Source organism: Pseudomonas sp. HUK17, from assembly GCF_001566765.1.
Genome location: NZ_LSMW01000002.1, coordinates 57,358 through 99,150 on the forward strand (window position 1 = coordinate 57,358; position 41,793 = coordinate 99,150).

The following is a 41,793-nucleotide window of genomic DNA, read 5'->3' on the forward strand; positions in this document are numbered from 1 at the left end:
CCCAGACGCGGGACAGGTCGGTGAGCGTGAAGAGGTTGCTGGCTTCGTCCACCCGCTCACCCAGGACCAGGTGCTTCTCCACCACCACGCCGTCGAAGGGCGCGCGCAGCTGGTAGCGACTGCCGCCCTGAGCGGAGGCTGCTCCACCCAAGGCCTGTGCTTTTTGACGGGCGTTGCGTACAGCAATCTCGGCTTCCTGCAGTGTCTGCCGCGCCTGCAGTAGATCCTGCTCGGCGCTGATCCGCTCCTGCCAGAGGTTCTGCTCGCGGGCATACAGGGTGCGCGCCAGTTGCAGCCGCTGCTGCGCGGTCGCCAGCTCGCTGCGCACCTCGGAAAGCTGCTCGCTGGCAATGACTGCTAGCACCTGTCCCTTGCGCACCCGGTCTCCAAGATTCGCCTTCACCTCCTCGACGACGCCGGGCGTACGGGACACCACGTGAGCGGTACGATCTTCATCGAAGCGAATCTCGCCCGGAAGACTCAAAGAGGCGCCAACGCTCACCGGCGTGACCACCTGGGTTTCGATGCCGGCTGCTCGAATCTGCTCTGCGCTCAGCTCGACTTCGCCTTCGGCATGCGTCTCTTCGCCGTCGCCATGGGCGCCCTCGTTCGCGTCATGGCCGTCTTTGCCTTCGTCCAGATCAGGGCGAGGCTGGGTCGCCTCAGCCTTGGCATCTGCCGATTTCGTTAGGGGGGCAGCGGGTTCGGGGTGGTCGTGACCGGTACCCGCCTGAATGGTACTGAATGGCAGCCCACCGCCAATTACTGCAATCAGCAGCGGCCGCAGCAGTCTCGGCCTGAATGAAGTCATGGTCATGCAAGAACTCCGCACCCGATTTATTACCGGGATCTGTAGCGTCATGGGGAGGTGAAGAGCGGGCCGTGGAGGCGTTCGAGGCGGGCCCAGGCATTGATCTGCGCACGTTGAGAGAGCAGGTACTGCCCCCTAGCGGCAATGAGGGCGCGCTGGGCTTCCAGCACATCCAGCTGGGCAAAACGTCCCAGCGAGAAGCCGCGAGTTAGGTCATCGACCGTACGCTGGCCCGCCGGCAAAACCCGGTTGCGCAAGTCGTCGACGTCAGCTGATGCACTACGCCAGTCGCGCAGTGCCTGCAGGGTTTCGGCCTGGATCTGCAGCTCGGTCGCTCGCTGTAGATCCCGGGCCTGGTCAGCGCGACTGGACGCGGCGAGCAGGTTGCCCTGGTTGCGATCGAAGAGCGGTAGCGGGAGCGAGAAGCCCACCAGATTGACCCGCTCCCCCTCGAGCTCGTCGTATTGGCTGCCCAGGCTCACCCGCACGTCCGGATAGCGCTGGCTGCGCTGCAGATCGACGTCGGCATCCCCGGCGGCTACCTGCCGCCGCGCCTTGAGCATCGCCGGTGTCTGGCGGATCGCCTGCAGCAGTAGGGCTTCGCCGGGAGGTGCGGGCAGACGATCCAGGTCACCGACCGGCTCACCGAGCTCTGTCACGGAGACACCCAATTGGCGGGCAAGACTCACCCGCGCGTTGTCACGCTGCTGCAGTGCGCGTCTCAGCTCCAGCCGCTGGGTGACCTGTTCTACCTCCGCGCGGGTACCCGATACCGGTGAAATCTTGCCCGCTCGAATTTGCGCCCCTGAGCTGTCCAGGCTGCGCTGTGCCAGTGCCTGCGATTGCTCGGCGAGCCGCACCCCTTCAGCGGCCAGTAACAACTCGTAAAAACTCTGGATGACGTCCGCCCGGAGGGCATAGCGTCGCGCCTCGAGGTCCGCATTGACCACGCCAGCGTTGGCCTCGGCCACCGCCACCCGGGCGGCGCGCTTGCCACCCAGTTCAAAGGGCTGGGTGAGCGTGAGACTGCGCGTCTGACTGGCAGAGCGCGTGTCCTCGACCTCGAAGGCGAGTTCCGGGTTGGGCAGGAGGCCTGCCTGCTGCCGTGCACCTGCGGCCGCGGCGGTCTCCTGGCGGGCCGCCAGGTAGTCGGGATTGTCGCGCAGGGCCTGGGCCAGCGCCTGCTCCAGGGTCAGCGATGAGGCCTGGACCGGTCCGCCGGCGAGCAGCAGACCTAGCCCCAGCGCCAGACCCATCAGGCGCCATGGGGCGGGATATCGACATGGAAGGGATAACGGCACTGCAGCGACTCCTGTGCAGAAGGCGCGACGTTCGAAGAGATCGTCGCGTGATAGCGGAGCCGACTCTAGGGAGCGCCACCTATCGCTCCGGTGACGCCAACATTACAAAGCTGTAAGGAAGTTGCCGCCGTCCAGGTATACCGGCACGCTTGATCGCTTGACTCTCTAGCGGCTACAGGCTTCAGCCTCCGCAACATCCTCGACACGACTGATACAGACGATGCGCTTACTGATAGTGGAAGACGAAGCCCGCGCCGCGGATTATCTGCAGCAAGGCCTCACGGAGAATGGCTATGTGGTTGATCGCGCCGCGACCGGGATTGATGGTCTGCATCTGGCTCTGCAGCAGGATTACGACCTGATCCTGCTGGACATTAATCTGCCGACTATGGACGGTCTGGAGGTCCTGGAATTGCTGCGGCGACGCAAGCAGACCCGCGTGATGCTCCTAACGGGCCAGAGCCGAACCAGCGAGCGCGTCCGAGGACTGGACGCCGGCGCTGACGACTATCTGACCAAGCCGTTCGAGTTTCCGGAGTTGCTCGCCCGCATCCGCGCGTTGCTCAGACGCGGCGAAACGCGAGTGGTCAGTGATACCCTGCACCTGGCCGATCTTGAGCTGCATCCCTTTCGCCATCGTGCGTTTCGCGGGGACCAGCGCATCGACTTGACCAGCAAGGAATTCGCGCTGCTTCACCTGCTCATGCAACGCCAGGGCGAAGTGCTCTCCCGCACCGAGATCATCTCGCGCGTTTGGGACATGAATTTCGACTGTGACACCAATGTGGTGGAAGTCGCCGTTCGACGCTTGCGGATGAAGGTCGATGAGCCCTTCGGGGAGGCGCTTATCCATACAGTACGAGGCGTTGGCTACGTGATGGAGCGCCGTTCATGAGACCCATGAGCCTCGCCCTGCGCCTGGGGATGATCGTCACGAGCGTGGGCTTGCTGCTGGCTATCATCTTGGTCGTTATGGTGTACAGCGTTCTAGAGCGGGAGCTTGATAAGCGTGCTGTTGACCAGCTGCAAGCCAAATTAGGGCAGATCCAGCACAGCCTGGAAGAGCGTCCTGCAAATCCTACCAAAGCGCCTTGGCAGCACGTACTAGCTGACGCTCTGCTCGGCCACGATGAGCTGTCGGTCACCGTGCTTTCGGCGGAAGAGGACACACCCCTGTATGGGCTTGGCTCCCATGCCTATGCCGATGAGCTACGGCCGGGCCGTTGGCCAGACGCCCAGACGTTGGCCTGGCATTCTGATGACGGCCACGATCTATTAACTATCCGGACTAGCCTGACCATCCCATCGCTGCCTCCACTACAGCTACTGCTCAGCCAGGACCGCAGCAGTGATAGATTTTTGTTGGATGCTTTCCTACGTGCAGCCTTGATAAGTCTGCCGATTCTGCTACTGCTGATTGGCGCCGCGGCGTGGTGGACGGGTTATCAGGGCCTTGCGCCGTTACGCCACTTCCGCCGTACTGCCCGTGCGATTACTACCCGGCAGCTGACATTGCGAGTGGATGACACCAATCTGCCTGCAGAAGTAGCTGATCTAGCCATCGCGCTGAACACGATGTTGGAGCGCCTCAATACGGGCGTGCAGCAACTAGACCGCTTTGCAGACGACGTTGCCCATGAATTGCGCGCCCCGCTCGGGATCCTCATAGGTCGAACGCAGATGGTACTTAGCCGGAAGCGTGACGAGGCCACGTATCAAAAGGCCTTGGAGGACTCCCTAGACGAACTGGACCGCTTGAGCCGTATTGTCGCGGACATGCTCCTCCTCGCGCGTCTGGACAGCCACGAACCGCTAACCTCACTGAGCCAAGTGGCCGTCGAGCAAGAGACACTTAAGGTCTGTAGCCTGTTTGAGGCTTATGCCGAAGCGCGCGAAATAGAGCTAGTAGTCAAAGGACAGCTTCAAGTCGAGGGCGACAAGTTGATGATCCAGCGTGCGCTATCGAACCTGCTATCAAACGCTATTCGCCACGCTTATCCAAGAACGGCTGTGATAGTAGAGCTTGGCGCGCAAGAGGAAGGTGGTGGATGGGCAGCTGTGATAAACCAAGGATCTCCCATAGATCCGGATGAGTTATCGAATGTCTTCAATCGCTTTTACCGGGCTGGCGATCAACCTACAGGCGGCAGTGGATTAGGGTTGGCGATCGTCCGCGCGATTATGATTTCTCACCGGGGCCTGGTGCAGGCCGAATCTCATAATGGAATGACGCGCTTCACGCTGACATTTCCTCCAGCAATTACGCCCGTAACCAACTTTGATGAACAAGGCGAAGCGGAAGCGCTTTGTTCCCCCACCAATAGATAGGTGTGAGCACGATGCTGGTCGATATGGCAGCGTAGACATGTCAATAACTAACCCGGAGCTGTTATAGACAGGGCTGCATATGCAGGACTTCCCGACCAGCGTCTTTCTGCAGACGAACTACAACGTCTTCCAATGCAGCAAGCAGCGCGAGGATACTCGGGCAACCTGTTTATTCGTTTTTACGCATATACGAATGTACACATACCCCTGCCCATGAAGCTGCTTATCTCGCCCGAAACGATCGAGGTGCTGAAGCAGACCTTACGGCCTGCCCGAAGGCTGGGTAACCCAGTAACTGCAGTTGTGATTGGCGCGAGGATTTGCCGTGGGACACCTTTCAAACCCTCCCGGTCATCAACGAGGAATGCCAGCTTATTGGCGCAGCAACCTTAGCCCGTTGCCCACTACCAAGAGGCTGGCTCCCATATCGGCGAATACGGCCATCCACATGGTTGCTTGCCCAGTGAAGGTCAGCAGCAAAAAAGCGGCTTTTAGGCCAAGTGCAAGCACGATGTTTTGCAAGAGCACCTGAGCGGTGGCGCGAGAGAGCTTCACAAAGGTTGGAATCTTGCGCAGATCATCGTCCATGAGGGCCACGTCTGCTGTCTCGATGGCCGTGTCGGTGCCCGCAGCCCCCATCGCAAAGCCAATGTCGGCGCGTGCCAATGCCGGGGCATCGTTGATACCGTCTCCTACCATGCCGACCTTACTGGACTGGGCAAGCTGTTCGACTTCGCGCAGCTTGTCGGCCGGTAGCAGGTTACCTTGGGCGCGATCTATTCCGGCCTGAGCAGCAATCGCTTGGGCGGTATGTGGATTATCGCCCGTCAGGATCACGGTCTGGATACCCAGCGCATGCAGCTCGGCTATCGCATTGCGGCTGCTGTCCTTGATGGTGTCGGCGACAGCGAAGATCGCCAGTACATCGTCAGCCCCTACCAGCATCACCACGGTCTTGCCCTCGCTTTCGAGCGCCGTGATGCGCTGTTTCAGGTCCGAGGAGCACCCCCTCAATTCGTCGACCATTCGATGGTTTCCAAGATGATAGGTCTGTCCATCGATCACACCGCGTACGCCCTGGCCAGGCAGCGCGGCAAACTCCCCGACCTCTCGCAGCACCACACCGTCGCCAACGGCGGCTTTCGCGATGGCTTTGGATACCGGATGGTCAGAGCGGCTAGCGAGACTCGCTGCAATGCTGCGACTGCTATCGGTCAAGGCGCTGTTCAAGGAGATAGCGTCGGTCTGCTCGGGTTTGCCGTGGGTGAGCGTGCCGGTCTTGTCCAAGGCTAGCCACCGCAGCTTGCGACCATCCTCCAGATAAACGCCACCCTTGATGAGGATGCCTTGGCGTGCTGCGGCAGCCAGTCCGCTGACGATGGTGACCGGAGTGGAAATGACCAAGGCGCAGGGGCAGGCCACCACCAGCAGAATCAGGGCCCGATAGAGCCAATCCATCCAAGCTGCGCCCAGAAGCAGGGGAGGTAGTACCGCCACGGCAATTGCTAGCACGAAAACGGCAGGCGTATACCAGCGGGCGAATTGATCGACGAAGCGCTGGGTTGGAGCGCGGCTGCCTTGCGCCTCTTCCACCATTTGGATGATGCGTGCCAAGGTGGAGTTGCCGGCCACCGCCGTGACGCGATATTCGAAGGATCCAGACTCGTTGATAGTGCCGGCATAGACCGGATCGCCGGGGGCCTTTTCAACGGGAAGGCTTTCCCCAGTGATCGGCGCTTGGCTCACGGTGGAGCCGCCCTCTAGCAGCACACCATCGAGCGCGATGCGCTCGCCCGGCCGCACCCGCACCCGGCTACCGATAGCGACCTGCTTGGCCTCCACATCGAGCCAAGTACCGTCAGGCTGCTGCACCGTGGCTTGTTCGGGGGCTAGATCGAGTAGGTCCCGGATGGCATTGCGGGCACGATCCAGCGATTTGGCCTCAATGACCTCGGCGAGGGCGAATAACACCATCACCATCGCCGCTTCCGGCCAATGGCCGATCAACATGGCCCCGGTGACGGCAATCGACATTAGGGCGTTCATGTTGAGATTGCGGTTCTTAAGCGCTATCCAGCCCTTTTTGTAAGTGGACAACCCACCCAGGGAGATGGCAATCAACGCCAGTACCAGGACCGACCAATGATTGCCACCTAGATACCAGTACATGCCCTCAGCGGCTATTGCAGCAGCAAGAGAGAAGCCGAGCGGCAGCCACGGCGTCGAGTCGCTATAGGCCCTTGATGGTGGAGTGCGATAATTCTGGGTGTCCAGCTCCTGAGCTTCGAAGCCTAGCGACTGGATCGCATCGAGTACCTTGGCTAGCGCGCTGGCGGTATGACGCACAGTCAATGTGCGCTGCATCAGATTGAAGTCCAGATCAACTACACCAGGAAGAAGGGTGAGCTTTTTCCGAATCAGGGTCTCTTCGGTAGGGCAATCCATCTGGGCTATGCCAAGACGGGTAATCTGCGTGCTCGGGTCGTCTCCCTGACGCACCGCCTGCATACCGACCGCTGACAAGGCTTCTTCCAATGGGGTCAGCGAAGGCAGGTTGTGCCGTACGATCAGCGTGCGCTTCATCAGGTTGAATTCCAAGCCGACAACGCCGGACAAGCCCCCCAGCTTGCGCCGAATGAGCGCTTCCTCTGTGGGGCAGTCCATATTCTGAATAAGGTAGTGAGCTTCCCTAGCCTCGGCCAGGGCGCTGGCCGTCGGTTCGGGCGTAAGAAGAGGGCCTGACGCAGCCGAGCTGCAACCGCACCCCTTTGATCCGCAATCGCTCATGTCAGCCCCCACTTTCACCGTTGAATGGGGAGCATTACAATCCCTATAGTTACTATAGAGTCAAGCACTCAAGGCGGCCGAAGTGGACATGAGGATTGGGGAGCTAGCCCGGCTCACAGGATGCGAAGTTGTGACCATCCGCTACTTCGAGAAGGAAGGGCTGTTGTCGGAGCCAGCACGTAGCGCCGGGAATTACCGGTTGTACAGCAAGGCACACCTTGAGCAATTGCAGTTCGTTCTGCACTGCCGCACGCTGGACATGACGCATGCCGAGATTCGTGCCCTGCAGGGCCTGCGCGAAAACCCAAGGCAGGACTGTAGCGAGGTCAACGCGCTGCTGGATTCCCATCTCCAGCAGGTGGAGGCGCGGATCGTGGCATTACTGCAGCTAAAGCAGCACATGACTGCCTTACGTGAAAGGTGCGGTGGAGCGCGCCCCATCGAGTCCTGCGGTATTCTGCAAGGGCTAGCGGATTGTTCTTTCCATACCCCAGGGCCTATTAGGACTAGTGAGCCTTGAGCCCACATTGGATATATCCGAACTCTGCAGGGAGACACTGAGCAGCAGCATGAGCACCCATTTCAGCTTTCTACTCTGAAGCCCCGTATCCCAACGCTCTGTGCATACCTATTGAGCGCGTCGAGCGACCGAAACACTCTCACCAATTCGCGCCGGGAGCGGAGAGGAAAATGTCGGCTTTCTTTGCTGTAGCGTACCTGTAGCTGCCATCCATGCCCCTCAGGGCCTGGAGTAGCACGCACATCCCAAGCGGCCCCGGCTGCAACTAGGGCGGCCAGGCCCTCAGCGCTAATCGACTGACGCATGACGGTTGCGCTTTGGGACGCAACTGGTGATTGCTGGGCTGGCCGCGCGTTCTGGAGATCAGCCCTGATACGCCGGTGTCCCGGTAACGCTGCACAAGGCAGTGAACCTGCCGTGTTGTCAGCTGCAGCCGCTGGGCAGCGCGGGTAGGCGTGATAAAACCCTCGGTCACCGCCTGGATGACCTTGAGACGATCTACTTCGCGTAGGCTCATCGTGATCCGCTCGTGGGCTGACATCCTGATCGCTCCGTATCGCTAGCAAAGCCGGTAGGCTAGCGACCACAGGTGATCGGGACATTTCTATTTGGCTGGATCGCGACATTACTACTTGGCCGTAACACGCCGTTTCAAGGCTCAGTACAGATGTCGTTGCGCCGGCCAAGTAGAAATGTCAAAACAAGAGGTCAGTCGTACAGACCTGGACTCAGTTTCTGCCGTTGCGCTGGGCTAGCTTGGTTAGCGCCCAGCGATCATTCCATTCGCTCGGGGCTAGATAGAGCGCTGATTGACCCTGGCCGATAAAGCGTCCGCGCTTTCTTTTCGCTCCGAGTAGCGATCAACGAGGTAATCCTCACGGCCACGAACCAGCAAAGTAAACTTCACCAATTCCTCCATCACATCGACCACACGGTCGTAATACGCGGAAGGCTTCATTCGGTCCGCGTCGTCGAACTCTAGATAAGCCTTCGGCACAGACGACTGATTCGGGATGGTCAGCATGCGCATCCACCGCCCGAGAATCCGCATCTGGTTCACCGTGTTGAACGACTGAGAGCCACCGGAAACCTGCATGACGGCGAGTGTCTTGCCCTGCGTGGGCCGTACGGCGCCCAGGGTCAGGGGAATCCAGTCGATTTGCGCCTTGAGTACCGCAGACATGGCGCCGTGACGTTCCGGCGAACACCACACCTGCCCCTCTGACCAGAGCACCAGGTCGCGCAGCTCTTGCACCTTGGGGTGGTCGACCGGTGCGTCATCGGGGAGTGGTAGCCCGGATGGATCAAAGATCACGGTCTCGGCGCCCATGAGCTGGAGCAGACGTGCGGCCTCTTGCGTCAGCAGGCGGCTGAATGAACGCTCCCTGTTCGACCCATAGAGTAGAAGGATTCGTGGCTTGGTATCAGAGGTGTCTGAAAGCCCCAACCTGTTTGTGCTGGGCAGATCCAGCAGCGACAAATCGAGGGCCGGCAAGGTCTCGGCAGATTCCATCTCTAAATCGCTCATCACAGTGCTCCGATCCGATCCAGCGCCTGCTTCAGCTCCGCGCCCTGAAGCGCTACTAGATCCAGCGCGAAGAATGCTGCGAATCGCCTTTTGATGTGCTCAACAGTTGCGTCGAAAGCGGCCTGGATAGCCTCATCGCTGCCTTCTACATCGGAGGGGTCAGATAGTCCCCAGTGGCTCTTAATGGCTGGGCCAAAATACACCGGGCAAGGTTCACCGCCAGCCTTGTCACATACGGTGATGACGATATCGGGGGGAGTGTCGGCGAACACCTCAGATCCCTTGCTGTACAGGCCCGACGTGTCGATGCCCAAGCCTTGCAAAGTGCTTACCGCTCGTGGATTGAGTTTGCCACTCGGGAAGCTTCCCGAACTGATAGCCGTAAAGCCGGCCGGCGCCATCTGGTTGAACAACCCTTCGGAAAGAACGCTGCGGCAGCTATTGGCCGTACACATGAACAGGATCTTCATAAGGTGACTCCTAAGCAGTGATGCTCAAACGCACGGCAAGGGCTGCCAGCGTCGTGAGCAGAATGGGAAAGGTGAGGACACAGCCAACCTTGAAGTAGTAACCCCAGGTAATGCGGATGTTTTTCTGAGCCAAGACATGCAACCACAGCAGCGTTGCCAGACTGCCAATAGGCGTGATCTTCGGGCCCAGGTCGCAGCCAATGACGTTGGCGTACACCATGGCTTCATGCACCAGTCCGGTCACGCCACTGCCCTGGATCGACAAAGCGCCGATCAGCACGCTGGGCATGTTGTTCATGACAGAGGACAGCAGCGCAGCGGTGAAGCCGGTGCCCAACGTGGCAGCCCACAGGCCATGATCGGCAAAGGTGGCAAGCAACGAGCTGAGCCCCTCCGTCAGCCCGGCATTTTTCAACCCATAGATCACTAGGTACATGCCAAGTGAGAACAGCACGACCTGCCAGGGCGCATTTAGCAACACCTTACGTGTCGAGATCACATGACCCTTCGTTGCAATGATCAGCAGCACTAACGCACAGGCGGCGGCAACAGCGCTGATAGGAATGCCAAGCGGCTCAAGAGCGAACAAGCCGACCAGTAGGAGCAACAGCACCCACCAGCCAGCAATAAACGTAGGGCGATCCCTGATCGCCTGCTCTGGTCGGCGTAGCACCTCCGGTGAATACGAAGGTGGCACCTCTTTTCGATAGAACCACCAGAGCATCCCCAGGGTCGCCACTACGCTTACCAGATTCACCGGCCACATGATCGAGGCGTATCGAGCGAACCCTATGTCGAAGAAATCCGCGGAGACGATGTTCACCAGGTTTGAGACAACCAGGGGCAGGCTGGCCGTGTCGGCAATGAACCCAGCGGCCATAACGAAAGCCAGGGTTGCTGCCGGACTGAAGCGCAGCGCAGTCAGCATCGCGATGACGATGGGGGTCAGAATCAAGGCTGCGCCATCGTTGGCAAATAGCGCTGAGACGGCTGCCCCGAGGAGCACCATGAGCACAAACAGGCGCGCACCGCTGCCCTGGCCCCAGCGAGCCACGTGAAGTGCAGCCCACTCGAAAAAGCCCGCCTCATCCAGCAGAAGGCTGATGATGATGACCGCGATGAACGTCGCGGTGGCGTTCCACACGATGTGCCAGACCAATGGAATGTCGCTGAGCATAACCACACCCGTCAGCAAGGCGAGTATCGCTCCAGCCGACGCGCTCCAGCCCACGCCAAGCCCGCGAGGTTGCCAGATCACCAGCACCAGCGTGATGAGAAAAATTGAAATTGCCAACAGCATGTCAGGTCTCCGAAGTCACTTAGCAACAGGAAACCCGGCGTACCGGACGACCTTCCATCGAAGCAAGGCGGCCCTGATCTTCGCCAAGCCAAGAGCGGTTCGCCTCGAGCGTTGCCTGGAGCACTTCCATTGCCCATTGAGGCAGCTCGGGATGAATGCGGTAATAGATCCACTGACCTTGACGGCGATCCTCCAGCAAACCGCAGACGCGGAGTTGAGCCAGGTGGCGAGAGACCTTCGGCTGGCTATCGTCGAGCGCCCAAATCAATTCGCAAACGCATAGCTCGCCCTCAGCGGCGAGCATGAGCATGATCCGGGCTCGGGTTTCGTCACCGAGGCATTTGAAAAAGGTGTGCGGCTGAAGGTACATGGGCAGCCTTTATATCTGTGATTTCGAATATTCGAATTTACAGATGTATTCGAGCCTTTGGAAGGTGCTTATCCGGCCGAAGTGACCGCGAATGCAAAGGCAGGTCTCCCCGGTCGCTCCCTGGGTTGGCAGCCGAGTCCCCTAGTTCTCCACCCTATACCTGCGTATTCCAACACTTTGCGCGTACCGGTTGAGCGCATTCAATGACCGAAACACCCTCACCAATTCGCGCCGGGAGCGGAGAGGAAAATGTCGGCTTTCTTTGCTGTAGCGCACCTGTAGCTGCCATCCGTGCCCTTCAGGGCCTGGACTAGCACGCACATCCCAAGCGGCCCCGGCTGCAACCAGGGCGGCCAGGCCCTCAGCGCTAATCGACTGACGCATGACGGTTACGCTTTGGTAGTGGGCTTTTGTGAAGAGCAGCTAGGAGGTCCTCTGGCATCAACTCTTTTGCTTTTTTCTTCGCCGGCTCTGAGCGTTGGGCTTTAGTAGGCCTTGGATTGCCAGGTACCGAATGAGAGCGCCGATTGTCGCGCTGCTCTTGCATCAGTTGCGCCACTTGCAAGACGTGCCCCAGCCGTTTGTTCTCGACGATAGCGCCTTGGTTGACCTCAGGCAGCTGATCGAGAATGCCGTAAGGCAAGGCAGCGCCTTCCGATCGCACCTCGATCCGGCCGTCCGGGTAGTGATAGATCTCTACGTAGCGGCCAGCCAATGCTCGGGTTTGCGGCGTATCGTGCAGAACATAGAGGCGCTTGTCGTATTGCAGCGTTAGGCTTTTCGACACTCGACGCGGCTCTCGCCACGTCAAGACTAGAGTCAGGTCCTCGTCGTCACGTACTGCGCGGTGGGCATCGAAATCAGAGCGGGCCGGTTTGGCGAAGCGCCGGTTGTAATCAGCCATGAACAACGGCAGATAGGCGTTCGCCGCCTCGACAGTGCTGAGATTTCGTAGTCGCAGCTCCTTGACCAGGCGATCCTGCAGGGTGAGATGGGCACGCTCGACGCGCCCCTTGGCCTGGCTGGAGTTGGCGCAGAAAGTATCGATGTTCAGCTCGAACATGGCCCGAGCGAAATGCGTGTGACCAGCACCGCCCTGGGCATCCTTGCTATTGACCCGGAACACGCTGGCCTTGTCGCTGTAGAGGGCGACAGGCTTGCCATGGTGTTCCAGATAGGCACGGGTGGCCTGGAAGTAGCTGAAGGTCGATTCGCTACGGGTGAACGCCAGGTGCATCAGGCGACTGGTGGCGTCGTCGATGTAGACCAAGAGGGTGCACGCCGGCGCACGATCCTCGAACCAGCGATGATCGCTGCCATCAATCTGGATCAGCTCGCCGAGGCAAGCTCGGCGATTACGTGGCTGGTACACCTTAGGCGGTCGTGCCCGACGCGGCGTCCACAAGCCGGCATCCATCATGATGCGCCGAACCGTTTCCTTGGCTAGACGCAAGCCGTGGCACTCGGCCAGTTTCTCGGCAGCAAGCGTGGGACCGAAATCCTGGTAATGCGTGCGGATCAGGGTGACGGCGCGCCGCTCAAGGCCGGGACGCAACTGGTGATTGCTGGGCTGGCCGCGCTTTCTAGAGATCAGCCCTGATACGCCGGTGTCCCGGTAACGCTGCACCAGGCGGTGAACCTGCCGTGTTGTCAGCTGCAGGCGCTGGGCAGCGCGTGTGGGCGTAAGGAAACCCTCGGTCACCGCCTGGATGACCTTGAGGCGATCGACTTCGCGTAGGCTCATCGTGATCCGCTCGTAGGCTGACATCCTGATCGCTCCGCATCGGCTGCAAAGCCGCTAGGCTAGCTGCCATACGTGATCGGGACATTTCTATCTGGCTGGATCGCGACATTACTATTTGGCCGTAACACCGCCGACTTCCGATAAGTAGCCGTTACGTGAAATCAGGCCCTACACATGAGGCCGCCCCGGCGGCCTTTTTTGGGGGCCCTGGATGCCACAACCCCCGATACTGGATGGCTAGACCCCAGGGATTGGCCGAGGGCGAACCCAACTTGTGCTGCCAGGAGTGGCAACCGGCGCCTGCGCGGCTTGCATCGAGCCGCAGCCGGTACCGAGTTGCATTTTTCAAATTCTCGATAGCGTGCAACGGATCTCTCACAACTCTCGAGGCATTCGGAACATGGCAACACAGAAACACTTCGACGCCGCGGCCGAGCGGCTGCTCGGAAAAAATTCCTACCAGGGCCTACTGGCATCCGGTTATTCGCGCCCGGACTTCTGCCGCGAAGTCGCGCAGCTGGCGTTCATCGGTCACCTACCCGACTCGGCAAGCACACAGGACGATCTCGTGCTGATCCGCCAGGTCGCAGAGCGGCTGTGGAAAGGCGCCGGCGATACTGGATTGGACGAGTAGGGGGCCTGGTAATGGACGACATCAAGAAAGCAGAGAGAAAGCGCTTCGAGGCGGCCACCCAGCAGGCGGACTGGAACGCGGTGGTGCAGGGCAACCCCACCAACACGGTGCCGGTCTGGATCTATTCGGTGAATCCGGAGCACGGCGCCCGGTTGGTCACACAGCTCTCGGTCGAGGGCTACCGCGCCGCGTGTCAGCGTGGTGGGCTGCCATTGCCCAAGGGCATCCAAGCGTGGGACGTGCTGCAATACGCCTTGACCAACTACGAGGCGGCCAAGGATCACGCGGCTCGCCTGGCGCTGCACGAAGAGCTCGCGGGCGCCCTGCTGAACTATGCCAGCCACACCAAGACCTGGGGCATGCTTCCCCCGGTAGGCCAGGTGCAGGGCATCCACGTGATGATCGGTGACTGGAACACCCGCAAGGCCGGCCGCGTGTTCAAGCCGGCAGCGGTCGTGGGGCGTGAGCTGCTCAGCCGTCCGGACGTCGTCGCCCTCCTCGACCAACTGATCGCGGCCCATACCGCGAAGCATCCGGGCGAAGGCCCGATCCGGGCCCGCTAGTCACCAACTACCGGCAGATGGCTTCGCACGGCACACCGTCGTGGTCGCCATCGATCCGGCTGTTGCCACAGTGCTGCAGCTGGTACTTCGCCTCCGCACAGCTCGCCATCTGCCTGCAGGCCTTTAGCGGTGTGCAGCTGAAGGATCCCGCGGCGATGGCGCCCTCCGATCCGCCAAACTGAGAAAAGGACGTGGGTCGCTTCGGCGGTACTGCCGCCGGCGGCTCGCCCTCTCCAGCTTGCGCGTCTTGACGCTGATCACGCGCGGCGTGGCGCCACTCCCACGGCGGTACCCGCTCCGCCTCCGGTAGCGCCCACAGGCCACGCTTCTGCGCCTTGGCCTGTGCTTCCAGGTCCAGCAGCGATCGATCCTTCAGGTATTGGCGATAGACCCACGCGGCACCCTGGCGCACCTGCTCGGCATTCACGTCCGTATTGCCCTGGTACACGCGGGCCACCCGCCGGCCGTATCGGTCAGTGTCCTGGACGTCCAGGCGGACAGCCTTCGAAAAGACCATGGCTGCCAAGGATTGCTGGGCGCGGTTGCCGTAGGGCTGTTTGCTCTCCGGGGTGTCGATTTCCGCAAGCCGGACCTTGATCTGTTGCTTGGCGGTGGTGAGGCACGTCAGGGTGTCGCCGTCGTGCACGCCCACCACGCGGCAGTCGATCGTTTCGGCGAAGGAGAGTGTAGGGAGGGTTAACGCAAGGGCTACTGCTAGCTGCCGAAGCATATGAGGTCTCAGATCCGTTTTAAGAGGGGAGGTCCGGTATCACCGGGCGGGCGCTGCCGCGTTTCCGTACTGCCAGCGACGCCGACGCGGGAGTGTAGCGGCGGTGCGGATGACTAGCAGGGTCTATGCGGGGCAGAAGCGGACAGAGGAGCGAAAGGTGGCTATAAGCGGCGGCGGGCTAGCGGCGGTGGCCACCGTCAGTGGCGGTACCGCCGGCGGCCATCTTTTTGCGGTTGGGGCGCTTATACGCGGGGATCTGGCGCTTCAAGCGCAGCTGTCTCACCTTGCTGTAGTGGACCCCGTGCCTCAGGCCGACCGCTCGATCGCTATCGGTGCCCAGCTCCGCCAGTAGCGCCTCGCTCAGCGGCTTTTCGTCCTGCAGCTTTGGAATGTCGCGCCGTTTGCGTTCGCGGTACACCAGGTCGTCAGGAATCCCGAACCGGTGAGCGAGCTCGGCGTCTCGCAACTTGCCCAAGAGCGGCACGGCCGCCGGGGGCAGACTGTACACCCGCGGCGCCCGCTTCGCCGGGGCCAGGCCCTGGCGCAGGCGCATCAGGTAGACCGCGCGCCGGCTGATGCCGAGCCGCCTGGCGACGGTCGCATCGGGTTCCTGTCCAAGGAGGGCGAGGTTCTCCGGGCTCCACCGGAACAGCGTCTCGCGCTGGAAGCCGCCCTGCTTCAGGTCGTAGGGCGCGATGGCCAGCGTCTGCCGCTTGCGCGCCACGGTCATGCGCGACATACCCCAGCGGTCGCCCAGGGCGGTATCGCTCTCTGTGCCCAGCAAGGCAATCATCTCATCCGTCCAGATCTTCATCGCAACTCACAGCATCTGCAGCACCAGCCAGCCAGTCTAGCGGCATGGCACCAGCCGAACCACGGCAGGCCTTGCGTTTTCCGGATCGGTGAGAGGGTAGGCCATCACCTGATGGAGACGCGAGTATGGTACCGGTTGAACAGCTCAAAGCCGCGGTGGAACAACTTCCGAAGTGGAGCCCGCAGATCACCAGCCAGGTAGGCTGGGTCAACTGGCGCCAGGGCTTCCAGATCAAGGCGCTCTGGTACGGGCATTGTTCGCTCCTGTGCTACCTCGACTTCAAGGACAGGGTCGCCCGGGACAACACCTTGGCCACCGCCTTCAAACGCTTTGCTGACCCAGACGCCCGGCCGCGAAAGATCGATGGCCATGGCTGTTCCTGCCTCGACTACTCGTTCCAGTCTGACCAGTTCGTGTCCATCAATGAGCTGGCGGAGATCGCGGACGCCAAGGGCTATGCGTACACCGTCCTGTACGTCCAGGAATGTGTCGGTGCTCGGCCGGTTTTCGCGACGCTGGGCATCCCGCTGGTACCGGGCGAGATGGGTAAGGAGTGGGTAGGCGGCGAGTTCATTTCCTACGCCTGTCCCGCCGGCCAGAATCTGTAGTCGTCTGCCATGCCTGCTGCGTTACAGATTCCGGCCAGCGCCGGGCGGTGCGGTACACCAACGCCCGGCGAGCCGTAATCTGTAGTCGTACCCTACGTCACCTGACGACCTGCTGCCGGCCATCCCTGCACCGCGCGGTATCATCACGCCTCAATTCGTGAGGCGTGCGCAATGCTGGTGATCCATCTTGAAAGTGGTCGAGTAATCAACCTGGAGCGCGCGGTGAGTACCGTCAACGGGTACGGTATCTGGGAATACCACCGGAGCCAGAGCTCCAGTATGTGGGTGCCCGACTACACCCCCTACCGCCACCTCGCCGTCAAACCGCCGGACCCGGCCATTGGCCAGAAGGTCACCGTGGCTATCTGCAAGCTCGGCGCGCCGGAGGAAGAGTGGAAGCCCTTCAGATCCGGGATCGCGGGATTCGACGGGATCTGAAAGCGGTCGCAGTAGGCGAATCAGGCTACCCCGGTGCGCCAGCTGCTGAGCCCATCGCGGCTTGCGTATCTGAAGACCTATGGGACGTCGTTCAGCATCACTCAACGATGCTGACGGAGCTTCCCCATGCAGACCCCCAACACCTCCTCGACTCCGGCTCTGCCGCTAAAGCTGTGCGTCCACCGCTATTACTCCAGAGCCGAAGACCCGGCCTTCCAGCAGCTGCTTGTGGTTTGGAACCAGGTGGCGCCGATCCTCGCTGCGGCGCCGGCCGGCACCATTGCCAAAGTCGACAGCGAGTCCCTGTTCGTCGCGCCGGTGGATGGTGCTTTGGCGATGTTCCTGTCCGCAGACCTCAGCCCAACCGCCGTCGACGGCAACATCTTCCGGCCTGAGGATTTCGACGGCATCGGCGCCGATGAATTTGCTGAGCTACAGGGCGCCTTGGAGCGCTGGATGGCTGCGCCAACGTACGACACGCCCTGCACCCCGTCTCACCTCGCAGACGTGCTCGCCGCTAACTACGGGGAGGCGGAAGCGCCACGTGAATGGCGATGGTCGGGCGAGACCCTATAGGCCTTCAGTAGCAAGGCTTCACGTCTGGCAGTCCACTAGGGCAAGCAAGATTCGCATGCCCTGGAGACACCCCGCGCCAGTCGGTATAGCGGAAGTATCCCAGGCGGTATACTTCCGATCTTGAAGCATCGCCTATGGCTCCACGTCACTCGCGCATTCAGCCAATTCGAGAGCTGCCCTCTCGAAGATGCGGTCAATGAAAATCCCGGCTTCGCGTATCGAGACCCTGCAGCAGCTCGCTGATGTCCTCCAAGCGGCCGGCCACAATGTGCAGCACGCCATCGCGCGTCTCTACCGTTCCATCCACTCGCAGCAGCTGTGACGCCACCAGCTCCCGCCGCTGGCGCTCCGCCAGGGTGCGCCACACCACCACGTTCACCATCCCAAACTCATCCTCCAGTGTCACGAAGGTCACGCCGCTGGCGGTACCCGGCCGCTGTCGGCCGACTACTAGGCCAGCGACCCGGGCCGGCTGGCCGTGGCGCCGCTCCTTCAGCTCCTGCGAGCTCATCAGCCGCCGGGCCGACAGCTCCGGCCGCAGCAGGGTGAGAGGGTGCGGCCCCAGGGTGGTGCCTAGGGAGGCATAGTCCGAATAGAGGTCCTCACCCACGGTTGGCGCAACCAGCTCCTGGATCTCCTCCTCAACCACAGCGCCCTCGGCGAATAGGGGCAGCTGCGGCTCGATCGCGGCCATGGCCCAGCGCGCCTGGAATCGGTGCCCTGCGAGGCCCTTCAAGGCTCCCGCATCCGCCAGGCACTCCCGGGCCTTAGCATCAAGGCCTGCACGTAGGCACAGATCGGTAACATCGCGGAATGGCCGGTGCCGGCGGGCCTGCTCAACGGCGCGCCCGGCTTTCTCGGCCAGGCCTCGCACCATTCGCAATCCCATCCGGATAGCCGGCTGCGAGCTATCGGCGACTGGCTCGAGACTGCAATCCCAGTCGCTGCAGGTCACGTCTACCGGCAGGGTCTGCAACCGATGGCGCCGGGCGTCCTGCAGGATCTGGTCGGGGCTGTAGAAGCCCATGGGGTAGGAGTTGATCAGCGCCGCGGCGAAGGCGGCCGGTTCGTGACATTTGAGCCAGCAGCTGGCGTAGGTCAGCAGGGCGAAGCTGGCCGCATGGGATTCGGGAAAGCCGTAGCTGCCGAACCCCTCGATCTGCCGGAAAATGTCCGCGGCGTACTCGGCCGTGTAGCCGTTAATGAGCATGCGCGAGGTGAGTCGCTCCCGGTGCGGCTCCAGCCCGCCATGGCGCTTCCACGCCGCCATGCTGCGGCGCAGCTGATCGGCCTCGCCAGGGGTGTAGTCGGCGGCCAAGATGGCGAGCTCCATCACCTGTTCCTGGAACAGGGGCACACCCAGGGTCCGGCCGAAGACGCGCTCGAGTTTCGGCGGGTAGCTGATCTCCTCCTGACCGGTCCGCCGGCGCAGGTACGGGTGGACCATGCCACCCTGGATGGGGCCCGGGCGGACGATGGCCACCTCGATCACCAGGTCGTAAAAGGTCTGTGGCTTCAGCCGCGGCAGCATAGCCATCTGGGCACGTGACTCGATCTGGAACACCCCGAGCGTATCGGCCCGGCTAATCATCGCGTAGGTCGGCTTGTCCTCTTGAGGCACGGTAGCCAGGGTCAGCTCCTTACCCCGGTAGCCCCTCACCAGGTCGAAGCACCGGCGCAGGGCGCTGAGCATGCCCAGGGCGAGGATGTCGACCTTGAGCAGGCCCATCGCATCGAGATCGTCCTTGTCCCACTGGATGACGGTGCGTCCTTCCATGGCCGCGTTCTCGACCGGCACCAGGGTATCCAGCGTCTGGTCGGCGATGACGAAACCGCCCGGGTGCTGAGACAGGTGCCGCGGGAAACCGATTAGCTCGCCGGTGAGCACCAGGATCCGGTGAAGGAGGGGGCTATCAGGATCGAAGCCAGACTCGCGGAGGCGCTCCGGCGGCGGCAGATTGTCGGTCCAACGGCCGCAGCAGTCCGCCAGCGCGGTGATCTGGTCTGGGGGTAGGCCGAGGGCCTTGGCCACGTCGCGGACGGCACCCGCAGCGTGGTAGGTGGATACCACCGCGGTGAGGGCGGCGCGCTGGCGCCCATAGCGGCGGAAGATGTACTGGATGACCTCTTCCCGGCGGTCATGCTCGAAGTCGACGTCGATGTCTGGTGGCTCATCGCGCTCGTGGCTGATGAAGCGCTCGAACAGTAGGTTGATCCGGGTCGGATCCAGCTCGGTGATGCCCAGGGCGAAACAGACTGCAGAGTTGGCGGCCGAGCCGCGCCCCTGGCAAAGGATCCCCTGCTGCCGGGCGAAGCGGACGATGTCGTGCACCGTCAGGAAGTAACTCTCATATGCCTTGTCGGCGATCAGCTGCAGCTCCTTTTCGATCTGGGCACGTAGTCGAGCCGATAGGCCTTCGGGCCAGCGCCAGGCGCAACCCTCCTCGGTGAGAACACGCAACCAGCTGGTGGCGGTGTGTCCTTCCGGTACCACCTCACTAGGGTATTGGTAACGGAGCTCCGCCAGGCTGAAGGTGCAGCGCTCTGCAATACGTAGGGTCTCCTCCAGCAGCTCGGGCGGATAGCACCGCGCCAAGGCCTCACGGGTCCGTAGGTGGCGCTCGCCATTCGGGAAGAGCAGCTGGCCGGCTTCCGCCACCTGGACGTGATGACGGATGGCGGTGATCGTGTCCTGCAGGGCCCGGCGCCCGCGGCAGTGCATGTGCACGTCACCGGTAGCCACCAGCCCTACGCCCAAGGCCGCACCCAGCCCCTGCAGCTGCTGCAGCCGTACCTGGTCGTCTTGATCGAAGTGGAGCTCGGCGGCAATCCACAGCCGGCCGGGGAAAACCTGCAGCAACCAGCGCACCGACTCCGCCTCTGCGTGCCGATCCGGTACCCAGAGCGCGACAAGGCCAGCGACCTGGTCGAGGTCCTCGCGCAGCAGCCGGTAGCTGCCCTTGTCCGCGCGCCGACGGGCCAGGGTGATCAGCCGGCACAGCTGCTGGTAGCCCCGCAGGTCTTCCACCAGCAGCACGAGCTTGGGGCCCTGGGCGACCTGGAACTCCGCGCCCACGATCAGCCGGACGCCATGCTTCTCCGATGCCTGCCAGGCGCGCACTATGCCGGCGAGAGTGCACTCGTCGGTGATGGCCAACGCCTCATAGCCCATGACCCTGGCACGCTCGAATAGCTGATCGACGCTGGAAGCACCGCGCTGGAAGCTGAAGTTCGACAGGCAGTGCAGCTCCGCATAGCCGGGTGTCACGCGAACCACCCCTGCACCCACCAGCCTGACCCTTCCGCCGGAGACTGGAAGGCCCAGGCCGTACGCCCGTCGGCGAGCTCGAGCACGTAGTAGTCCCGACGGGCATCCTCGCCGTCCCACCAACCGCTCTCGATACGCTCAGGCCCGCTCAGGACCCGTGACTGGTCGACATCCAGGGGCTCCGGCGCCGGTAGCAGCCAGCCAGGCCGTCGATTTGGTCCCAATGCCTGGAGCGCCAGCGAAGGCGTGTCGCGCCGCCAGGCCCGCTCCGGCCGGTGATCGCCCTGCGCGCCCACCGCATAGACCGCGTCGTCGCCAAGGCGAGAACGCAGCCGCTCGCGCAGCTGCTCCCAGCTCACCGTCTGTTGCGGGCGCTCATCGAAGAGGCCGCGGTGCTGAGGGACGAACGAGGGCAGTTCGTCAGCGACCAGGCCGATCGCGAGTACCGGCTCCACCACCTGGGTGGGCTCCAGGCGCCCCCGGGCAAATTCGAACAGCAGCGCAGGGTCACGCTCCGGGGCGAGTAAGCCAACCACCACCTCCGTGGTCGGCGCCTCCCTATGCTCCAGCCGCAGGGTGAAGCGCTGGGCGCCCATGTCCCGGCCGGCCAGGTAGGTGGCCAGGTCCGAGGTCAGGCGACGCAGCGGGAACAGCAGGGCCTGGGTCGACTCGACTTCGAAGTTGAGTTCGATCCGCAGCCTGAAGGTGGTCGGGGGCAGAAAAAACTCCAGGGGCAGGACCTTGCTGCCCAGCATCTGATCGAGGTGATTGAGCAGACTCAGGGGGAAGCGCCGGGCGAGCTGGGCCCGGGGCAGCGCCAGCACCTGGCTGAGCTGCCGAAGCCCCATGCGGCTCAAGGCCTGGACGATCACCGGCTCGAAGCCCAGAAGCGCCACCGGCAGCGTGCGCATAGCGCTGGCAAGGCCTGCATCGTCCCGAACCGCCAGGGTGTCGCCGGCGTTGGCCAACACCCGGGCGGCGACTGGGTTGGGTGCCAGGGTGATCCGGTGGCCGAAGCCCAGCGCCGTGAGCTCCTGGCGCAGCCTCGCTTCAAATCTTGGCCAGGGCCCGAAGAGCGGCAGGCTCGACTGCACCTCCAGCACCAGGGCGTCGGCGAAGTGCAGGCTCACCTGCGAGCTGAAGCCATAGGCCCAGGCGGCGAGGAGCTCGTGCTGGCGCCTCAGCGCTGCTTCGTCGTACTCCACCGTCGCAAACTGCGGGCAGATCGCTTGAGCCGCGGTATAGGTCATCTCCGGCCGGAGCCCGAGCGCCAACGCCGCCGGGTTCGCCGCCTTTATGATCCGGCGTTGTATTGGCCCGTGGAGCAGTACCAGGGGTTCGTCCGGGTCAGGACAATTGCGCAGCACACCGTCCAGCGCGAACTGCGGGAAAAAGATGCAGGCCCATTTCATGGCAGTCGTCCCTCAATGCCAGACCCGATGCGCAAGCGCGGCGGCAGGGGGATTGCCGCCGCGGCACTTGAGCACTCGCAACTGCTGAGGTGAACCCTCGAGCACCAGGCGCAGCGCCGCTGGGGAAGCGTTGACCGCCTCACGCTGGTGGCGGAATGCGAATGCCAGGGTCTGCCCGGTCTCTGCAGCCACCTGCAGCCGGCGCAGCGCGCGATCGTCCGCCCGGCTTGGCCAGCAGAGTACTGCGCCGCAGCTACCAGAGCGCAGGCACTGCTCTGCCGCCCACAGCACGTCCTTGCCCTGCACCTGGATGACGCTCAGCCGGCCAAGGTCGACGCCGGCCTGCAGCCACGCATGTGGGTAGAGCAGGTAGGGAGGGGCGATCAGCACCACGCGTTCGCCGGCGGCAGTGAGGCGCGCCAGCGTCGGCCACACCAGCGTCAGCTCACCCTGGCCCGGTCGGGCGCTCAAGATTTCGGTGAGTGCTGCATCAGGCCACCCGCCGAGCGGCAGTTGGGCATCGAGCGCCGAGTGTCCGGTTGGCTGGGTGCTGGCGTCGTCCACATGCGGACTTTGCCCGCGCCACACACGGCGACTGTCGAGCAGGGAGTCGAGCGCAACGACATTGGTGGCCGCGTTATCCATGCTGCACCCCCGTCGGCGCCGACGGCGAGCTGCCGCGCTCGGTGAGCATGACCTGCAGCTGCGCACGCAGTTTGAACAGATCTGCATGCAGGACGGAGTTCATCGACTCCAGCCGCAGGATATGACGCTGGGCACGCGAGAGGGGATCGTCGCGGTCGTCCGGAATGAGCCGGTCACCCCGTGGCACGTGGCGTTGGTTCTCTTCCTGTACGAACTGGACGTAGCGCAGTCGGTGGCGCTGTACCTCGGCTTTGAAGGCGTCACGTTCTGCAACGAGGTTGTCGCGCTCGGCGACCAGGACCCTATTAGCACGCTGGGCTTGACCCAGGCACTGACGTACCTGGTTGAGCTCCTCGGTCAGCAGATCCACGAGGTTGCGGCAGTACATCAGCTCCGTGGGGCGGAACAGGGACTGCTGCTGTTCGAAGCTGTCCTGCTCATCACCAAGCATGTCCATAGCGGCCCACCTGCTCAATCCCTGAAGCCATGACCTTCTGGTACTCCACAGAGCGATCGGGACAGCGGTGACAGGGACGAGGGATACGGGGAGAAATGGACATGGGATAGCCTCCTTTGTGTGTACTGTATAAATAGACAGTAATCAGGGAGGAACGATCCAGCAAGCTTGACAGCGACGGACGGCAGGGCGGCGTCCACAGGAAGTGGGTGTAAGAATCTTACACAGGCTCATGAGTGTGAGGCGGATACCGACAAGGCGTCACGGTAGCCGCCGGGATACCAGGCGGACGGCCAGGAGGCCCTCAGTTGGCCTGACGTCCAATGAGCACACACCCGGGCAGAAGCGTACTGACAGATAACGCCGTCATCGCCAAGACAATCACTGGATGCGACTCGAACGGTGCAAAGAGATCAGCCGGCAGGAGGCCCTGCTGCGCCGCATGGACCCACCGGGATCCTTCGCAAACGATGCCGAAGGCTGTGCCCACAAATGCAGCACCTACCGCCGTACGTGCACCACCGGATCGTATCGCCACCGAACTGTCCCTCAACACTGTCGAGGAAAGCATGGCATTCACGGCGAGTTGCCTATGGCGCAGTTCCTACCGGGTCAGGGCGCCCGATCAAACTTGCGTCCAAACGCAGCACCTTGAAACCTCCGCAGCATCGATCAGCGCCTGCTACCGGCAGCAAGCTGCCGGCCCCTTTCCAGTTTGCCAGCCGGACGGCCCGCGTTAGCCGGGCGTGCAGGTAATTAACGTCAGGTGGCGCCGTGCCTGCTGCCGGCTTTGCTGGGCCTGCTGCTGACAGGCCCACTCGTCCTGGATCTGCCGCGCGACCTCTTTCCGTACCGGCAGAGTTACCGGATAGGCCTCTTGGGTCGCCTCCGAGGAAACCGGCAAGCCATCCTGCTTCAGGTAGAGATAAGGCTGCTGCAGAAATTCGGATAGCGTGACGGGCGCCTGGCTGTCCTTGTACAGGTCAGCCCAGAGATCGAGATCGACCGCGTCGACGATGATGGGGTGGTCCATTTCAGGTGGGCGATGCATAGGGGGACGTTCTCCGCTGTTGATGCCCCTACGCTACCCCCGTTTCCGGAAACGCAAGGGGCGACCCCGGCATGCTCGACTGCGCCTTGCGCTGTTGCTGAACCAACAGCTTGCGAATCTTCGCGGCATACAGCATCTGGTCTCGAAGTACCGCGAGCTGCGGTTCATAGAGCTGGAAGAGCTCAACGAACCAGTGATCCATACCGCGGGTGACAGGCCCTGGCGCATACACCGAGCCCTGACCTTTGGCTATCGGTAGGCGACCTTGCTTTTTGCTATCACCAGGTCCGTCGTAGAAGTAGACCTTGCACCAGACGATCGATATCGCTCCCTTGCCGTTATCCCGTACGTCGATGAGGCGATAGATGATCTTGCCCCCCGAGCGCTGCTTGGCGGCAGCGAAGTATTCATCGCGCAGCCGAAGCGCTTCAGCTTTCACGGTCTGACGGATGTCCTCCATAGCCCCGATCGCCTGCTGGAAATTGTCGTGAATCCGCTGCCCATCAGGTCGGGGGGTAGCTAAGTCGTACATTGTTATCACCTATCTACTAGCAATAATGCCGTTGAGATTGTCATTAGTCCTGCAGCCCCTTTTCCAAGACGACTAGCAGTCCATTTTTAGCCGCTGACCACAAACCCGTTTAGATTGTCATTACTAATAATCGGATAGGCCGAGCAACAGCTGTCTGTATCTCGGATCACAACCTAAACGTCCGTATGGTCAATATCTATTGTGTTCTCGGCGCCATTCGCAAGCCGCTGCTGGAGGTTCCAGCCCTCCTTTTCAGGGCCCCAGCACAATCTTGCGCGTGCTCTTCCAGTTCCTTGCTATACCAACAAACCCGTTTAGATTGTCAGTAGTACTAAGAAATTGATCATTGCCATGCCTGCTTTTTTCCTTACCAACAAACCCGTTTAGATTGTCATTAACTATAAGAAAACGCCTGGTGCAGGCGCGTTTCAGCCAAAATTTCAGCAAAACGCCTTTATTGGCATTAGGTTGCTGGCGTTGCAATAAACCCGTTTAGATTGTCATTAGTAATAGGCTTTTTTGATTGCCCGGGAGGGCCTGTTTTCTGGCTTCAGCCACCTCGCTAACCTCCATTTCAAGCGTTCTAGCACAATCTTGCGAATGATCTTCTAGTTTCTTGCCATACCAACAAACCCGTTTAGATTGTCAATAGTACTAAGAGATGTACCATTGCCATGCCTGCTTTTTTGCCTCACCAACAAACCCGTTTAGATTGTCATTAACTATAAGAAAACGACTTGTGTAAGCGCGTTTCAGCCATAATTTCAGCAAAACGCCTTTATTTGCATTACGGGAAGGGCGTTTCAACAAACCCGTTTAGATGGTGATTAGTAATGGGCTTTTTGAGTCGCCCCTGGGAGCGACAGGCGCTGGCCACAGCCGCCCCGCCGATTACTGATTAAGCCAGTGCATTCGAGGTCATAGCGCGCAATCCCACCCTGCTGAAGGGGGGAATCTGAGGCTGTTCGAGTGGCCGGCGGTGGCACGCTGTATCTGAGGCGTCCTGGAGGACGCCTCGGGTGATGTGCGCCAGCTTGTTCCGCGCTGCTAGGCGTCCTGGAGGACGCCTAGCCTCAGCTGTGGCGGTTGAGGTAAAGACCGAGGCGTCCCCAGGGACGCCTGACGATCAGATTTCTCAATCCACCGCACTGCTAGGCGTCCTGGAGGACGCCTAGCCTCAGCTATGGCGGTGAAGGTGAAGACCGAGGCGTCCCCAGGGACGCCTGAGGGTCAGGTGACATCGCTCCTGGATAACTCAGCACGGCTTAAGCGTTCTGCAGGACGCCTGAGCCGTGCTCTCATCAGCGACGCTATTCGAGAGACCTATGACCCGAAAGAATCACACCACGCCTGCCTTCGTAGTAGGCCTCGACATCGGCTACTCCAACGTCAAACGTGTTGACGGCTACGCTGACGCGGCAGACCCCACCCAATCCATTCGCCCCGCCCAAGCCGCGCCGCTCCACTCCCTGAACGGCAATGCGACGCTCAAGGAAGGTGAACACTACGTGCAGTTGGATGGTGAGCCCTGGGCAGCGTTTCTAAGTGCCGGCCGGGCCGGCGTAACGCGCGAGCTGCACGCCGACTACCCGGCTTCCAAGGCCTATCGTGCGCTCTTCAATGCATCGATCAGTGAGGCATGTGGCGAGGGGCGCAACGAGATCGATCACCTCATCACGGGCTTACCTGTCAGCCAGATGCGCCAGCCCCAGCTCGTCGAGCGGCTCACGGCGCAGCTGACCGGTACCCACCAGGTCGCCCCCCAGCGCGAAATCCAGGTTCACAAGGTATCGGTACTGCCTCAGCCGGTCGGAACGCTGAACTACATCTACAGCACCTACGAGGCCACTGACGACTTGGATGAGGGCGTCATCCTGGTCCTTGATCCGGGCTTCTTTTCGGTCGACTGGGTGGTGTTCCGTCGCGGGGATATCGTTCGGGACTCCAGTGACTCCTCGATGGAGGCCATGAGCGCGCTCCTCGAAGCGATCAACCAAGCTATCGCCCGTGAATTTGGCGGCCCTGGACCTGGCCGAGACAAGATCGAAATTGCGCTGCAGCGTGGCAAGCCCTACATCCAGCTGTACGGCAGCAAGGTGGAACTCAAACCCTTCGTCGACCAGGCTGTTGCGACCGTTGTCCCCAAGGCCCTGAGCAACATGAAGCAGCAGATGCGCTTCCTGGATGGCGAGGCGATCGACTTCGTACTCATGGGGGGCGGTGGCGGCGGCTTCTACCAAGCAGCTGCAGAGGAGATCTTTCCCCTCTCCAAGGTGATCACTGCCGACCGACCTATTATCTCGAATGCGTTTGGCTACTGGCTGCAGCATCAATAAGGAAGAGGCTATGAGCGATCACGATGACGAGCTTAAGCTTCGCTTGAACGTCAAGTTCAAAACCGGGACGGCGCCTGCGTTGCTGGCGGAGCTCACAGCCCTACCCGAGCGTCGACGTGTAAAGCGGCTGCTGGACTTGGCACAGATCGGGTTGCTGTACGAGCAAGCGGCTGGGCGTCCGCCAGCCTCGAACTCGGTCCCGCAGCCGGCCGGAAAATTGCTCGAAGACCATGAGCCAGAGTTTTCGAACGATCGCCCGATCAATAGCGCCCCGGTATCAGGGGCGCCTATAGAGGCTGAGGTCCCGGCTCCCGTGGCCGGCATCCCAGTGTCGGAGGTGCTCAATAAGGCAGAAACGAAGGGCGAATCGAATAACTCCGTTCCGCTCGCTCGGAAAAGACCAGGTTTCAACACCGCGATGACGGGATAGCGGGCCTGGGCACAGGTGGCCCCTGCGGACCGGCAAGGCGGGGGCGAAATCAGGTGCAGGAACCCAGGGTTACAGAGGGTCCATTCGAAACTTCGCTTTTACCCGCCCCAACAGCCGGGGCTGCAGCGGATCGGTGGGGTCTGAAGGACCAATATCCAGCTTAATAGCAGTGTGCATCTCTTGCGACGTCATGAGCATGAAGCCAGCGTTGGTCAGAGAAACGTTGCGAATTAGCGCTGAACCGTGGTGCACCACGATGAATAGGCCCTCGCTCGGTTTACGGTCGGCCACGTCGATCAAGATGGTCATGCCACGCTCAACGAACGGTGCCATGACGTCATTTTCGACCTGGGCCGCCCGGGTGTACTGAGCGGATAGTCCGTATTGCTGGATATACGGCAGGGGCAACGTGAGGCTGGTGAGGTGGGAGCTGATGGGGCGACTGCTCTCATCTGCAGGGAAAAAACCCTGCTCCTGCGCCAGTTCGTGAAGGCTACGGACAATGAGCGAGACAGGAGACCCATCATGATGGTCCGCAGGCCCGTAGCCCGTAGCGAGGTACTCGACCGTGGTTTCGAGCACCGTAGCCATGGCCACGAGCCGATCCCGGTTGGGAGTCGTCTTCTTGTACAGCATGTTTTTGATGGTGGATTCAGCCTCGCCCAGTAAGGCCGCGAGCTTAGGAACATTTATTCCGCGGTCCTTGCGCAACGCTTCGACCCGCCGTACGAACGCTTCGTGCGAAATAGCATCGGGGGTGTAATGCATAGTGGTTCATTCCTACTGATGGAGGTTCCCGGTTTATTGTCGTCTTGATCGGAAAGGATGGATTGGATGGCGTAAGTATCAACCATTTACGACCTTTTTATTTACACCATTCCTTATGATGGCTTGGTGCCAAATCTGACCCTTAAACCGGTCATCAATGCGTCAATTTTATGTATTTGGCGCTTACCTCCTCGGCCTGACTGTCAACTATCAGGCGCCATAATTCGCTTATTGCGCTAGATGATCTGTGATGAGCTTAACAGTTCCTTAACACTGTATACCGCCCGTCGCCGTTTGCGTACCGGTCATTCTCGCAGGCCGCCATCTGTCAAATGTGTCGTTGAAGAAATGTGAACCACAGCCGAAAATAGTGACCATCATTTAGGGTCAAAGTACGTCGGGCGGTTAGGTTCATGAGTCACTGGGTCGCGGTAAGGAAACTGGGTGCTGCTCTGCTCCTCGCGTTGCCGATGAAAACGTCATTTGCGCTGGATCTGGACGGAACCGTTTGGGATCGCCCGGCTATTGGGCAATGCCGTCCTGCGCCGGAACTGCTCTATGCCATGGCTCTGGTCGAATCGAAGCAGTATGCCGGTCGGATGGTTGCCCCTAATCCCTACGCACTCAACATCGATGGAAAAGGCTTTCATCCGGCTAGCCGCGCTGAGGCCGAGCATCTTCTGACGGAGGCTCTTTCCAGGACAAAGATGATTGCAGTCGGCGCCATGCAGGTGAGCGTGCGTTGGAATGGGCATCGTGTGTCCGATCCTTCCGAGCTGCTGGATCTGCACACCAATGTCCGAGTAGCCGTCTCGACGTTCTGTGAATTCCTCAAGCAGCAGGGGGGCGATATCGCGCTCGCCATTGGTCGCTATCACACCCCAAATCCCGCGTTAGCAAGCGTTGCCCGAGCCTATGGCGAAGATGTGCTGCGCGTCTGGCGCCGGCTAATCCTTCTCAAGAAAAGCAACGGAGACGCGTGATGAACAGCGGGACCGACGAAACCTTGCTGGAGATGGCGCGTGAATGGGCCAGGGAACAAGACCCTGCTTTTCACCGCTTCTTCGATATCAGCACCGAAGACACCGCCTGGCTTAGAGCAGCTACCGACCGCGACATTCGCAGGCTCAGCCAGCTGCCCGCTTCCGCCTTTCGAGTCGTCCTACTTCATCGTGAGGACGGTAACGCGGAGCGGCACCTTCTAAATACGAAGAGCGTTGTCCAGGTCGTAGGGGTGCTCGGTGAGATCCGCGAGGGCCTGTCGGACCGCAAGATGGAAACGCAAATCTACTGGAACCTGAAGGATAGCGACGCGGATTGGCTGCTCACCGCCTCTCCGACGCAGCGTCGCCAGATCGCAGCGCTGGGTCGCATTCAGTTCGTCGTACGCGACGGCCATTTGCGGCAGCGTGTGGAGCCCTATCCAGAACCTGTCCTTCACCGATTCATGCGTCTCCTGCACGCCTGACCTCGACTCTACAAACTACGGAGATGTCACGAAATGGATAACGCCGCTCTAATCGACATGATGGTCAAAGCCGGCTTCCGTTGCACCATCATCACCCTGCACACCGAGCTGACTGCCAAGCAGGTGACGAGCGCCCGTAAGCGGCTGAACGTGGTGAGCAGGGGCGGTTCGGGCCCGCTGCCGCTGGGGTCGCGCATACTGGCCAGCAAGGCTCGCGTGATCGAGGCGGCTCTTTTCATGGGTGCTTATCTCCGCGGGGCTCGTAAGCCGCTCTTGGGTGTCGACGTCGAAGCCGTGATCGCTGCGCACCAGTCGTATTTGGGCTATCGAGAGGCGCTGAACTTCACGCCGACCGAGTGCCTCTCCATCGACGAAGCATGGGTCGTGGCACGTGAATACCGCTCCAAAGACCTGGTGATGCGTGCTTGCCGGTGCTGCCAGCTCACCTATGTCGCCCTAACCAGCACCAACAAGTCTACCTGCCCGTACTGCTCGCAATCCGTGGTGAAAGATCGATTCCATTGCGATGTGAATGACGCTGCGATGTCCGATCGTCCAGCCGAAGAACTCCTGGCGCTTGCCCTGAACATCCAGCAGCTGACCAATTGGGGTTACAGCTCACACGAGATCATGAAGCAGCTTGGGCTGAATCAGCCGGAATACCTTACGGCGTTAGAGCTTCTGGACTACAAGGACGTCGAGCGCCGCGAGATTGTCGCGCTTTACCCGGCCGGCGATCAGCTCGTTCGCGCTCTGGTCTCTCAGGAATCCATGCCCCTGCTTCGATCGGCGTAACGATTACGCTTGCTACACCTCCATCAACGGGCGGGGATAGCAAGGCCAGCCGTCTGGTGGCTGGTTTTCTCATCGAACTCCAATGAGTATCCTCGGGGCGTCCTACGCTAGCCGGCATCATTGAGGGTCTATGTCCGAGGCGTCCTGGGGGCGTCCTACGCTAGCTGGCATCACCAAGGGTCTATGGCCGAGGCGTCCTGGAGGCGTCCTAGCTTCCATGCTTCGGGAGCGCTTCGCCCTCACAGATAACGCTAGGCGTCCTGCAGGCGTCCTGGCGCAACGGCCTCCGAGCCCGGCAGCTCCGGCATCGCCAAGAATGTCTCCCAGTCGCTCATCAGTGCGCGCCGCTTTTCGAGTAATGGCCCCCGGTTGTAGGCGGCCTCAGTCTTGGAGCCAATACTGTGGGCCAGCGCCTTCTCGCAAATCTCCCTCGGGTGTGAGGTGGTCTCTGCCGCCCAGGTACGAAACGTCGAGCGGAAGCCGTGCGGGACCGCTCCCTCAAGCTTGACCTTCCGCAGCGCCCGGCCTATCGCGTTACCCGGCAGTGGTTTCTTACCGCGGGCGTTGGGGAACACCCAGGTATCGTGCTGACCCTTCTGCTGCTCAAGCACTTCCAGCATCCGGTCCGTCAGGGGCACGATATGCTCCTTGTCTCGCTTCATGCGTTCAACCGGGATGGTCCAGCGTCTGGCGTCGAAGTCGAACTCCGCCCAACGTGCCTCGCGAACCTCGGCATTGCGCAGCGACGTGAGGATCAGGAGCTCCGCTGCACGGGCGGCTGGACCGTCCAGGGAATCCAGGCGATGCAGCACGGATGGACAGCTCTCCGCCGGCGCCGCTGGATGGTGCGTGACATTGCGATCGTGGCGGGGCAGCAGCTTGTCGAGGTGGCCACGCCACCGAGCCGGATTGGCACCTTCGCGAAAACCCAGTGCCTGGGCGGCATCGAGCACCGACTCAATGCGGTTGCGGATGCGCGCGGCGGTGACCTCGATCTTGTCCCAGATCGGGCGGAGCACCTGCAGCACCAGGTCGGTATCGATCTCGGCGACCGGCCGGCGACTAAGAACCGGGAAGACATAGCGCTCCATGGAGCTAACCCATTGACGGTGATGGTCGTGGCTCCACGACGAGCCGTGTGTGGCTATGTACTGCCTGGCCAGGGTCTCGAAGAGGTCGGGTCCGGCGGCCGGCGATTGAGCCGCAGGCGATCGCCGGCCCGGTAACTCAGGCGCGCCCTCTGCGATCTTCAGCCGGCGCCGGTCCGCTTCAAGCCGGGCCTGCTTCAACGACACCGCCGGATAGCCACCCAGCCCCACGTCATACCGCTGACCTTGGAAGGAAAACCTGAAGATCCAGCGTTTGGCCCCGGTCTTGGCCACACGCAGGATTAGGCCGCGGCCGTCCTGATAGACGCCTGGTTCGGATAGCTCTTTCACCTGCTTCGGTAGCAACTGGCCCACGGTAACCCCCATATCGACCGCCGAAGGCTATCACCCAATCTTGTGTATGCAACTACCCATAGACGTGAAAATTGCGTCATACAGTACGGGGATAACGTATCCCCGTACTAAATCCATGGAACCCGCGCCATACCAAGAATCTTTCCTGTTTCCACATGTAAGAGCCCACAAAGAGCCCCACATGGCTGAGGCAGCCGCCATTCCAGGTGAAACTGCTGACCAGTGTTGATCCGCGCATCTCTAAGGAGCTACCGACGCTCAAAGGCGACAAACGCTCGCATTGTCTTAGGCTAACGTTAGTACCTAACCAAACATTACTAACAAATAAGTTTGTTAGTAATGTTCGGTTAGGTACTATGCTGTTTTCCACTACCCGGAGGCGGCCATGGCTGAACGCAAATTTACAGACACAGAGGTCATCGCCGCCGGCGAGCAGCTGCTGGCAGGTGGGCGCAAGGTCAATGGCTGGGCGCTACGGACTACCCTCGGCGGCGGCCGCCCTGAAACGCTCCTAAGCGTCTGGCAGCGACACCACACTGGGGTACCGGGTGGGGCCATCCCAACCAGGCCACTGCCAGAGGAAGCCACGGCGATCATCGAAAGCGCGGTCGCCAAGCAGACCAAGGCAATGCAGGACGCCCTGGCCGGTGCCCTTGACCTGGTAGCGGCTGCGGCGCGCAAAGAGGTCGTGCTGGAGCTCGAGCAGGCGCGGCATGAGATCGCCCGCCTGGAGGCTGAGCAAGACGATGCCAGCGGCGTGCTCGAAGGCCTCGAGGCCGATCAGGAGCGCAGTCAGCAGCAGATGGATGGGTTGGCCAACGAGCTTCAGCTGAAGGACAGCCAGGTCAGTGCGATGGCTGAGGAGAACGCCAGTCTCGCCGAGCGGCTTGCCGAGGCTGAAGGGCAGGCGCAACTAGCCCGGGACCAGCTTGCCGAGCGCCAGGCCGAGCTGAGTCTGGCGCTCGCCCAGAAGGCTTCCGCAGAAGCGGCGAGCGTGGAGCATCAGCGCTCCGCTTCCGCAGCTGAAGAGCGCCTTGCTGATACCCAGGTCGAGCTCCGCGAAATGCGCAATCGGCTTGCCATCGCTCGCTCTGAGGCTGATAGCGCCGCGGGGCAGATCCAGGAAATGGAACGTACGCGGGCCCAGGATCTCGAGATCCTCGCAGAGCTGCGCGTGGAGAATCGCGCCTTGGGTGACAAGCTTGCCCGGGCCGACGCCGGCCGGGAAGCCGCAGAGCGCTACTTGGAGCGCGTGCAGAAAGACAGCGGTGCCCGAATCGCAGTGTTGGAGCGCCAGCTTGCCAAAGCGGCTGCGAAGCCTGCTTCCAGGGGGACCGGTAAGGCGCCCCGGGTCGCTAGCCCTGCTGCAGGGGAATGAAGGTGGCCGGCCAGTTCGAGGGCTTCCACGTTTACGGCGGATCTGCTGCGCTGAAGTTCGAGGTGGTGCTGAATCAGGCGCAGGAAACCGTGCTCGCGGTGGACGGTGCCGGGCGCAAGGGATCCAGCGAAAAATTCGACTGGTCCGAGAAGCTGACGCTCCAGATTACGCCTCGCGAAATGCCGGCGTTCATGTGTTGCGTCCTGGGAATCACGCCGACGTTCGAGGCGCGCAATCATGGGGCCGCCGGTGATAAAGGGCTGACCCTGGTCAACCAGCCTGAGCGCGGTGTGCTCTACCTTCGCCTGCTCCAGCAACGCCTATCGATCAACGTGCCGATCACCGCAGACAAGGTCTTCCATTTGGGTGCCCTGGGCATCCGTGTGCTGGCCAAGCAAGTTCATCTGGACGTACCAACATGCCTGGCGATGTTGCGGGGTACGGCAGGCAGACTGCTGAATGCAGCGGCCGGTGATTAACGGTACGTCCTACCCTGTGAGCAGGTGCCGATACAGCAGTTCTCGGATGTCCTGGCCATCGCGAAAGATGGCGAGCACTACGGCTTCGCGCCGCGCTTCGTCGACCAGGTATCCCGCTCGATAGCCTGACTTGGTGATCTCGCGGTACCTGGTGATGCCAAACTCGGCACCGGCTGCGGCAACAGGGTGAGCGAGAGGGGACTTCCGGAGCTCGATGGCGACTTCGTCTACGACGCTGGTCATCTTCGCGAGTGCGTCGAGGCGAGAAGCCGATTTCGCGAGGTGATGCACCTGGTCGATCGCGCCGGTCCTTGCCGAAGCGCTGAAGCGGACCTGGAAAGGCCTGGCGGTCATTTGCTATCACCACCGAACCGCTGCTGCAGGCCTTCTTTCAGCTGCTCGGATGACATGTGCTCGCCGGCTTCGTACTCCTTGGATCCCAACGCCAGCAGCTTGACCAGGGCGATGGACTCATCGCGACGGACACGATCCGCGTAAGCCTCAATCACGTAGGCCGGCTTCCCGTTCTGGGTCACGATCATGGGCTCGTCCAGCTCAAGGTCGGCCGCGTTCTTCTTCAGGTAGCTGATTGTCTCGACTCGCATGTGGGTGTTCCTGGGCGTTGAAATAGGTCTTTCACGATATCATAGCCAGGACCAAATTAAGACCGAATATGGACATGCCTATCCCCGGGTTAAAACGGCACAAGGCTTCGCTAACCAGACCGAGCTGATTCGATCTGCAGAAGCCGGTTATGGCGGGCTTAGGGGTCCCCTTATTGGCCCTGTGATGGTGCAGGCGATATTGGGAAATAGATGCTATAGTGGCGGCAAGAATACCGGCAAAATTTCTTTGGAAATATGCCTAAAGCCCAGTCCAGCTGCGGAATGCAGCAAGGTAGCGAACCGGCAAATGACTTTCACACCATTCATCCCTCAAGACGTCGCGCCAGAAGAATTGCAGGATCAGATCGTGCAGGTGATGCGCCTTGACGCGGACCTTCACGCGAAGATCCCGCGCCCTATGCGCATACCGGTGATGAATTTGCTGCGCGCGGTCAATTCCTACTACAGCAATAAAATCGAAGGTAACTCCACGCTACCGGCGGATATTTTGCGCGCCGAGCAGGATGGAAGTAATACCCTCGAAGCAAAACCCAGCAAGGATTTCTTGGAGATCAAACGGCATATCGAAGCACAGCGTCGACTTACCGATGATCCTATTGATCCAGTCAACGTCTGCACGCGAGAAACTATCTCGCGACTGCACCGTGAGTTTTATGTTGGCGTGCCCGATGAGATGCTGGATATCCAGCTTAACGAACAGGGTGACGTCGTTCGTATGGTACCCGGCGTATTCCGAGAGTACGGCGTCAGGGTTGGTCATCACGTTCCCCCTTCAGTCGAGAAAATGCATTCGTACCTCGGCCAGTTCGAGCGTTCGTATCGGCTCGACTGGATTCATGGCCTCTCCCGATTTCTCGCGGCCGCAGCTGCCCACCATCGGTTTATGTGGATCCACCCGTTTATGGACGGTAATGGCCGCACCGGGCGGCTCTTCACCGATCAGTATTTAAAGGCCGCCGGTTTCGGAGGCTATGGTCTATGGTCGATGAGCCGTGGCTTTGCGCGAAGCACCGAGCTTTATTACCAGAAGCTGAGTGCAGCGGATCAGCCTCGAAAAGGTGACCAGGATGGTCGTGGCATACTTTCAGATAGCGGACTGACGCAATGGAGCCGCTATTTCGCCGAGACTGCGTTGGATCAAGTTCAGTATTTCAGCTCCCAGCTGGAGCCGGAGAAGCTGAGTGAGCGGATTGACGTGTTCTTTGAAATGCGGAGTCGTGGAGCACTCTCGGACGAAAAGGGCAACCAACTCCCCAAGCTACGCATTGAAGCTCGGGACGTATACAGAACCCTGCTCTACATGGGAGATCAGCCGCGTGCCGAGTTGCAAGCCCGTTTAGGTGTTGGAGAACGTACAACGCGGGGCCTCTTAAGCGAGATGGCCGCAGAGGGCCTGATCATTCTCGACGGTCGTAGGCCTGTATCTTTGAGTCTCTCAAGGCATCTCATTGAGTTTCTATTCCCGTACCTCTGGTAAGGCTAACCCCATCCTTAATGGACTGTGGACTAGCCGAACGCCTCGGGCCGGTGATTCAGCACCAACCTGTTCCTAGGATAGAGGGGTGTGCAGTAGGCGCTTGGCAGATGAGGCAGGTCCTGCTGTGGCGTCACCGCGTACGCCGAGAGCGCTGGCAGCTGGTTCGGGGCCATTGGCGGCACCACGCCCAGATCCGGCGCCTGCAGATCGGTGATGCCGAGAGCCCTGGGATTGCCAATGAGCACAGCGGCGCCATGCCCGCAGGGTTAGCGCGCTGCCACTAGCACCGCCAGCGCTGCGAGCTAGATGATGCCTTGGGCAGCAGCATCGGGATCACCAGCGCGACTAGGCAGTGAAGCTCAGGGTCAGCACCCACCGCCGGTCAAAACGATCTGATAGCTCGCCCTGGTGCGGCATCATCGTGCGGCGCACAGGCAGACGCCGGCCATAGCTCGGCTCACCTGGGCTTTGGACTGGCGCTGAGAGGAGTCAAGACCGCTCTTGTGCGAGGTAAGCGCATCCAAATTCCTCAGGCATATGCCTTGTATAGGCCTGAAAGGAGCGCTACATTGGCCTATGCAATGCATAGGCCGAAGGAGCACATCATGCGTACCGTATCGATTTTCATGAATGGCAGGAATCAAGCAGTCCGGCTGCCGCAGGACATGGCTTTTGAAGGCATCGGCGAGCTTGAAATCTCCAAGGAGGGTGACGTCATCACCCTGCGGCCTGCTCGGCCTTCCTGGACGTCTCTGGCGGAACTGCCTAAGGCTGACGCTGACTTCCTGCAGGAGCGCACGGCAGTGGCCAGTGATGAAGGCAGGTTCACTCTGTGACCACCTACATGCTCGATACCTGCATTTGCTCGTTCATCATGCGGGAGCATCCAGACGCCGTGATCAGGCGCCTTGTTGCTGAGGTCGAGCGCGGTAACCGCATTGTGATTTCGGCCATCACCTACTCAGAAATGCGTTTCGGCCAGATCGGCAAGAAGGCCTCACCCAAGCACAAGGTTCTGGTGGACGAGTTCGTTCGGCGATTGGATGCGGTGATCGCCTGGGATTTGCGCGCGGTCGATGCGACGGTTGAGATCATGCGCCAGCTCAATGCGGCGGGTACACCGATCGGGTCGAACGATACCGCTATTGCTGGGCATGCAATCGCTATCGGCTGCACCCTAGTGACCAACAATGTGCGTGAGTTCAGCCGGGTCCCCGGCCTCGTGTACGAAGACTGGGTTTGATAGGTGCGACGTAACGCAAATGGCGATTAATGATGATGGTGGGGCCAACTCATCCTACCAGGGCTACGATTACCAGAAGCTGGTCACCGTCTGGGTGGCTCTGAGGCTAATGTTCGGGCCAGATGCGAGCACAGACCGCGTCACGGTCGAGCCCGCTTCCCACGACGACATCAAAGCCGATCTCGGCGTATCACCCGAAGCGGCCGAGGGCAATCTGACCGTCGCAGCAGCCGGCGAGCTGCACGTCCAAATCAAGTTCAAGGGCGCGGGAGCCTGGAGCCCGAAGGATTTTGCGGGCGTGGTCAATGACAAGCCGGCCCAGGGCACCAGAGGGCCCAAGCCGCGGGCGCGGGCCAAGGCCCTGATGCTTGCCGATGAAAAGCGCCGCTATGTCTTCATAACCAACGCCAGCGTCGATGGATCCCTGGCTGCGGGACGGGTCAACAGTCCCGAACAGCCGTCCGATCCCACATTCACGCCCGCGAACCTCGACCTCAATGTCGGGGAGGATCTCGCCGGGCGGTTCGCCCTGATCGAGGGCATGACGCTGGACGCGACCCGACAGAAGATCGGCCAGATCCTCATGGAAACGCTGCATGTGCCAAGCCAAGGCCTCGACGGGTGCGTCGAGCGCCTTAAGAGGGCGGTCGAAGACCGTTTCCTCGCAGTCCGCGCGCCCTTACACCGAAACGACGTCGAGAAGATCGCCGAGGCGTTCGGTGGTCTGCCGCATGCCAATCCTCAGCTGGCATTCTACGTCCCGCCTGCCAATTTCGACTCTGCTGAAAAGTGCCTGGACGAGCTTGGCGCAGTGCTGCTGATCGGCCCCTCCGGCTACGGCAAGAGCCTGACCGCCGACCAGTTGGCCTACGATCGGCGTCAAGCCGACCCGCCCTACAAAATCGTCCGACGCGAAGACGGCCTGGGCGCCATCCAGGAAGCCTGCGCGGCGCCAGGTCGTGTCCTGTTCCACCTCGAGGACCCCTGGGGCCAGTCCGGTCTCAGGAAGGACGAAGCGGGCGAGTGGACCACGCGCATCAGCGCCCTAATGCAGCAGAAGGCGCCCGACAAGCTATTCGTGATCACTTCGCGCAGCGAGATATATCGCGCGGCGCTCAGCGCTTCGCCGGGCCCGCTCTGGAGCGACCGGGCGGTCATCATTGACGACATCGCTTACGATGAGGCGGCGCGGCGCCAGATTTTGCATGGAAAACTTAAAGGCCAGGGCAGCTGGCGGCAGGATCTAGCACACCAGCACCAGAAGCGGCTGCTGCGGGATCTTAAATCGCCGCTGGAACTGATCAGCTTCGCCCGTGAGCTCATTGCCGTCACCAACCCACTCGATGCTAACGTGGACGTCTTGGTCGATCGGGCGCTCAGCGATAGCCGGCTTCAGGTGGTACGCGACCAGATCAACGCTTATGGCGATCGGGGGGAGCGGGGGGCGGCCGTTTTCTGGGCTCTGCTGCGGTTTTCGCGTGGCATGCTGCACAGCGACTTGGCCGATCTCCGCCGCGAGGTCGACAAGGAGAGAGAAGTCGACATCGGGCTCGATGATTTCGCCGCACACCTCGCCCAGACTCAGCTCACTAAAGATGGCAGCGGGGCCTACGTCGCCCACGCCAAAGTGATTGAGGCGATGGAGGTGGTCGCTCGCGCTAACTTTCGGGGGACGGAGGACGCCCTTAACGCATCGGCCCGCGCGGCCTTGCGCCTAGCGGCGGCGAAGGGCTCGGCCTGGATATCCGTCGTTGAGCGTCTGGTGACGGGCGCGCGGTCGCTTAAGGACGCAGGGGTCGAGCTCCGGGAGGAGGTCGTCGAAGCCTTCGATAAGATCTTGATCGATCAGCTCGTCACAGCCGTCGACGAACCCAGCGCCTTTCGCACGGCCTGGCGCAACGCCGTCGGGCGGCTCAGCTCGTGCCAACCGATCGGGCGATTGGTCGGTTGGCTTGAATACGGCGGGCCTAGGCCTAAAGGGTTCGAACAATTCGCATGGCAGCCACCCAAGGTGTCCCAGTCCGAGCGCGAGGCCCTACTGATGGCCGATCCGAAGCTCCGCATCCTGATGGGCTTTATCGCACATCAACTGCCGTGGACCCACATTGATTACGACGCCGACAAGCTGAAGGCCTGGTTGACTCCCTTCAAGGTCAACTTCGCCGAAGCGTTTCTGGCCGCCGGCGAAGTGGTGGCGCAGGCGGCCGAATTTGTAATGTGCGCCGACGCTATCGCTGACTGCGCGTTATCCGGCTCAAATCCTCCCTACGATGCCGTTTGGTTACAGATCGAGACGATGCAGGCGATTGTCGACGACATGCTCGCTGATGCGAAGGAGGACCTTCGCCAGGCGTGGCAGGGCGAACTGGATTACGCGCATGGCCTCCGTATTCAGGAGCGGACGGAGGTGGAGGGACCCTCGGCCAATCAACTCGCAAAAGGCTATGTCCGCGCCCGACGCCGCCAAGATGGTCATGGCTGGATCGCGGGCCACCCACGGCAGGACATTATCCTACCGCTCTGGGCCGAGGTCATGAAATTGAATCCGCCCGAGGTCACCATTACCGAGCTAGACGCTTTCTTCACCGCCGCTGGAGAGGACGACCGTCTGCAAGCCGCAGGGCTCAGCGTCATCGCTGAGCGCCGCCTTGAGTTTGGCCGCGACCGAGTTTTCGCCGCCCTGACCACGGGCGCGCCAAAGGCGGTCGAAGCGGCGGTTCGCGCGTTGTCGTTTCTTGAAGGCGACGACGAAGGTAGGCCTGACCGCCCCGCCGCCCAAACCATTTTGGTGGACCTGTTGCATACCCTCCCGGCGACGCAAGTTGCGATGCTGGCCTCGAAAATCATCAACGATGAGTCTGGAGGGTGGAGGAAAAGGCTGGCGCAGCAGGTCCTGGACTCCACATCGCCCGAGACTGCGGCCGCTGCTCAGCTTGCGATCGCCTGTGAACTCGGCGCAGACAAAGAGACGCTTCTGGACTGCTATCGCGCGCTCCTTCCCGGTCAAGCCAAGACCCTAATGGATGAGGGCCCGCGTAACCTAGCCCGGCTCCTGTTGCAGCTATCTGGAGAGGAGCATCTCGACATTCAGCAGCTCGCCGAACAGTGGGCGCGCTCCGACGACGAGGACGACGCCCAGGCGGCGGTGCGGGCGCTCTCGGAACTTGGAACGCCTGAGGCACGGGCCGCGATCGTCAATGCGCTTACCCACGCACACTTCGAGGTCCGGCGAACTGCGCTGAACGTGCTGGCTCCCAGCTCTGATACGGCTGAAAAGACGGCCATACTCGACCGTGTCGCCGACAGCAGCGCGCTGGTCCGCCAGGCTCTGGCCCAGGTGATCGGCCAACAGGCATGGCCCGAGGCCCTCGACGTCCTGGTGTCGCTCCTGGGCGACCGTCGTAACTATTGCCGGCATCCCGAACACCAGCGGCGCGACGAGCCAGCATATCAGGTCGCCCGCACGGCTGCCGAAGCCTTGGCCCGGTACGACACGTTGCCGCCCCAAGTGCTTGATCAGATCACCACCTTCCTGGCCGACGACAGTGGGGCCATCGACGTCGTGCTGCACGCGATGCTGCTCGATCTCTTGACTTGCCCGGACCATCCCACAGCCTGGACTACATTTGAGCGAGGGCTTACCGACGTCCACGTCGTCGGGAACGCGGACGAAAACCTCTATCCACTACGGTACGCGGCCGCCTGGGCGATAGCGGATCGGATTAGTCAGCATCCACTCGAGCGCGACCTCGTTCCCTGGGAGGCAGTCACGGCTGCCGCAGATCACTTCGACGCCCAGCTCGCCGCGCCGCTTCTGCTGGCGCTCGGCACTCAGCTGAACGTCGACAGCGACGCCGCCACCCTCGAAGCGCTTCGGGGGCCGAACGCCTCAGATGTCCGAACGGCCCTAGCTCTGTCGATGATTGACGACCATGAAGCCGCCGCCGACATGGCGCGCAGGTACGGTCTCCTAGCTGCCGACCACCCGTTTCTCAATCAAGCCGACGATCTGTCGGCCGGAGACACGGAGCTGTCGCGATGGCCGCTGTCGACCCGGGCTCGGGAGTGGCTTGACGGCCTAAGGGAGGGCGCGGACGTCGAGGCTACTCTGCTATGGATGATGGCCCGCCGCACCGGCATCGACTTCGGGGTCTCCGAGTTCATACCGCGGGCGCTGCGTCGCAATACCTCCGTCCCGATTACCACCTTCGCTGAAATGTTCGGAATGGAGTGAGTGGTTTGAAAGGCGTCCAGGGATGGGGCCTTCACAATTCCCCTCGTTCTGACTTGGCTCGCCGATTATGTGCTGCAGGCAAACCAAATATATACCACCCCTGCACATACCCCTCACCCCAATGCCCCCCTGCACCCCCTCCACCCGGGCTCCCCCATTATCGGCCCGCGCCCCGCGCGCGATAGAAGGGAAAGGGAAGGAAAAAAGAG

41 protein-coding genes (1 of these 41 only partly in view) are annotated in these 41,793 nt (G+C 61.3%); 19 read left to right on the forward strand and 22 right to left on the reverse strand.

Features of this window, described 5'->3' with window-relative positions:
- Positions 1 to 811, reverse strand: partial view of an efflux RND transporter periplasmic adaptor subunit gene (locus AX284_RS01325; protein ID WP_371099833.1) — the 5' portion only. 458 nt of this gene lie to the left of the window's left edge; only the first 811 of its 1,269 coding nucleotides appear in the window; it begins with the start codon at positions 809 to 811; its stop codon lies off the left edge, out of view.
- Positions 812 to 858: 47 nt separating this feature from the next.
- Positions 859 to 2,067, reverse strand: coding sequence for a TolC family protein (locus tag AX284_RS01335; RefSeq protein ID WP_007162512.1), 1,209 nt, complete (start codon positions 2,065 to 2,067; stop codon positions 859 to 861).
- A 265-nt stretch (positions 2,068 to 2,332) separates the two neighbouring features.
- On the opposite strand from AX284_RS01335, the gene AX284_RS01340 reads away from it, so the two are divergent.
- Together AX284_RS01340 and AX284_RS01345 are read left to right on the forward strand one after the other, a co-directional pair.
- Positions 2,333 to 3,007 (forward strand): heavy metal response regulator transcription factor, encoded by a 675-nt coding sequence (locus AX284_RS01340; RefSeq protein WP_007162511.1) that lies wholly within the window; start codon positions 2,333 to 2,335, stop codon positions 3,005 to 3,007.
- Between the two features lie 5 nt (positions 3,008 to 3,012).
- Complete coding sequence (locus tag AX284_RS01345) at positions 3,013 to 4,440, forward strand: heavy metal sensor histidine kinase (protein WP_169887035.1); 1,428 nt, start codon at positions 3,013 to 3,015, stop codon at positions 4,438 to 4,440.
- A gap of 372 nt (positions 4,441 to 4,812) precedes the next feature.
- On the opposite strand, the gene AX284_RS01350 is transcribed toward AX284_RS01345, so the two are convergent.
- Complete coding sequence (locus AX284_RS01350) at positions 4,813 to 7,023, reverse strand: heavy metal translocating P-type ATPase (protein WP_425326784.1); 2,211 nt, start codon at positions 7,021 to 7,023, stop codon at positions 4,813 to 4,815.
- Positions 7,024 to 7,315: 292 nt separating this feature from the next.
- Between AX284_RS01350 and cadR the strand changes: the two genes are divergently transcribed.
- The gene (gene cadR / locus AX284_RS01355; protein ID WP_186354194.1) at positions 7,316 to 7,747 is read left to right on the forward strand and encodes a Cd(II)/Pb(II)-responsive transcriptional regulator; all 432 of its coding nucleotides are present in this window, start codon (positions 7,316 to 7,318) and stop codon (positions 7,745 to 7,747) included.
- A 265-nt stretch (positions 7,748 to 8,012) separates the two neighbouring features.
- On the opposite strand, the gene AX284_RS11630 is transcribed toward cadR, so the two are convergent.
- The 6 genes from AX284_RS11630 to AX284_RS01380 all read right to left on the reverse strand — a co-directional run bounded on the left by AX284_RS11630 (position 8,013) and on the right by AX284_RS01380 (position 13,183).
- Positions 8,013 to 8,288 (reverse strand): helix-turn-helix domain-containing protein, encoded by a 276-nt coding sequence (locus AX284_RS11630; RefSeq protein WP_080568406.1) that lies wholly within the window; start codon positions 8,286 to 8,288, stop codon positions 8,013 to 8,015.
- A 252-nt stretch (positions 8,289 to 8,540) separates the two neighbouring features.
- Entirely contained in the window at positions 8,541 to 9,260 is a 720-nt protein-coding gene (gene arsH, locus AX284_RS01360; RefSeq protein WP_371099832.1) for an arsenical resistance protein ArsH, read from the reverse strand.
- Positions 9,261 to 9,274: 14 nt separating this feature from the next.
- Positions 9,275 to 9,745 (reverse strand): arsenate reductase ArsC, encoded by a 471-nt coding sequence (locus AX284_RS01365; protein ID WP_007162506.1) that lies wholly within the window; start codon positions 9,743 to 9,745, stop codon positions 9,275 to 9,277.
- Positions 9,746 to 9,755: 10 nt separating this feature from the next.
- Complete coding sequence (locus AX284_RS01370) at positions 9,756 to 11,045, reverse strand: arsenic transporter (RefSeq protein ID WP_007162505.1); 1,290 nt, start codon at positions 11,043 to 11,045, stop codon at positions 9,756 to 9,758.
- Between the two features lie 19 nt (positions 11,046 to 11,064).
- A complete protein-coding gene (locus AX284_RS01375) occupies positions 11,065 to 11,415 on the reverse strand; it encodes a metalloregulator ArsR/SmtB family transcription factor (RefSeq protein ID WP_007162504.1) in 351 nt (116 codons plus the stop codon).
- Positions 11,416 to 11,782: 367 nt separating this feature from the next.
- Positions 11,783 to 13,183: an ISNCY family transposase gene (locus AX284_RS01380; protein WP_007162503.1), complete on the reverse strand. Its 1,401-nt coding sequence runs from the start codon at positions 13,181 to 13,183 to the stop codon at positions 11,783 to 11,785.
- Between the two features lie 376 nt (positions 13,184 to 13,559).
- Between AX284_RS01380 and AX284_RS01385 the strand changes: the two genes are divergently transcribed.
- Both AX284_RS01385 and AX284_RS01390 read left to right on the forward strand, forming a co-directional pair.
- Positions 13,560 to 13,793: a hypothetical protein gene (locus tag AX284_RS01385; protein WP_007162502.1), complete on the forward strand. Its 234-nt coding sequence runs from the start codon at positions 13,560 to 13,562 to the stop codon at positions 13,791 to 13,793.
- An 11-nt stretch (positions 13,794 to 13,804) separates the two neighbouring features.
- Positions 13,805 to 14,356: a hypothetical protein gene (locus AX284_RS01390; RefSeq protein ID WP_007162501.1), complete on the forward strand. Its 552-nt coding sequence runs from the start codon at positions 13,805 to 13,807 to the stop codon at positions 14,354 to 14,356.
- Between the two features lie 7 nt (positions 14,357 to 14,363).
- On the opposite strand, the gene AX284_RS01395 is transcribed toward AX284_RS01390, so the two are convergent.
- Together AX284_RS01395 and AX284_RS01400 are read right to left on the reverse strand one after the other, a co-directional pair.
- Positions 14,364 to 15,011, reverse strand: a complete 648-nt coding sequence (locus AX284_RS01395; protein WP_236712126.1) for a thermonuclease family protein — start codon at positions 15,009 to 15,011, stop codon at positions 14,364 to 14,366.
- Positions 15,012 to 15,264: 253 nt separating this feature from the next.
- On the reverse strand, positions 15,265 to 15,900 hold the full coding sequence (locus tag AX284_RS01400) for a hypothetical protein (protein WP_068383167.1): 636 nt from the start codon (positions 15,898 to 15,900) through the stop codon (positions 15,265 to 15,267).
- A gap of 125 nt (positions 15,901 to 16,025) precedes the next feature.
- Here AX284_RS01400 and AX284_RS01405 point away from each other — a divergent pair, with 125 nt between their 5' ends.
- The 3 genes from AX284_RS01405 to AX284_RS01415 all read left to right on the forward strand — a co-directional run bounded on the left by AX284_RS01405 (position 16,026) and on the right by AX284_RS01415 (position 17,522).
- Positions 16,026 to 16,508 carry a hypothetical protein gene (locus AX284_RS01405; RefSeq protein WP_068383169.1) on the forward strand — a complete coding sequence of 161 codons (483 nt, stop codon included), beginning with the start codon at positions 16,026 to 16,028 and terminating at the stop codon, positions 16,506 to 16,508.
- A 171-nt stretch (positions 16,509 to 16,679) separates the two neighbouring features.
- Positions 16,680 to 16,946 carry a hypothetical protein gene (locus tag AX284_RS01410; RefSeq protein WP_068383171.1) on the forward strand — a complete coding sequence of 89 codons (267 nt, stop codon included), beginning with the start codon at positions 16,680 to 16,682 and terminating at the stop codon, positions 16,944 to 16,946.
- 126 nt (positions 16,947 to 17,072) lie between these two features.
- On the forward strand, positions 17,073 to 17,522 hold the full coding sequence (locus AX284_RS01415) for a hypothetical protein (protein ID WP_068383173.1): 450 nt from the start codon (positions 17,073 to 17,075) through the stop codon (positions 17,520 to 17,522).
- Positions 17,523 to 17,715: 193 nt separating this feature from the next.
- On the opposite strand, the gene AX284_RS01420 is transcribed toward AX284_RS01415, so the two are convergent.
- The 6 genes from AX284_RS01420 to mobI all read right to left on the reverse strand — a co-directional run bounded on the left by AX284_RS01420 (position 17,716) and on the right by mobI (position 24,887).
- Positions 17,716 to 20,790, reverse strand: coding sequence for an error-prone DNA polymerase (locus AX284_RS01420; protein WP_068383176.1), 3,075 nt, complete (start codon positions 20,788 to 20,790; stop codon positions 17,716 to 17,718).
- Positions 20,787 to 22,202 carry a Y-family DNA polymerase gene (locus AX284_RS01425; protein WP_068383178.1) on the reverse strand — a complete coding sequence of 472 codons (1,416 nt, stop codon included), beginning with the start codon at positions 22,200 to 22,202 and terminating at the stop codon, positions 20,787 to 20,789. Before AX284_RS01425 ends, AX284_RS01420 begins: the two co-directional genes overlap by 4 nt.
- A gap of 12 nt (positions 22,203 to 22,214) precedes the next feature.
- Positions 22,215 to 22,847: a translesion DNA synthesis-associated protein ImuA gene (imuA, locus tag AX284_RS01430; protein ID WP_068383180.1), complete on the reverse strand. Its 633-nt coding sequence runs from the start codon at positions 22,845 to 22,847 to the stop codon at positions 22,215 to 22,217.
- On the reverse strand, positions 22,840 to 23,304 hold the full coding sequence (locus tag AX284_RS01435; RefSeq protein WP_007162492.1) for a hypothetical protein: 465 nt from the start codon (positions 23,302 to 23,304) through the stop codon (positions 22,840 to 22,842). Before AX284_RS01435 ends, imuA begins: the two co-directional genes overlap by 8 nt.
- A 736-nt stretch (positions 23,305 to 24,040) precedes the next feature.
- A complete protein-coding gene (locus AX284_RS01440; RefSeq protein WP_100169006.1) occupies positions 24,041 to 24,337 on the reverse strand; it encodes a hypothetical protein in 297 nt (98 codons plus the stop codon).
- Between the two features lie 46 nt (positions 24,338 to 24,383).
- Positions 24,384 to 24,887, reverse strand: a complete 504-nt coding sequence (gene mobI, locus AX284_RS01445) for a conjugative transfer protein MobI(A/C) (RefSeq protein ID WP_007162490.1) — start codon at positions 24,885 to 24,887, stop codon at positions 24,384 to 24,386.
- Positions 24,888 to 26,212: 1,325 nt separating this feature from the next.
- Here mobI and AX284_RS01450 point away from each other — a divergent pair.
- Together AX284_RS01450 and AX284_RS01455 are read left to right on the forward strand one after the other, a co-directional pair.
- A complete protein-coding gene (locus AX284_RS01450; RefSeq protein WP_007162489.1) occupies positions 26,213 to 27,223 on the forward strand; it encodes a ParM/StbA family protein in 1,011 nt (336 codons plus the stop codon).
- Between the two features lie 10 nt (positions 27,224 to 27,233).
- Positions 27,234 to 27,653: a hypothetical protein gene (locus AX284_RS01455; protein ID WP_007162488.1), complete on the forward strand. Its 420-nt coding sequence runs from the start codon at positions 27,234 to 27,236 to the stop codon at positions 27,651 to 27,653.
- Between the two features lie 69 nt (positions 27,654 to 27,722).
- Here the strand turns inward: AX284_RS01455 and AX284_RS01460 are convergent, their stop codons facing one another.
- Positions 27,723 to 28,421 carry an XRE family transcriptional regulator gene (locus AX284_RS01460; RefSeq protein WP_007162487.1) on the reverse strand — a complete coding sequence of 233 codons (699 nt, stop codon included), beginning with the start codon at positions 28,419 to 28,421 and terminating at the stop codon, positions 27,723 to 27,725.
- 413 nt (positions 28,422 to 28,834) lie between these two features.
- Here AX284_RS01460 and AX284_RS01465 point away from each other — a divergent pair, with 413 nt between their 5' ends.
- From AX284_RS01465 to AX284_RS01475, 3 genes are read left to right on the forward strand one after another with little or no spacing between them, the layout of a single operon-like run.
- Complete coding sequence (locus AX284_RS01465; RefSeq protein WP_039976330.1) at positions 28,835 to 29,404, forward strand: lytic transglycosylase; 570 nt, start codon at positions 28,835 to 28,837, stop codon at positions 29,402 to 29,404.
- Positions 29,404 to 29,889 carry a hypothetical protein gene (locus AX284_RS01470; RefSeq protein WP_007162485.1) on the forward strand — a complete coding sequence of 162 codons (486 nt, stop codon included), beginning with the start codon at positions 29,404 to 29,406 and terminating at the stop codon, positions 29,887 to 29,889. The genes AX284_RS01465 and AX284_RS01470 overlap by 1 nt, the downstream gene beginning before the upstream one ends.
- 33 nt (positions 29,890 to 29,922) lie before the next feature.
- Positions 29,923 to 30,684 (forward strand): FlhC family transcriptional regulator, encoded by a 762-nt coding sequence (locus tag AX284_RS01475; RefSeq protein ID WP_007162484.1) that lies wholly within the window; start codon positions 29,923 to 29,925, stop codon positions 30,682 to 30,684.
- A 251-nt stretch (positions 30,685 to 30,935) separates the two neighbouring features.
- Here the strand turns inward: AX284_RS01475 and AX284_RS01480 are convergent, their stop codons facing one another.
- Positions 30,936 to 32,147 carry a tyrosine-type recombinase/integrase gene (locus tag AX284_RS01480; RefSeq protein ID WP_100169008.1) on the reverse strand — a complete coding sequence of 404 codons (1,212 nt, stop codon included), beginning with the start codon at positions 32,145 to 32,147 and terminating at the stop codon, positions 30,936 to 30,938.
- A gap of 385 nt (positions 32,148 to 32,532) precedes the next feature.
- On the opposite strand from AX284_RS01480, the gene AX284_RS01485 reads away from it, so the two are divergent.
- Positions 32,533 to 33,525 carry a DNA-binding protein gene (locus AX284_RS01485; RefSeq protein ID WP_068383182.1) on the forward strand — a complete coding sequence of 331 codons (993 nt, stop codon included), beginning with the start codon at positions 32,533 to 32,535 and terminating at the stop codon, positions 33,523 to 33,525.
- Positions 33,522 to 34,004 carry a hypothetical protein gene (locus AX284_RS01490; protein WP_068383184.1) on the forward strand — a complete coding sequence of 161 codons (483 nt, stop codon included), beginning with the start codon at positions 33,522 to 33,524 and terminating at the stop codon, positions 34,002 to 34,004. The genes AX284_RS01485 and AX284_RS01490 overlap by 4 nt, the downstream gene beginning before the upstream one ends.
- A gap of 9 nt (positions 34,005 to 34,013) precedes the next feature.
- Here the strand turns inward: AX284_RS01490 and AX284_RS01495 are convergent, their stop codons facing one another.
- Together AX284_RS01495 and AX284_RS01500 are read right to left on the reverse strand one after the other, a co-directional pair.
- Positions 34,014 to 34,358, reverse strand: coding sequence for a hypothetical protein (locus AX284_RS01495; RefSeq protein WP_068383186.1), 345 nt, complete (start codon positions 34,356 to 34,358; stop codon positions 34,014 to 34,016).
- Entirely contained in the window at positions 34,355 to 34,609 is a 255-nt protein-coding gene (locus AX284_RS01500; RefSeq protein WP_068383188.1) for a type II toxin-antitoxin system Phd/YefM family antitoxin, read from the reverse strand. The genes AX284_RS01495 and AX284_RS01500 overlap by 4 nt, the downstream gene beginning before the upstream one ends.
- A 307-nt stretch (positions 34,610 to 34,916) precedes the next feature.
- On the opposite strand from AX284_RS01500, the gene AX284_RS01505 reads away from it, so the two are divergent.
- Positions 34,917 to 36,107, forward strand: coding sequence for a Fic family protein (locus AX284_RS01505; RefSeq protein ID WP_068383190.1), 1,191 nt, complete (start codon positions 34,917 to 34,919; stop codon positions 36,105 to 36,107).
- 29 nt (positions 36,108 to 36,136) lie between these two features.
- Here AX284_RS01505 and AX284_RS12205 read toward each other — a convergent pair whose 3' ends face one another.
- A complete protein-coding gene (locus AX284_RS12205; RefSeq protein WP_082731490.1) occupies positions 36,137 to 36,352 on the reverse strand; it encodes a D-glutamate cyclase family protein in 216 nt (71 codons plus the stop codon).
- Between the two features lie 360 nt (positions 36,353 to 36,712).
- Between AX284_RS12205 and vapB the strand changes: the two genes are divergently transcribed.
- The 3 genes from vapB to AX284_RS01520 are packed head-to-tail and all read left to right on the forward strand — an operon-like array spanning position 36,713 to position 41,584.
- Positions 36,713 to 36,943, forward strand: coding sequence for a type II toxin-antitoxin system VapB family antitoxin (gene vapB, locus AX284_RS01510; protein WP_007162476.1), 231 nt, complete (start codon positions 36,713 to 36,715; stop codon positions 36,941 to 36,943).
- Entirely contained in the window at positions 36,940 to 37,350 is a 411-nt protein-coding gene (locus AX284_RS01515) for a type II toxin-antitoxin system VapC family toxin (RefSeq protein ID WP_068383192.1), read from the forward strand. The genes vapB and AX284_RS01515 overlap by 4 nt, the downstream gene beginning before the upstream one ends.
- Before the next feature lie 19 nt (positions 37,351 to 37,369).
- A complete protein-coding gene (locus AX284_RS01520) occupies positions 37,370 to 41,584 on the forward strand; it encodes a HEAT repeat domain-containing protein (protein WP_068383194.1) in 4,215 nt (1,404 codons plus the stop codon).
- The last annotated feature ends 209 nt before the right edge of the window (positions 41,585 to 41,793 follow it).

Coding starts and splice junctions, on each gene's coding strand:
- AX284_RS01335 (WP_007162512.1), bottom strand. CDS start 2,067: ATGGGTCTGGCGCTGGGGCTAGGTCTGCTGCTCGCCGGCGGACCGGTC.
- AX284_RS01340 (WP_007162511.1), top strand. CDS start 2,333: ATGCGCTTACTGATAGTGGAAGACGAAGCCCGCGCCGCGGATTATCTG.
- AX284_RS01345 (WP_169887035.1), top strand. CDS start 3,013: ATGAGCCTCGCCCTGCGCCTGGGGATGATCGTCACGAGCGTGGGCTTG.
- AX284_RS01350 (WP_425326784.1), bottom strand. CDS start 7,023: ATGAAGCGCACGCTGATCGTACGGCACAACCTGCCTTCGCTGACCCCA.
- cadR (WP_186354194.1), top strand. CDS start 7,316: ATGAGGATTGGGGAGCTAGCCCGGCTCACAGGATGCGAAGTTGTGACC.
- AX284_RS11630 (WP_080568406.1), bottom strand. CDS start 8,288: ATGTCAGCCCACGAGCGGATCACGATGAGCCTACGCGAAGTAGATCGT.
- arsH (WP_371099832.1), bottom strand. CDS start 9,260: ATGGAATCTGCCGAGACCTTGCCGGCCCTCGATTTGTCGCTGCTGGAT.
- AX284_RS01365 (WP_007162506.1), bottom strand. CDS start 9,745: ATGAAGATCCTGTTCATGTGTACGGCCAATAGCTGCCGCAGCGTTCTT.
- AX284_RS01370 (WP_007162505.1), bottom strand. CDS start 11,045: ATGCTGTTGGCAATTTCAATTTTTCTCATCACGCTGGTGCTGGTGATC.
- AX284_RS01375 (WP_007162504.1), bottom strand. CDS start 11,415: ATGTACCTTCAGCCGCACACCTTTTTCAAATGCCTCGGTGACGAAACC.
- AX284_RS01380 (WP_007162503.1), bottom strand. CDS start 13,183: ATGTCAGCCTACGAGCGGATCACGATGAGCCTACGCGAAGTCGATCGC.
- AX284_RS01385 (WP_007162502.1), top strand. CDS start 13,560: ATGGCAACACAGAAACACTTCGACGCCGCGGCCGAGCGGCTGCTCGGA.
- AX284_RS01390 (WP_007162501.1), top strand. CDS start 13,805: ATGGACGACATCAAGAAAGCAGAGAGAAAGCGCTTCGAGGCGGCCACC.
- AX284_RS01400 (WP_068383167.1), bottom strand. CDS start 15,900: ATGAAGATCTGGACGGATGAGATGATTGCCTTGCTGGGCACAGAGAGC.
- AX284_RS01405 (WP_068383169.1), top strand. CDS start 16,026: ATGGTACCGGTTGAACAGCTCAAAGCCGCGGTGGAACAACTTCCGAAG.
- AX284_RS01410 (WP_068383171.1), top strand. CDS start 16,680: ATGCTGGTGATCCATCTTGAAAGTGGTCGAGTAATCAACCTGGAGCGC.
- AX284_RS01415 (WP_068383173.1), top strand. CDS start 17,073: ATGCAGACCCCCAACACCTCCTCGACTCCGGCTCTGCCGCTAAAGCTG.
- AX284_RS01425 (WP_068383178.1), bottom strand. CDS start 22,202: ATGAAATGGGCCTGCATCTTTTTCCCGCAGTTCGCGCTGGACGGTGTG.
- imuA (WP_068383180.1), bottom strand. CDS start 22,847: ATGGATAACGCGGCCACCAATGTCGTTGCGCTCGACTCCCTGCTCGAC.
- AX284_RS01435 (WP_007162492.1), bottom strand. CDS start 23,304: ATGGACATGCTTGGTGATGAGCAGGACAGCTTCGAACAGCAGCAGTCC.
- AX284_RS01440 (WP_100169006.1), bottom strand. CDS start 24,337: ATGGACCACCCCATCATCGTCGACGCGGTCGATCTCGATCTCTGGGCT.
- mobI (WP_007162490.1), bottom strand. CDS start 24,887: ATGTACGACTTAGCTACCCCCCGACCTGATGGGCAGCGGATTCACGAC.
- AX284_RS01450 (WP_007162489.1), top strand. CDS start 26,213: ATGACCCGAAAGAATCACACCACGCCTGCCTTCGTAGTAGGCCTCGAC.
- AX284_RS01455 (WP_007162488.1), top strand. CDS start 27,234: ATGAGCGATCACGATGACGAGCTTAAGCTTCGCTTGAACGTCAAGTTC.
- AX284_RS01460 (WP_007162487.1), bottom strand. CDS start 28,421: ATGCATTACACCCCCGATGCTATTTCGCACGAAGCGTTCGTACGGCGG.
- AX284_RS01465 (WP_039976330.1), top strand. CDS start 28,835: ATGAGTCACTGGGTCGCGGTAAGGAAACTGGGTGCTGCTCTGCTCCTC.
- AX284_RS01470 (WP_007162485.1), top strand. CDS start 29,404: ATGAACAGCGGGACCGACGAAACCTTGCTGGAGATGGCGCGTGAATGG.
- AX284_RS01475 (WP_007162484.1), top strand. CDS start 29,923: ATGGATAACGCCGCTCTAATCGACATGATGGTCAAAGCCGGCTTCCGT.
- AX284_RS01485 (WP_068383182.1), top strand. CDS start 32,533: ATGGCTGAACGCAAATTTACAGACACAGAGGTCATCGCCGCCGGCGAG.
- AX284_RS01490 (WP_068383184.1), top strand. CDS start 33,522: ATGAAGGTGGCCGGCCAGTTCGAGGGCTTCCACGTTTACGGCGGATCT.
- AX284_RS01495 (WP_068383186.1), bottom strand. CDS start 34,358: ATGACCGCCAGGCCTTTCCAGGTCCGCTTCAGCGCTTCGGCAAGGACC.
- AX284_RS01500 (WP_068383188.1), bottom strand. CDS start 34,609: ATGCGAGTCGAGACAATCAGCTACCTGAAGAAGAACGCGGCCGACCTT.
- AX284_RS01505 (WP_068383190.1), top strand. CDS start 34,917: ATGACTTTCACACCATTCATCCCTCAAGACGTCGCGCCAGAAGAATTG.
- vapB (WP_007162476.1), top strand. CDS start 36,713: ATGCGTACCGTATCGATTTTCATGAATGGCAGGAATCAAGCAGTCCGG.
- AX284_RS01520 (WP_068383194.1), top strand. CDS start 37,370: ATGGCGATTAATGATGATGGTGGGGCCAACTCATCCTACCAGGGCTAC.